The 48,641-nt window shown below is 60.8% G+C and carries 39 protein-coding genes and 1 pseudogene; 21 read left to right on the plus strand and 19 right to left on the minus strand.

Translation table 11 applies throughout. From position 1 onward, the window contains the following. Positions 1-137: 137 nt before the first annotated feature. On the minus strand, positions 138-638 hold the full coding sequence (gene tpx, locus K0H47_RS14735; RefSeq protein WP_003207496.1) for a thiol peroxidase: 501 nt from the start codon (positions 636-638) through the stop codon (positions 138-140). A gap of 305 nt (positions 639-943) precedes the next feature. On the opposite strand from tpx, the gene K0H47_RS14740 reads away from it, so the two are divergent. Next, on the plus strand, positions 944-5,863 hold the full coding sequence (locus K0H47_RS14740) for a hypothetical protein (protein WP_219273058.1): 4,920 nt from the start codon (positions 944-946) through the stop codon (positions 5,861-5,863). A gap of 46 nt (positions 5,864-5,909) precedes the next feature. Here K0H47_RS14740 and metC read toward each other — a convergent pair whose 3' ends face one another. From metC to K0H47_RS14790, 10 genes are all read right to left on the minus strand, one after another. Then, positions 5,910-8,621, minus strand: coding sequence for a cystathionine beta-lyase (gene metC, locus K0H47_RS14745; protein ID WP_219273060.1), 2,712 nt, complete (start codon positions 8,619-8,621; stop codon positions 5,910-5,912). A 24-nt stretch (positions 8,622-8,645) separates the two neighbouring features. After that, positions 8,646-9,293 carry a glutathione binding-like protein gene (locus K0H47_RS14750; protein WP_093197549.1) on the minus strand — a complete coding sequence of 216 codons (648 nt, stop codon included), beginning with the start codon at positions 9,291-9,293 and terminating at the stop codon, positions 8,646-8,648. A gap of 135 nt (positions 9,294-9,428) precedes the next feature. Beyond that, on the minus strand, positions 9,429-10,025 hold the full coding sequence (locus K0H47_RS14755) for a cysteine dioxygenase (protein ID WP_177026738.1): 597 nt from the start codon (positions 10,023-10,025) through the stop codon (positions 9,429-9,431). Positions 10,026-10,041: 16 nt separating this feature from the next. Continuing rightward, positions 10,042-10,866: an amino acid ABC transporter ATP-binding protein gene (locus K0H47_RS14760; protein WP_177026739.1), complete on the minus strand. Its 825-nt coding sequence runs from the start codon at positions 10,864-10,866 to the stop codon at positions 10,042-10,044. Continuing rightward, the gene (locus K0H47_RS14765; RefSeq protein WP_063030764.1) at positions 10,853-11,545 is read right to left on the minus strand and encodes an amino acid ABC transporter permease; all 693 of its coding nucleotides are present in this window, start codon (positions 11,543-11,545) and stop codon (positions 10,853-10,855) included. The genes K0H47_RS14760 and K0H47_RS14765 overlap by 14 nt, the downstream gene beginning before the upstream one ends. Continuing rightward, positions 11,535-12,269, minus strand: a complete 735-nt coding sequence (locus tag K0H47_RS14770; RefSeq protein WP_093197565.1) for an amino acid ABC transporter permease — start codon at positions 12,267-12,269, stop codon at positions 11,535-11,537. The genes K0H47_RS14765 and K0H47_RS14770 overlap by 11 nt, the downstream gene beginning before the upstream one ends. After that, positions 12,266-13,477, minus strand: coding sequence for an aminotransferase class I/II-fold pyridoxal phosphate-dependent enzyme (locus K0H47_RS14775; RefSeq protein ID WP_219273062.1), 1,212 nt, complete (start codon positions 13,475-13,477; stop codon positions 12,266-12,268). The genes K0H47_RS14770 and K0H47_RS14775 overlap by 4 nt, the downstream gene beginning before the upstream one ends. Next, positions 13,474-14,895: an FAD-binding oxidoreductase gene (locus K0H47_RS14780; protein ID WP_093197570.1), complete on the minus strand. Its 1,422-nt coding sequence runs from the start codon at positions 14,893-14,895 to the stop codon at positions 13,474-13,476. The genes K0H47_RS14775 and K0H47_RS14780 overlap by 4 nt, the downstream gene beginning before the upstream one ends. Then, positions 14,888-15,694: a transporter substrate-binding domain-containing protein gene (locus K0H47_RS14785; RefSeq protein WP_219273064.1), complete on the minus strand. Its 807-nt coding sequence runs from the start codon at positions 15,692-15,694 to the stop codon at positions 14,888-14,890. Before K0H47_RS14785 ends, K0H47_RS14780 begins: the two co-directional genes overlap by 8 nt. A 3-nt stretch (positions 15,695-15,697) precedes the next feature. After that, positions 15,698-16,534, minus strand: a complete 837-nt coding sequence (locus K0H47_RS14790; RefSeq protein ID WP_063030773.1) for a transporter substrate-binding domain-containing protein — start codon at positions 16,532-16,534, stop codon at positions 15,698-15,700. Between the two features lie 240 nt (positions 16,535-16,774). Between K0H47_RS14790 and K0H47_RS14795 the strand changes: the two genes are divergently transcribed. Then, a complete protein-coding gene (locus K0H47_RS14795; protein ID WP_003207477.1) occupies positions 16,775-17,635 on the plus strand; it encodes a LysR substrate-binding domain-containing protein in 861 nt (286 codons plus the stop codon). Positions 17,636-17,638: 3 nt separating this feature from the next. Here K0H47_RS14795 and dnaQ read toward each other — a convergent pair whose 3' ends face one another. Continuing rightward, positions 17,639-18,379, minus strand: a complete 741-nt coding sequence (gene dnaQ, locus K0H47_RS14800) for a DNA polymerase III subunit epsilon (protein ID WP_167410183.1) — start codon at positions 18,377-18,379, stop codon at positions 17,639-17,641. A gap of 199 nt (positions 18,380-18,578) precedes the next feature. Here dnaQ and K0H47_RS14805 point away from each other — a divergent pair, with 199 nt between their 5' ends. Both K0H47_RS14805 and K0H47_RS14810 read left to right on the plus strand, forming a co-directional pair. Then, complete coding sequence (locus tag K0H47_RS14805; RefSeq protein ID WP_219273066.1) at positions 18,579-18,893, plus strand: DUF2388 domain-containing protein; 315 nt, start codon at positions 18,579-18,581, stop codon at positions 18,891-18,893. 66 nt (positions 18,894-18,959) lie between these two features. Then, entirely contained in the window at positions 18,960-19,880 is a 921-nt protein-coding gene (locus K0H47_RS14810; protein ID WP_257626674.1) for a glycerophosphodiester phosphodiesterase family protein, read from the plus strand. 3 nt (positions 19,881-19,883) lie between these two features. Here the strand turns inward: K0H47_RS14810 and rnhA are convergent, their stop codons facing one another. After that, on the minus strand, positions 19,884-20,336 hold the full coding sequence (gene rnhA, locus K0H47_RS14815) for a ribonuclease HI (RefSeq protein WP_003207474.1): 453 nt from the start codon (positions 20,334-20,336) through the stop codon (positions 19,884-19,886). A 101-nt stretch (positions 20,337-20,437) separates the two neighbouring features. Then, positions 20,438-21,196 carry a class I SAM-dependent methyltransferase gene (locus tag K0H47_RS14820; RefSeq protein ID WP_017477562.1) on the minus strand — a complete coding sequence of 253 codons (759 nt, stop codon included), beginning with the start codon at positions 21,194-21,196 and terminating at the stop codon, positions 20,438-20,440. Between the two features lie 65 nt (positions 21,197-21,261). Between K0H47_RS14820 and gloB the strand changes: the two genes are divergently transcribed. From gloB to K0H47_RS14855, 7 genes are all read left to right on the plus strand, one after another. Continuing rightward, the gene (gene gloB / locus K0H47_RS14825) at positions 21,262-22,029 is read left to right on the plus strand and encodes a hydroxyacylglutathione hydrolase (RefSeq protein ID WP_219273070.1); all 768 of its coding nucleotides are present in this window, start codon (positions 21,262-21,264) and stop codon (positions 22,027-22,029) included. 98 nt (positions 22,030-22,127) lie between these two features. Next, positions 22,128-23,540, plus strand: a complete 1,413-nt coding sequence (locus K0H47_RS14830) for a lytic transglycosylase domain-containing protein (RefSeq protein ID WP_063030777.1) — start codon at positions 22,128-22,130, stop codon at positions 23,538-23,540. A 168-nt stretch (positions 23,541-23,708) separates the two neighbouring features. Next, on the plus strand, positions 23,709-25,538 hold the full coding sequence (locus tag K0H47_RS14835) for an extracellular solute-binding protein (RefSeq protein WP_177026746.1): 1,830 nt from the start codon (positions 23,709-23,711) through the stop codon (positions 25,536-25,538). Then, a complete protein-coding gene (locus K0H47_RS14840; RefSeq protein ID WP_017477558.1) occupies positions 25,535-27,373 on the plus strand; it encodes an extracellular solute-binding protein in 1,839 nt (612 codons plus the stop codon). Before K0H47_RS14835 ends, K0H47_RS14840 begins: the two co-directional genes overlap by 4 nt. A gap of 1 nt (position 27,374) precedes the next feature. Then, complete coding sequence (locus tag K0H47_RS14845; RefSeq protein ID WP_219273072.1) at positions 27,375-28,448, plus strand: microcin C ABC transporter permease YejB; 1,074 nt, start codon at positions 27,375-27,377, stop codon at positions 28,446-28,448. Position 28,449: 1 nt separating this feature from the next. Next, positions 28,450-29,469 carry an ABC transporter permease gene (locus K0H47_RS14850; protein ID WP_010171680.1) on the plus strand — a complete coding sequence of 340 codons (1,020 nt, stop codon included), beginning with the start codon at positions 28,450-28,452 and terminating at the stop codon, positions 29,467-29,469. A gap of 1 nt (position 29,470) precedes the next feature. Next, on the plus strand, positions 29,471-31,075 hold the full coding sequence (locus K0H47_RS14855; protein WP_017477555.1) for an ABC transporter ATP-binding protein: 1,605 nt from the start codon (positions 29,471-29,473) through the stop codon (positions 31,073-31,075). 136 nt (positions 31,076-31,211) lie between these two features. Here K0H47_RS14855 and K0H47_RS14860 read toward each other — a convergent pair whose 3' ends face one another. After that, positions 31,212-32,057: an oxidoreductase gene (locus tag K0H47_RS14860; protein ID WP_201141660.1), complete on the minus strand. Its 846-nt coding sequence runs from the start codon at positions 32,055-32,057 to the stop codon at positions 31,212-31,214. Between the two features lie 110 nt (positions 32,058-32,167). Here K0H47_RS14860 and K0H47_RS14865 point away from each other — a divergent pair, with 110 nt between their 5' ends. The 6 genes and pseudogenes from K0H47_RS14865 to K0H47_RS14890 all read left to right on the plus strand — a co-directional run bounded on the left by K0H47_RS14865 (position 32,168) and on the right by K0H47_RS14890 (position 41,473). Continuing rightward, on the plus strand, positions 32,168-33,079 hold the full coding sequence (locus K0H47_RS14865) for a LysR family transcriptional regulator (RefSeq protein ID WP_219273074.1): 912 nt from the start codon (positions 32,168-32,170) through the stop codon (positions 33,077-33,079). Between the two features lie 96 nt (positions 33,080-33,175). Beyond that, the gene (locus K0H47_RS14870; RefSeq protein WP_063030786.1) at positions 33,176-33,706 is read left to right on the plus strand and encodes a sigma-70 family RNA polymerase sigma factor; all 531 of its coding nucleotides are present in this window, start codon (positions 33,176-33,178) and stop codon (positions 33,704-33,706) included. Beyond that, positions 33,703-34,662 carry a FecR domain-containing protein gene (locus K0H47_RS14875; RefSeq protein ID WP_219273076.1) on the plus strand — a complete coding sequence of 320 codons (960 nt, stop codon included), beginning with the start codon at positions 33,703-33,705 and terminating at the stop codon, positions 34,660-34,662. Before K0H47_RS14870 ends, K0H47_RS14875 begins: the two co-directional genes overlap by 4 nt. 103 nt (positions 34,663-34,765) lie before the next feature. Then, a pseudogene (locus K0H47_RS14880) lies at positions 34,766-36,985 on the plus strand (TonB-dependent siderophore receptor); the annotation flags it as partial. Between the two features lie 156 nt (positions 36,986-37,141). Beyond that, complete coding sequence (locus K0H47_RS14885) at positions 37,142-40,585, plus strand: hypothetical protein (RefSeq protein ID WP_219273078.1); 3,444 nt, start codon at positions 37,142-37,144, stop codon at positions 40,583-40,585. 63 nt (positions 40,586-40,648) lie between these two features. After that, complete coding sequence (locus tag K0H47_RS14890) at positions 40,649-41,473, plus strand: helix-turn-helix domain-containing protein (protein WP_219273079.1); 825 nt, start codon at positions 40,649-40,651, stop codon at positions 41,471-41,473. Position 41,474: 1 nt separating this feature from the next. On the opposite strand, the gene K0H47_RS14895 is transcribed toward K0H47_RS14890, so the two are convergent. Together K0H47_RS14895 and K0H47_RS14900 are read right to left on the minus strand one after the other, a co-directional pair. Then, entirely contained in the window at positions 41,475-42,062 is a 588-nt protein-coding gene (locus K0H47_RS14895; protein ID WP_177071764.1) for a LysE family translocator, read from the minus strand. A gap of 85 nt (positions 42,063-42,147) precedes the next feature. Next, positions 42,148-42,858 (minus strand): FadR/GntR family transcriptional regulator, encoded by a 711-nt coding sequence (locus K0H47_RS14900; RefSeq protein WP_017477549.1) that lies wholly within the window; start codon positions 42,856-42,858, stop codon positions 42,148-42,150. A 289-nt stretch (positions 42,859-43,147) separates the two neighbouring features. Between K0H47_RS14900 and K0H47_RS14905 the strand changes: the two genes are divergently transcribed. Both K0H47_RS14905 and gudD read left to right on the plus strand, forming a co-directional pair. Continuing rightward, a complete protein-coding gene (locus K0H47_RS14905) occupies positions 43,148-44,497 on the plus strand; it encodes an MFS transporter (RefSeq protein WP_218263745.1) in 1,350 nt (449 codons plus the stop codon). Between the two features lie 10 nt (positions 44,498-44,507). Further along, positions 44,508-45,857 carry a glucarate dehydratase gene (gene gudD, locus K0H47_RS14910; RefSeq protein WP_219273081.1) on the plus strand — a complete coding sequence of 450 codons (1,350 nt, stop codon included), beginning with the start codon at positions 44,508-44,510 and terminating at the stop codon, positions 45,855-45,857. Positions 45,858-45,859: 2 nt separating this feature from the next. Here gudD and K0H47_RS14915 read toward each other — a convergent pair whose 3' ends face one another. After that, positions 45,860-46,747 carry an NAD(P)/FAD-dependent oxidoreductase gene (locus K0H47_RS14915; protein ID WP_177026755.1) on the minus strand — a complete coding sequence of 296 codons (888 nt, stop codon included), beginning with the start codon at positions 46,745-46,747 and terminating at the stop codon, positions 45,860-45,862. Positions 46,748-46,891: 144 nt separating this feature from the next. On the opposite strand from K0H47_RS14915, the gene K0H47_RS14920 reads away from it, so the two are divergent. After that, positions 46,892-47,341: an Rrf2 family transcriptional regulator gene (locus tag K0H47_RS14920; protein ID WP_177026756.1), complete on the plus strand. Its 450-nt coding sequence runs from the start codon at positions 46,892-46,894 to the stop codon at positions 47,339-47,341. A gap of 13 nt (positions 47,342-47,354) precedes the next feature. Here the strand turns inward: K0H47_RS14920 and K0H47_RS14925 are convergent, their stop codons facing one another. Then, on the minus strand, positions 47,355-47,972 hold the full coding sequence (locus K0H47_RS14925; protein ID WP_177071773.1) for a TetR/AcrR family transcriptional regulator: 618 nt from the start codon (positions 47,970-47,972) through the stop codon (positions 47,355-47,357). 146 nt (positions 47,973-48,118) lie between these two features. Here K0H47_RS14925 and K0H47_RS14930 point away from each other — a divergent pair, with 146 nt between their 5' ends. Further along, positions 48,119-48,559: a hotdog fold domain-containing protein gene (locus tag K0H47_RS14930; RefSeq protein ID WP_063030800.1), complete on the plus strand. Its 441-nt coding sequence runs from the start codon at positions 48,119-48,121 to the stop codon at positions 48,557-48,559. The last annotated feature ends 82 nt before the right edge of the window (positions 48,560-48,641 follow it).

Genomic DNA, 48,641 nt, shown 5'->3' on the forward strand with positions numbered 1-48,641 from the left:
ACTTTTAACTTCTGTGCTTAGTCCATTTGCTATCCGGCTAAGCATCTGAAGCACAAATAAAAACGGCCTGGACTAGGCCAGGCCGTAATACTGCATCACGCGTGTTACTGCAAAACGACAGTAATGCGTAGTAACAGTTACTTCAAAACAGCCAGGGCCGCTTCGTAGTTCGGCTCTTGGCCGATTTCGCTGACCAGTTCGCTGTGCAGCACGTTGTCGTTCTCGTCCAGTACCACGACGGCACGTGCGGTCAGGCCTTTGAGCGGGCCATCAGCAATCGCAACACCGTAGTCGACAGCAAAGGCTGCCTCACGGAAGTCCGACAGGTTCTTCACGTTTTCCAGGCCTTCCGCACCGCAGAAACGCGCCTGGGCAAATGGCAGGTCGGTGGAGATGCACAACACTACGGTGTTGTTCACGTCGTTGACCTGGGCGTTGAACTTGCGAACCGAAGTGGCGCAGGTCGGGGTATCAACGCTTGGGAAAATGTTCAGCACTTTGCGCTTGCCGGCGAAAGTCGCCAGGGTCGCGTCAGACAGGTCGCCGGCAGTCAGGGTGAAGTCTGGCGCCTTGGCGCCGACTTTCGGCAAATCGCCTTCGACCTGGACAGGGTTGCCTCGGAGGGTAACTTGAGCCATGAACGGAATCCTTCTAGTGGTGGTAGTGAAACGAATTTCAGGTGCCGAAGTTAAACACAAAGTTCGATGGGCACCTATGGGCGGACGCAAATTGTTATGGAGCGCCCACGCAATAAGCGCAGGCACTCCACAGGCCCTGGTGACATTTCTCAAGCGTCGCACCCGCGCTTCACGCATCGTTTCGCAATAAATTCTGCCAGGCAGTCCTCGGAACCGTAGCGTACTCGTGAACGACACAGCGAATGCCGTTGCAAGGACATCCATCAACGGCCGTAGTCTTCCTAACGCCGCCTGAAGGATGCCTCATGAGAATTGCTGATTTGCGCCCCGCTGCCAACATATCCATACACCACGCACTCTCCGTCCAGCCGCAGTCGGCTGCTCTGAAAAATCACGCATCGAGCGGGCTCGTCTCCCCGGTTCCTCCGCAGAGCGACGTGAATATTGTCAGCCTGGAAGACTCGAAAAACGCCAAAGCGATGGTAAAACAAGGCGATAGCGATATAGCAATCCAGTATGCCTTGGCCCTGGTGGATAAAGAGATAGCAGGAGACACTTCCGGACAGATAAACCAAATCTCGACGAGCCTCTCCAACATCCCGCATGCTTCCTCGTTTGGCACGGCATGGTCGGCCTTCAATCTCGCACTGACAGCAGAACCGTTTGCAACCTTTGCCAAAAACAACAAAATTGATACTTCGATGTTCGACTGGTATCCACCCGCATCGATGCGCTGCTTGGTTGATGGGAAAACAACCTTTGCAGACACCCTTCCTGGTTGGGAAGAAGCCGCCGCCAACCTTATAACCACAGCAAAATGGCTCTCACCAGACGGCGATACATTTCCGTTTTACGGCGAGAACAAAGTGCCTCTGGAGCTGCTCGGTAACTTTTACGGTCACGATCAGGGGCCCCGGGGGCCAAGGAAATTACCCTTGATCGGCGAAATACTGACGACCCGATCATTCCCGGCTCATTCAGATTCAAAAAATCGGCAACACCAAAACGTTATCGAACGCCAACAGCAAGCAACAGAAACCATCGGAGCTGAGCTCAGCGGGAAAATTTTGCCACCTATGCTGCCTGCTCAAACGGTAGCAACACAGGTTATTGAGGCGGATAAAGAAGTGGCGCAAATGAGCGCAACCGCGCTGCTGCTGCGAAGAAACGAAATACGACCTGCCGACGCAAGCCTAACGTCAGGCTACGTAATTACCCCCCCTGAGCGCTCCACTATCGGACAAACGATCAAAGCCTTTAACACAGCACTTCAGGCTGAGGAATTCCTGGATTTTGCGCGAAAAAAAAACGTCGATATTTCAACCGTGAACATTAGCCAGCCAGCGGGCGACCTGATGGTCCTTGACCTGCCAAACCGCGTTTTTCGCACGATCGCCACGGTCAACGATCAATCCGGATGGGCCCAGGTATCGTCCGAGATAAGGGCGCTGGCCAATCAACTGGGCAAGGGCACGAAGGAGCTCATGTCCTATAACCCGGATGGCTCCATCTCCGTCATCAAAGCGCTGAGTTTTTATGGTGAGCATCTCCCCGCCGACACCCTGAAAGACGCTCTCACACGCAGCACTGCGCTCTATCATAAAGGCTTCCCCGCCTTGAACCGGGATACCCCTCCTGCCGACGAGAGAGCGCGCGCGGTACAACAAGCACAGCTCGCCGCTATCCAGCAGCTCGAGAACGCAAGTACCGTTCAACCCGTCACGTCGGTGCTCGATAAAACGCCCGTCAACACCATCGACCCCGCAACCAGTATCGCCAACAGCCTGTTTTCCGCGGCACCCAGCGTGTATTCGGCGGTCGCTTCATGGCTGGGCTTCTACGTCCAACGCACCGCCCATGGTGCAGGGGACCTGGACATCAACCACCTGAGCATTGGCGTACTCAACCCGGAGAATCCCGGAGAGCGCAAAGACATCCCGCTTATGCAGTACGCCATGGACGCGTTGAGCAACAGTAAATCACTGAGCATCCCCGCAGGCGCCAAATTGTTCGACACCCGCCCTGACCTTCTGGCACGTACCGGGACGCCAGGATACGTCCCCGTCCCTATCGATATGAACGCACTGAAGAATGAGTTGCTCCGTTTACCGACGCAACTGGAGACGATTTACAAAACGGCCACCCACGGTTACTGGAGGCAGCCCGCCTTCACTGCGCCTGCGGTCTATAGCGGCAGCCGTCAGTCATTGGTCAGCCGCCTCCTGCAAGACAATCTGCAGCGAGCTGGCCTCAAGCAGCCTGGGCTGGATGCCGAACAACGCAAAACCGTAGACATGGTCGTAAAGCATTCTGAAGGATCGACTCGTGCTGCCCCTCAGGACCCAAGCAGTTCTCCAGCCACTGTCTATCGCCTTACAAACGGGCCCGAGAACGAGGACACGCCCAACCTACTGATTCATCGCGCCCTGGCAGGACCCAATCGCGAGATTCTCTTGCTGGTGGAACCCAGCGGCAAAATTACACCTTATGACTCCTGGGACGCCTTCGACCAAGCCGGCCACGTCAAGTCGGAGCTGACCGGCAATCCGTTCGATACCCAAGCCAGCATTATTATCGACGGTGAATTGGGCGACACGCTGTCCGTCAACCCATCTGCAGCGGATGCGCCGAGCCAGACTCAAGCAGCCGCTCAGCCGCCGGCCTGGGTAAATCAGGCCAACGACTCGCAACGCGTTGCCTTGCACCACCTGATGCTGGAGCTGGCGGGCTTCGTGCAGCGCAACAAAGGGCAGTCGTACGACTACGCAATAGACGACCTGCGCACATTTGCCCAAAAGCAATTCGACGCACAACTGCCCAGCCCCAGGTCGTACAACACCTCGCAGATTGAAATTGAATTGAAGCCGACAGACGGCTCGCTGTTTGCCGGTTGGGGAGGCGGTATCTCGGCGGGCGTCGGTACCGTCGAACGAGTCAGAATGAGCATGACCGACATGCTCCTGCGCAATCTGTCGGGGTTGCCGGACGGGCAGATCGACGTCTATTACAAGTCCGATGGCAAGCCAGGCACTGTGCGAATAACCGCGCTTGAGGGTGAAGGCGTCCTCAAGAAGAAGGTTCAAGACGCTGACATCGGCAAGAAATACCCGGAGTTTCTCAAGCAAGAGTTGCTCGACGACCCCACAAAAAAAGCTCAGCGTCTCTCGTTGTTTGCCCAGCAGGTACCTATCGAGCTGAAGCTCCAGGCCCTGAAACTGGCAACAACAGGCGCATTCGGCTTCGACACCACGGGGTTCCGGTACGTTGAGCAAATACTTGATCCAACGCCGGGCACAAAAACCGTCGACGGCAAGGAGATCGTTATCCGGCCCCTGGCCTTTACGCGCGAGCCGGGTACAACACCTGATGTTGTCAGCAACATGTACCTGATTGAACCCAAGGACAGCACCACCGGACCGCATATTCTGTATCGCCCGTTGAACACCACTGCGCAGTTGCTGCAGTTTCCAACCCGCCAGGCCTTGATGGAGGCCATTCAGAAACCGAACCAGTTGCAAAAAGATATCCTCGCCTGGCTACCGGACGACGCGACCCGGAAGATCTACAACAACAGCGGATTTAAAGAACCTCACATCCGGCGCTTTACCATGGGCGACGACTTTGCGCCGCTGTCGACGCCCGCACCGCCCGTCCTCACCACAGAAGGTCATGCTGCGACCCAGTTGCAGCAGGCGCTGAACTCGGGGCAATTGATTAATCGGTTGTACGAAGATAACGCGAATGGCCTGGCCAGCCTGGCCGATCAGCAATCGGTCTCGAATGCTGAAAATCGCTGGGCATCTGCCAAAAGGGGCGGACTGCTGGTGCTCAACAGCGTGCTGCCTGTTCTGCGCGGCCCCCTCGCCTATATCGGCATAGCGATGCAGGCACTGGGCATTGGCCAAGATATAAATGCCCTGGCCAGCAAAGACGGAAAGAACAAAGAGACGGCACTCGCCGATCTGTTGCTTAACCTGGCGACACTGTTTCTGCACTTTCGTACACCATCGCCTGGCAATGCCTCGGAAACAAACGCCTCCCAGGAGGTGACAAGTGGCAGGCTCCTGCCACCAGAAACGTCATCACCTACGCAACCAACGTATCCAATACAGCTGGGAGGGCCGGTCACCAAGGTCGATGCCATCGAAGGGGAAATTCAAACGTTCGTGGACACCTACGACGGCGCCGAGCGTATCAATATCTTCGGACATGGCGAAGAGCCAAAACCTGGCCAACCCACAAAAATCGTCGGCGAGAATGGTGCACTCTATTCAGCCCAGGAGATCTACGACAAGCTACTGGCCCGTGGGATCGACCTGAAAAAATACCGGAACATTCGCACCCTTTTCTGCTATTCGGCAGACGGTGGTACCCGGTCGTTCGCCAGCGACCTGCACACCATTACGGGCAAACCGGTTAAAGGTTTTGAGGGAACGGTAATTGCCAGCTACTCGGACAATAAATTCCCGGATGAAATATACGAAGACTTTTACGCCAGCTATAAAGCCGCGGATCAAAAAAATCTACCGATAAATGCTATTAAACAGCTTGCCAACAACGATCTGTATGAATACTACGCCACGCAAGATATCTTTCCTGTGGTGATTAAAGAGCACGGCGATCCGATCCGAGTCAATTATGGAACGGCAGCAAAACCTGTCTGGGTTGATATGCCCATCAACTATCGGCCTGTCCGTGTGGGGCCACCGAAGGGAAGCGAACCGGTCCGTCCGAGCGTGGTCCCCCCAAAAGTCGAAGTGCTGATGGGCAACTCCCGTACTATCGAAGACAATAACTCGGTGCTCTCAACCGAAAGCTTGACCGACTGCTCCGCCCTGGTGGTGTTGACTGACTTGAAAGACGGGGTCTATCAAAAACGGACGTTGATGCATTTAACCGGCAGCAGCCTGGAGTTCGGCTTGCCCAATGAAGATACCGCCCAACTGATGGACGACCTGGATCAGTCTCTGGCCAGTGGCGGCAAGGTGATATTTGTCGGCGGTGTGAACTCCTCGTCCCGATTTGGCATGGGGATGGTCGTGGGCCAGGAATACAACGGAAAAAAACCGCTTCTGGATATTCTTCAAAAGCCCGGCGTGGAGACTGTATTCGCAGGTTCCAGCGGTGTTGAGGTTAAACCGAACGGAACCTTCACGCTGGCAAAAGCCGGACCGGGTCTGTTCGACAGCACACTTTCCAAACAGGTGCTTGACTTCGCCGCATAAGCGGCGCTCCCGCAAGAGCTGGCTGTGCCAGCCCTTGCGGTCAACGTCATGTGGCCAGTGTAAACCCGCGCCGCAAATCTTCGATCAACGCCTCCACATCCTCCAGCCCCACATGCAGGCGTATCACCGGGTTCAATCCACGGTCGACGGCGCTCTGGCGATCCTGTGTGTCGGCCAGGGTGACCAGGCTTTCATAACCGCCCCAGGATGCGCCAAGGCCAAACAGCTGCAAACCGTCGATAAAGCGCTCGACGTAACCGGCATCCGCACTGCTGAGTTCAAACGACAGCAAACCATTGCTACCACTGAAATCACGCTTCCACAGCGCATGCCCTGGATGCTCGGGCAAGGCCGGATGAAACACCCGCTTGACCTGCGGTTGCCCCTGCAACCACTGGGCAATCTTCAGCGCCTGGCGCTCGTGCACGTCCAGCCGGGAAGCCAGGGTGCGCGCGCCGCGCAGGATCAGGTAGGCATCGTCGGCACTCACCGCATTGCCAAAGGTATCGCTCATTTTCGCCAGGGCCGGCCATGCCGCTTCGGTGGTGCAGACGCTGCCCATCATCACGTCGCTGTGGCCGCCAAGGTACTTGGTCAACGCCATGATCGAGATGTCGGCACCCAGCGCCAGCGGGCGATACAGGTACGCCGAGCCCCAGGTGTTGTCCACCGCCAGCAAAATGCCCCGCGGCTTGCACAGTGCGGCTAGTGCGGACAGGTCGCACAACTCATACAGCAGCGAACCGGGTACTTCGGCGTAGACCATTTTAGTGTTGGCCTGCAGGTGCGCTTCCAGGCCGCTGCCATCCGGGGTGAAGTAGCTGACTTCGATGCCGAATGGCTGCAGGAACTCCCGGGCCAGTTTGCGCACCGGTGAATAGACGGCATCGGTGATCAACACATGGTCGCCGGGCCGCAGGTAGGCCAGGAACGTCTGCGCCGCTGCGGCGAGCCCCGTGCCATACAACCGGGTGCGGTAGCCGCCTTCCAGTTCGGTGACCAGATCTTCCAGTGCAAACGCAGTGGGATTCCCGCGAGCGCCGTAGCTCAGGACCCGTTCACTGTCGCGCCGGGAGCGGGCGTCACGCATCTGGGCCAGGTTGTCGAACAGCACGGTGCTCAGGCGGGTGATCGGTATATTCACCGCCCGACCACCATTGCCACCTTCGGTACGCGCCGCGTGAATCAAGCGGGTACGCACGCGTGAAGCGGGCAACAACGGCTTGAGACTGGCGATTTCCGCTTCGCTCATCTGTGCCAACAGGCCGATTTCCCAAGCCAGGTATTGGCGGGCGGCGTCCTTGTTGCCGCTGTGGCGGTCATGGGTAAAGAACAAAAAGTCGATGCACTGATTGTCGGTAGGCGTCTGCGCGTCCTCGATCACCGGCAAACCTGCCGCCACCCATGCGGCATAGCCGCCGTCGAGCAAACGCACATCGTCGCCCAACTCCAGCGCAGCAAAAGCAGCCAACGCCGGATCATCCGCCAGCAGTACCAACGGGCGCGCACCGGCGGTCAACTGGGAACGGATCGACCAGCGCGAACCGGCAATCCGGCCCTTGCGATGGGTCATGCTCGGGCGCAGGTCCACCAGGTCCACGGCGTCGTCCTTCAGCGCATCGGCCAGCGCCTGCACCGAGATCAGCGGCAGCGCGTCAAAGGGCACGGCCTCTTTGACCTCCAGCGCCAATCCACTGTGGATGCCATCCTCCAGCACATAGGCCTCATGCCCCAACTGACGCAGCCAACTGGCAACAATCGGTGCACGTACACCATCACTGTCCAACAGCACCACCCGCGCCTGACGCACGCCGATGTACAGGTCGGTGGACTGGACCAACTGCCCGCCCGGCGTATGTTGCGCCCCTGGCAAACTGCCGGCGGCAAATTCTTCGGCGGTGCGCACATCACACAGGAACAGGCTGCGAGTCGGGTCCGCTGCCCATTGGCGAACCTGCTCCGCCTTGACACTGACCACCCCTGCCCGCTCCGCCAGTTGCCGGGCAGACTCGCGCTGTTGGCCCAGATCCGTCGAGACCTGATCGGCATAACGCCGGGCACTGCCATGCTCCAGTTTGAAATCCGCCAGGTACCAACCCTGGGTACCGTTTTCCAACGCATAAACCGGATTCTTCACACCGAGGTTGATCAACGTCTGCGCGCCGATAATGCTGCGGGTACGACCGGCGCAGTTGACCACGATCGGCGTGGTCTCATCCGGCACCAGGTCATGCACGCGGTAGCCCAGTTCACCGTTGGGGCAGCAGATGGAGCCTGGAATGGTCATCTTGCGGTATTCATCGAACGGTCGGCCGTCCAGCACCACCAGCGGCTCGCCCTTGGCTTGCCACTCCGCCAGTTGCTGCGCGGTGACGTGGGGCGTGTGGCTGGCTTCTTCCACCAACTCGCCAAAGGCTTTTGACGGCACATGCACCCCGGCAAACAGTTGCAGGCCAACTGCCTGCCAACCGTCCGCGCCGCCTTCCAGCACATGCACCTGGCCGTAGCCCAGCGTCTGCAAGCGCAGCGCCGTGCGCGCAGCCACGTCGCCGCCGTCCTGGTCGTAAATCACCAGGCGCACCTGAGGGTTGGGCGCCAGGCGCTGCACCTCCAGTTCCAGGCGGCTATAGGGCAGGTTTACCCCGTGGAACAGGTGCGCCTCGCCGTATTGGCCGTGCTCGCGTACGTCGAACAGGGCGATTTCCTGGCCGTCGAACAGCCATTGTTGCAATTGCCCGGGTGTGATGGTCTGGCTCATGGAAGTCCCGCAAAAAAAGGTGAGTTACTGCAAGGCCAACGAACGCTCGCCGGCGGCGACTTCACGTCCCTTGGCATAGGCCCGCTGGACCGCCGGGCGCGCCTTGATCCGCAGACGCCAGGCCTGGATGTTCGGGTAGTCCGTCAAGTCCTGGCCCTGGCGCAGGGGCTGGATCCACGGGAAGATCGCCATGTCGGCCACCGAGTACTCCCCCGCCACATACGGCACCTCGGCCAAGCGCTTCTCCAGCACCCGATACAGGCGCGTGGCTTCGGCGTTCAGCAGGTCGAGGGCGAAGGGAATCGGCTCCGGCGCCTTCTCCTTGAACAGCTGCAACTGGCTCAGGTACGGGGTGATATGTCCCACCTGCCAGAACAGCCACTCCTGGACTTTCTGGCGCTCGGCGGTGCCGCCGGGCGGCAGGAACCGCCCCGCTTTGTCCGCCAGATAATTCAGGATCGCCCCGGACTCGAACAGGCTCAGGGGTGCTTCAAGGCTGTGGTCGACAATCGCCGGAATCCGTCCATTTGCACTGATGCGCTGGAAGCTTTCCTGCTTCTGCGCGCCTTCGCGGATGTTGACCGGAATCAGGCGGTACTCCGCCTCCAGCTCTTCCAGCAGGATGCCGACTTTCAGGCCATTGCCCGTAGGCCAGTAATACAGATCAATCATAAAAAACCCTGGATGAACGCGAATCTAATTGTGGGAGCGGGCTTGCTCGCGAATGCGGTGGGTCAGAAACGCATTCATTGGCTGACACACCCCATTCGCGAGCGAGCCCGCTCCCACATTTGATGTGTGTAGTGCTCAGGAATAGGCCCGGATTGAAGGCGCCATCTGCGAGGCGTTGTAGTTGAGAATCCGGCCGTCGGCCTCAACGCCATAACGGCCATTGAGGGACTCCAGCGGCAAGCCGTACAGGTGAAAGTGCAAGGTCGCCTGCTCACCTTCAACACGAATCCCATGCAGGTCTTCACCGAGGAACGAGATAGAGGTGCCCGGCTGCACGACGACTTCTTTCTCAAGGGTCAGGGTGGTGAAGCCTTCCTCACGCCCTTCATCGTTGCGGCCATACACGTAATTGATTTCCTGGCCTTCAACGGCACTGATGATCGCCCAGGTTTCGTGGTTGTGCGCAATGGTGCTTTTGCCCGGCAGCAGCGAGTTCAGGTACAGGGTCGGCGTGTCGCCGTCGTCATTCAGGCGATAGCGGAACGCGGTGCTGCCCTGCCCCGGTACTGGTGCGGGGAATTCGTTGAAGTTGAACAGGTCCCGGCGCTCGGCCAGGGTTTCCAGCAGCCCTACAATTTCCACCAGGGCCGCGCGGTCTACGCCACGCTGGTTGATGACGCGGATCTGCTGCAGGAAGTCTTCGATAACGGCGGCACGGTTTGCGGTACTCATGACGAGGTTCCTCTTATTAGACAGACAGGGTGTAGCGGCTCAGGTTGGTCAACAGGTACGGATCGTTGGCGGTCGGTGGCCGGCGGCCGGGATCGCCCAAGGCATGGCGCAGGAATTCCTGGGTGCGTTCACTGGTGGGGCGCTGGAAGATCTGCTCGGCGCTGCCGTGCTCGACGATCACGCCGTTTTCGGTGAAGTAGACGATGTCGCTGATCTCTTCGGCGAAGCGCATTTCATGGGTCACCAGCACGCAGGTCATGCCCTCTTCGGTCAGCTCGCGAATCACCGTCAGCACTTCTCCGACGGTTTCCGGGTCCAGGGCCGAGGTCACTTCATCGAACAGGATCAGTTCCGGGCGCATGGCCAATGCCCGGGCAATCGCCACTCGCTGCTGCTGGCCGCCGGACAACTGGCCGGGATAGGCATCGGCCTTGTGTTCCATGCGCACTTTGGCCAACAGCGCCCGGGCGTCCTTCTCTGCCTCGGCGCGGTTACGGCCAAGCACCTTGCGCGGGGCGATCACCAGGTTTTCCAGCACGGACAGATGCGGGAACAGGTTGTATTGCTGGAACACAAACCCGACGCGCTTGCGCAACTCGATGCGCTGGGCTTCCTGGGTCAGCGTGTCGACCCGGGTTTCGCCCACGCGGATGGTGCCGCGCTGGGGCTGCAACAGCCCGGTGATGCAACGCAGGATGGTCGACTTGCCCGAGCCCGACGGGCCGATGATCGACACCGCCTGACCGCGATGCACGTCGAGGTCGATGCCCTTGAGCACCCGGTTGTCACCGAACGACAGCTGCAAGTCCCGCAGGCTGACCAGGGGTTCAATAGAAGGCATAACGGCGCTCCAGGCGTTGGGTCAAACGGGAAATCGGGTAGCAGTAGGCGAAGAACAGCACCAGCAGGCTCAGGTAGATCACCACGGTGAAGCCGGTCATGTTCACGGTGTTGCTGGCGATCTGTGCGGTGTCGATCACATCGTGCACGCCCACCAGCGAAGCCAGGGCGGTGCCCATGGTGACCACCGCGTAGAGGTTCATCCACGGCGGCAACATGCGCTTGAAGCACTGGGGCAGGATGATCGAGCGGAAGATCTGGCCACGGGTAAATGCCAGTGAGCGTGCCGCTTCCCACTGGGTGCTGGGGATCGAGCCGATGGCGCCGCGAAAAATTTCCGCCACGTTGGCGCTGGCCGGCAAGGCCAGGCCGATGGTCACCTTGACCCAGTCCGGGAACGATACGTAAGAGCTGCCGATATGGATCTCGAATGGGAACACGTAGGTGGTGAAATAGATCAGCACCAGCCACGGCGCGTTGCGGAAAATCTGCACCCAGATCCGCGCCGGCAACCGCAGCAGGCGCAACGGCGACAGGGCCAACGCGCCCACCATCAGCCCCAGCAGCGAACCGAGACCAATCGCCACCAGGCTGATCAGGATGTTCTGGCCGAAACCAGTCACCAGCGCCGGCGACCATTGCAGCAACGCCGACAGCACCGGGAATGAATCAATGGCCATAACCGGGCATCCTCAGGCGCGCTTCCAGCCAGCGCCCCACACAATTGACGGTAAAACTCAGCAAGCCGAAAAAGCTCAGGATCAGAATCATCAGTTCCAGCACGTTGTCGCTCTGGGTCCAGATCATGATCGAGGCGTAGGTGATATCGCCCACGGCGATGGCCGAGGCCACGGCGGTCATTTTCACCAGGTCGATCAGGTTGTTGATCAGCGACGGCAAGGCGAAGCGCAGGGCCAACGGCAACTGCACATTCCACAGCAACTGCCGGCTGCTGAAGGCCAGGGAACTGGCAGCTTCCAGGGTCACGGAAGGTACCGCCTCGATACCGGCGCGCAGGGCCTCAGCGTGGAACGCGCCCTTGTGCAGCGAGATCACGATCACCACCCAGGCAAACGGCGTCAGCGGGTTGGCCGCGCCGACGGCCTGGGTCAGCAGCATGTTCAACACCAGGAACGCGCAGTACAGCTGAACCAGCGTAGGCGTGTTGCGGGTGACTTCGATAAACACCCGCGCCGGCTTGGCCAGCCACGGGTTGCCTGAAGTCAGCAGTGTCGCCAGGCTGATCCCCGCCAGCAGGCTGCCGACGATGGTGAACAGGCACAACAGCACGGTGGTCAGCGCGCCCTGCTCCAGGGTGCCACGCTGATAGGCATCCAGCAGGAAGCTGTAGTTGAGGCCGATACCGGCGGCCCAGTGCACAAAAATCTCCAGCCAATGACTCATTCGACGCCCCGCAATTTGCCGCAGGCGACAGCAATACGGCGACCGGCCTCGGCCACGCTGTCGGTCGCGGTGGCGATGGACAGCCGAAACCACGGCGACAGGCCATAGGCACTCCCCGCTACACCGGCGACGCCCTCCTCCAACAGGTACGCGACGACATCACCATCATCGTTCAGCCGCTGACCGTCCGGGCGATAGCGGCCAAGCAAACCGGCGCAACGCACAAACACGAAAAAGCCGCCCTGGGGTTCGAGCACTTCCAGGCCGTCGACGGTGCCGAGGGCCATCATCAGCAGGTCCCGGCGCAGTTGATAGGCCGCTACCTGCTCGGCGAGGAAACCCAGCCCGCCGGTGAATGCGGCCAACGCGGCGGCTTGCCCGACAGAAGATGCGCCGGAGGTGGATTGCGACTGAACAACCGCCATTGCATTGGTCAAGGTCTGTGGCCCCGCGCCGAAACCGATGCGCCAGCCGGTCATGGCGTAGGTCTTGGACACGCCGCCTACCAGCAGGCAACGGTCCTGCAAATCCGGTGCGACGTTCAGCAGGCTCTGGGCCGGGCGGCCGTCGAAACGAATGTGTTCGTAGAGTTCATCCAGCAGCACCAGCACCTGGGGATGGCGACGCAGCACCTCAGCCAGCGCTTGCAGTTCAACCTCGCTGTACACGGCGCCGCTCGGGTTGCCCGGGCCGTTAAGGATCAGCCAGCGGGTGCGCTGATTGATGTGCTGCTCCAGTTGAGCCGGCAGCAGCTTGCAGCCCTGCTCCAGCCCGCACTCGATAAACACCGGTTCGCCACCGTTGAACCGCACGCTGTCAGGGAAAGACGGCCAGTACGGCGTCGGCACCAGCACTTGATCGCCGTCGTCGAGGGTGGCGGCGAAGGCGTTGAAGATGATCTGTTTCGCGCCGTTGGCGATCACGATGTTGGGCAGTGAATAGTCCAGGTGGTTTTCTTCGGCCAGCTTGCGCTGCACCGCGATGCGCAAGGCTTTCACACCGGGTGTCGGCGTGTATTTGGTGGCGCCCGCAGCGATGGCGGCGTAGGCGGCTTGTTTGATGTGCTCCGGGGTGTCGAAGTCTGGCTCACCGGTGGTCAGGTCCAGAATGTCGCGGCCCGCATCACGCAGTTCCGTGGCGCGGGATTTGGCCGCGGCGTTGGCCGACAGCGACACCCGCTGCACCCGCTTGGACAGGCGAACCGTCATGGCTGCACCTCCAGGACTTTGCCGGGGTTGAGCAGGTTTTTCGGGTCGAGGGCGCGTTTGATGCGGCGCATCAGGTCCAGTTCCACCGGGCTTTTGTAACGACCCAGCATGCCAACCTTGCGTTGGCCAATCCCGTGTTCGGCGCTGATGGAGCCGCCGTGGGCATGGGCGCTGTCGTGTACCAGCAAGCTCAATGCCGCGTAGTTGCGCATGTGCTCGTCCACCGTGGAACCCAGCGGATGGGCGACGTTGTAATGCAGGTTGCCGTCCCCCAGGTGCCCGAACGTGAAGTTGCGAACGCCGGGGAAATGCACCTGCAACAGCGCGTCGGTATGGGTAACGAAAGCGACGATTTGCGAGATCGGCACCGAGATATCGTGCTTCATATTGCGCCCGGCACGCTTCTGCGCTTCGCTCATGTTTTCCCGCAGCAGCCACAGCGCTTCGCTCTGCGCCAGGCTCTCGGCGATCAGTGCGTCGGCCAGCAGTGACTGTTCGAAGGCTTCACCGAGGACCGCTTCGAAGGCTTCGCGGGCGTGGGTTTCGCCGTGGTTGTCCGACAGCTCCAGCAAGGCAAACCAGGGTTGGCTGGCCTTGATGAACGGTTGCGGGCCTTCGGGAAACTGCTCGCGCAACAACGCCAGGCAATCGGCGCTGAGCAATTCGAATGCAGTGAGGTTTGCACCAAAACCGGCGCGTGCATGAGACAGGAACGCTACCGCCTGGGCCAGTTCATCAAAGGCCAGCAGCGCGGTGGCCTGGGCCTTGGGCAGCGGGAACAGCTTCAGGGTGGCGGCAGTGATAATGCCCAGGGTGCCTTCGCTGCCGATGTATAAATCCCGCAGGTCGTAGCCGGTGTTGTCCTTGCGCAGACCGCGCAGGCCATTCCAGATTTCGCCTTCGGCGGTGACTACTTCCAGGCCCAGGGTCAGCTCGCGAGTGTTGCCATAACGCAGCACCGCCGTGCCGCCGGCATTAGTGCCGAGGTTGCCGCCAATGGTGCAGCTGCCTTCGGCGCCGAGGCTAAGCGGAAACAGGCGACCGGCTTCACGGGCCACGTCCTGGATGTTTTGCAGGATGCAGCCGGCTTCGACGGTCAGGGTGTCGTTGTCGGTATCGATCACGCGCACCCGGTTCATGCGATCGAGCAACAGCAATACCGCGCGGCCGCTGGCGTCCGGCGTCGCGCCCGCCATCAGGCCGGTGTTGCCGCCCTGGACCACGATGGGCGCTTCCAGGGCCACACACGCACGTACCACGGCGGCGACTTCCTCGGTGTTGGCCGGGTGTACCACGGCGATCACCTGGCCGGTGTAGCGGCCCTGTTTGTCGGTGAGGTACTGGGGGGCATCTTCACTGCGCTGCACATGGGCGGCGCCGAGCAATTGCTGCAAGGTGGCGAATAGCGCTTCACTCATGGCTGTACTGCTCGTGCAAATCCCGCAGGGCTTGGGACGGGGCCATGCCGGTGCGTTCGCCGAGGGCGATCAACCAGCCGCTGCGATGCCAGTCACGCACGATAGCGTCGAGCCTGGCCTGGGTGTCGTGCTCGCCCTTGCGGATCCAGATCACGGATTTGGACGGGATCAAATCCCCCGGCAACGGGATTTCGTAGCCGGACCATTCAGCGTCGTCCAGCAGCGCGTGCATGGTCGGGCTGACGTGCACCGCCGCCACGCAGCCATTGCCGCGCAACGACAGCAGGGATTCGGACTGGCTGCGGAACGCCTTGATCTGCGCGCCATAGGTTTCCTGCAACGGCTTGATGAAGTTGCTGCCCTGGGACACGCACACCGGCTTGTCCTTGAGGTCGGCCCACTGGGTGATGCCGGCGCCTTTGCGGATCAACGCTGCGCCGCCGACTTCTTCATAGGGCGTGGGCACGTAGTCGAGAATTTCGGCGCGCTCGTCGGTGTACTGCATGTTGGCGATCAGCACGTCGACCTTGCCTTGTTGCAGGAACTGCACGCGGTTGGGCGCCAGTACCGAGACGGTCTTGGTCTCTACGCCCAGCGCCTGGCCTAGGCCCTTGGCCAGCTCGACGTTGTAGCCCAGGTGTTCGCCGGTCCTGGGGTCGAGGGTGCCAAACGGCGGACCGCTGAGAATCACGCCGACACTGATGGCATGGCGTTGCTGGATCTTGTCGAGGGTCGCATCGGCGTGGGCCAGGCTTGCGCACAGTGCCAGGCCCAAGGCAGTCAGGGTTCTCAATGTCATGTGTCAGGCGCCCTTGAACTGTTTCTGCAACTCCACCAGCGCCGGGGACGCCGGGGTGATGTGGTTGCGGGTCTGGGCGTCGATCAGCCAGCCGCTGCGATGCAGTTCCTTGATGATCGGGTCGAGTTTGGCCTGGGTGTCGTTCTCGCCGCGGCGAGTCCAGATCACCGACGGTGCCGGGTTCAGCTCGGGGCTGATGGCGCGGTAGTCCTTCCATTCGGCGCTGTCGTTGATCAGCGGGTTGATCAGGGTGGAGTCATGCACCGCCGCGACGCAGTTGTTGCCGCGCAGGGCCAGCAGGGATTCGGAGGAGCTCTTGAAGCCTTTGATCTGTGCGCCCAGCTCGGTCAGCGGCTTGACGTAGCTGCTACCCTGGGAGGTGCACACTGGCTGGCCCTTGAGGTCTTCCCAATGGGTGATTTTGCTGTCCTTGAGTACCGCTGCGGTGCCGCCGATCCTGTAGAACGGCGTTGGTACGAAGCCGAGGATTTCGCCGCGCTCGGCGGTCCATTCCATGTTGGCAATCAGCAGGTCGACCTTGCCCTGTTGCAGGAACTGCACGCGGTTGGCGGGCAATACCGGCACCAGTTGCACTTCGGCACCCAATTGACGACCCAGCTCGTTGGCCAGGTCGACGTTCAAGCCCTTGGGCTTTTGGGTGGTGGGATCGATGCCGCCAAACGGCCCGCCGGACAGCAGCACGCCGACCACCAGCACATGGCGCTGTTGGATCTTGTCCAGGGTCGCGTCGGCCTGAACCACCGCGCTGCCGCCCAGGGCGATCAATGCGCCCAGGACCACAGGCAACCTTCGTTTTACCGCCGCGCGCACAAAACCCATGGAACTCCCCTCATTAGCGATCGGCGTACCCCGACCTGATGTGGGGGCATGCTAGGGAGAGTGCCGGGGCAACGGAAATTCAAATATCTAATATCGTTATAACTTCCCGTATATGGACGACCTCACTTTTGGCCATATACTCGTAATCATTGGACTCTGTAAAAATTCGACGCGACAACACATAAATATATGTAATGTTTATCTTCACGCCCCTGATATAAAAAATGCCCTGGAATGGCCATGTCGACCCTCGATCTCGAACTGCTCCGCACCTTTATCGCCGTGGTCGACCACCACAGCTTCGCTGAAGCCGGCACCCATCTCGCCCGCACGCAATCTTCCGTCACCCAGCATATGCAGCGCCTCGAACAGCAAGTAGGCGTCAGCCTGTTTGAAAAACGTGGTCGGCAAAAGCAGCTGACAGAACCTGGGATGCAGTTGTTGCGGCATGCGCGGCAGATGCTGTCGTTGAATGACGATGCACTCAACTCCCTGCGGGAAAGCAGCCTCAGCGGTGTACTGCGCATCGGCTCGCCCCACGACATCGCCGACACCATCCTGCCGCCGATCCTCAGCCACATCGCCCGCTCGGCACCGCGCCTGCGCCTGGAAATCGACGTGGGCCGCAGCCCGTTCCTGATGGACGACTTGCACCGGGGCAAGGTCGACATGGTGATCTCCACCCGCGCCGATGCCAACCTGGAAGGCTTTGCGCTGCGCACCTCGCCGGTGTGGTGGATTTGTTCGGCGCAATACATTCACTCGCCGAGCGAACCGCTGCCGTTGATTCTGGTGGATGAGCCGAGCATCTATCGGCGCTATGCCCTGGAGGCGCTGGAGCGGGCGAACATTCCGTGGAGGCAGGCGTACCTGGCATCGAACCTGATCGGGATCAAGGCGGCCACCCGCGCAGGGCTCGGCGTGACCCCACGGAGCATGGAAATGCTCGGGCCGGACATGCGGGTATTGGGAGAGAACGACGGGCTGCCGAGGATGCCGGAGGTGACATATTACCTGTGGATCCGCCCGAACACGGCGAACCCGATTGCACGCAAGGCTTATGACCTGATCAGGGCCAGCCAGGGGCTGGCGCTGGGATGACGGTTATTGCTGGGTCAATTGGGTCCACAACGCGGGTGCGCCGGCGGACTTGGCGATCGCCTCAAGACGCGCCGCGTGTTCGGCCATGTCTTGCTCGCTGGCGCGAATAATCGTGGTGGGCTGACGATCCGCTGGCAGGCGGCGGATTTCCGAAGGACGGTTGCCCGAGCCTTCTGCCGAACCATTGCCGTCCGAAGCGTTACCGGCCAGGGACAGGCTGGTCTGGCCGCCGGTCATGGTCAGGTAGACGTCGGCGAGAATCTCGGAGTCGAGCAAGGCGCCGTGGAGTTCACGGCCGGAGTTGTCGACCCCATAGCGCTTGCACAAGGCATCGAGGCTGTTGCGCTGGCCCGGGTGACGCTCACGGGCCATCATCAAGGTGTCGAGGATCGAGCAGTGCCGGGTGATATCAGCCCGGTCGGTCGCGCCCATCAACGCGAATTCGTTGTTGATGAAGCCAACGTCGAACGCCGCGTTATGGATGATCAGCTGCGCGCCGTTGATGAACTCGAAGAACTCATCGGCCACTTCGGCAAACCGTGGCTTGCCCACCAGGAATTCGTTAGTGATGCCGTGGACGCCGATGGCGCCTTCATCACTTTCCCGATCCGGTTGCAGGTAGACGTGGAAGTGCCGGCCGGTGAGGCGACGGCCCATCAGTTCGACGCAGCCGATTTCAATGATCCGGTGGCCGTCGGTCACCGGCATGCCGGTGGTTTCGGTATCGAGTACAACAGATCGGATGGCCATCAGGGTTCAGCTCTCAACGGTTTGGTACATTTCAAGGGGCGGGATATTAGCACGACATGTCCTGAACGACCCAGGGCTGGCCAAATGAAGCCCATGTGCGACAGTTTTTAACAAGAATTAGCAAACCTTATAAAGTCTGCACTAGGTGCCGTTGATAGCCTGCGCACCCTCGACTTGCTGCAGACGCTAACCCATGACCTTGCGTAAATCGTTGCTACCCTTCGTTTTGCTGACCGGCGCCCTGAGCACCAACACCCAGGCCACCAGCTTCGTGATGACCACCGACGCCTTGGTCAGCCTGAGCATGAGCGCTACCAAAGGCACCAGTTCGTCCTTCAAGGATGACAAAGTGGTACTGGCCGCCAAGACCGACGCTGCCGCCTTTGTCGCCAGCGACGGAGTGATCAGGGGTGTTCAGCTGGAATCGGCGCTGGAACATATTCGCCTGGCGCTCAAGGACGAACACTACTCGGACGAGCAGTTGGCCAGGGCAATCCTCGTCATGTAAGGTCACAGCCGCCCCGACCTTCAGCGAGAGTAACAACAGGTGACCCCCAACCGCCGCGCCATCGCCTTGATCATTACCGTATTAATGATCGCGGGCTGCACATCTGCCCCCACTGGCACGCCCGATAAATCGCTTCCGCTGATCGTTGCACACCGTTCGGGCACCGCGGATTATCCGGAAAACACCTTGCCGGCCATCGACAACGCCTTGAAAAATGGCGTCGACATGATCTGGCTGACGGTTCAACTGAGCAGTGACGGCGTCCCCGTTCTCTATCGCCCTGCCGACCTGAGCGCGAATACGCAAGGCAGTGGGTCCGTCGCCAGACAAAGCCTGGAACAATTGCAGCAGTTGAATGCGGGGTGGAACTTCAAACTCACCGACACCCGCGGGCAGGTGGCCTATCCCTACCGCACGCACGCCGCTCCGGTGCCTTCATTGCAGCAAGCACTGGACAGGATTCCCGCTTCAATCCCCGTCATTCTCGATATGAAAGCCTTGCCTGCTGAAGCGCAGGCCAACGCCGTTGCCAGTGTGCTGAAACACAATCATGCGTGGGACCGGGTGCTGATCTACTCCACCGATGCCAGTTACCAAACCGCTTTCGCGCGCTTCCCTCAAGCTCGGCTATTTGAATCCCGGGACGACACACGAAACCGCCTGGCAGCCGTCGCCCTGGCACAGAGCTGCCGTCCGGTACCACACGCTGGCAGTTGGGTGGCGTTTGAGTATCAGCGAAAAGTCGAACTGGTGGAGACGTTCACCTTGGGCGAAGCACGCTCACCCGTGAATGCCAAGCTATGGACGCCACCGGCGATCAACTGCTTCCAGTCCAAGGGCAAGGTCAACATTCTGGCGATTGGAATCAACAGCGACGATGATTACCGGGCAGCAGCGTGCCTGAAGATCGACGCCGTGCTGGTGGATTCACCGCGGGCAATGCGGGATGTGAAGCAGCGGCTCGAATGGCCGCTGCATTGCAACTGATGGTCAGCTTTGCTTGTAGCCGCGCACTTCATCCACGCCGCGATTGGCCAGTTGGTCGGCCCGCTCGTTGCCGGGATGGCCTATGTGCCCGCGCACCCATTTCCAGGTGATGTTGTGGCGGTTGCATTGTTCATCGAGCAATTGCCACAGGTCGGCATTTTTTACCGGCTCCTTGGCGGCGGTTTTCCAGCCGCGCTTCTTCCAATTGACCATCCACTCGTTGATGCCCTTCATCACGTATTGGGAGTCGGTCACCAGCAACACGTCGCAACGACGCTTGAGCTCTTCCAGGCCGCGGATCGCCCCCATCAGCTCCATGCGATTGTTGGTGGTGTTGGCTTCGCCACCCCACAGCTCCTTCTCCACGCCCTTGCACACCAGCAAGGCGCCCCATCCGCCGGGGCCGGGATTGCCCTTGCAGGCGCCATCGGTGAAGAGTTCTACGGTATCGGTCATTTCACTGTCCATTAAAGCGGGATCCATCAAAGCGGGTTGCCGATAATCGACCGACAAGGGCCCGAGGTCGAGAGACTCGACCTGAAATCAAAAAAGGTTTTTTACTGTTCGCTCTGCTTGCGATTGACCTTGGCCATGGGCATCGGCACGAGCTTGCCCATTGGTTCGCGGCGTACCTGACGCACCGGGCGCAGGCCAACGACGATCTTGCGCGCCACCAACAAGTAGAAACCACCGCCAGACAATTGCCAGGCACCGGCCCTGCGTTCCCAGCCGGCCAGCCGGCCTTGCCACTTGGCAGACGCAAGCGGCGGACGATAGCACCCGAAGCGGCGTTTCTCCAGCGCAAAGCCCAGCAGGTTCAACCAATCGCCGACGCGCGACGGCGAGATGCAGCGCGCCTGGCGCAACCCGTCGTGGGCGAACACATGGCGCAAACCCCAACTGCTCCAGGGGTTGATGCCGATGATCAGCAAATGGCCACCTGGGCGCACACTGCTGGCGGCTTCGCGCAGCAAACCATGGGGCGACAGGCAGAAATCCAGGCCATGCTGCAACACCACCACGTCGGCCGCATGCTCGCTCAACGGCCAGGCCTGTTCCTCGCACACAATCTCGACACCCGGCAACGGCGCCCCCAGGCGCACATTGCGTTGTACCTGGGGCGCCGCCGGCGGGGTTTGTGCCGACGGGCCGTAATGCACCAGGTAGCCACCAAAGAACCGACCCAGCTCGTCTTCGAGCATGCGTCGTTCTTCATCCAGTAAAAATTGCCCGACAGGCCCGGACAGCCATTCACGGGCGGCACTGATCAGTGCCAGCCACTCGGGATCGGCCTGGGCGAACGCTTTATCAGTCATTGCATTCTCCAACGCGCCAAGAAGCTCTAAGATGCACCAATGTGTTCAGCTTGGCGAATCAAAGAATGATACAGATCAGTGCCCTGCCCGCCTTCACCGATAACTACATCTGGTTGTTACAGGATCAGCCGAACAAGCGCTGCGCGGTGGTCGATCCCGGTGATGCCGCGCCCGTGCTGGCCTGGCTCCAGCAGCATCAGGACTGGACCCTCAGCGATATCCTGGTGACTCACCATCACCACGATCATGTCGGCGGCGTCGCGCAACTGAAAAGTGTTTCAGGCGCCACGGTCTACGGCCCGGCGAACGAAAATATCCCGGCGCGGGACGTCGCACTCCAGGACAACGACCGCATCAACGTGCTGGGCTGGGACTTCGAGGTGTTTGCCGTGCCCGGGCACACCCTCGGCCATATCGCCTTTTATCACGAGGGCGTGCTGTTCTGTGGTGACACCCTCTTCGCCGCCGGTTGTGGCCGGCTGTTCGAAGGCACCCCGCAGCAAATGCACACCTCCCTGGAACGCCTGGCGGCACTGCCGGCCAACACGCTGGTGTACTGCACCCATGAATACACACAAAGTAACCTGAAGTTCGCCCAGGCCGTGGAACCGCAAAACGCGGATATCGCCGAACGGGTGGAGAACGTGCGGCAACTGCGGGCGAACGGCGAAATCACATTGCCTTCAACCCTGGCCCTGGAAAAACTCACTAACCCCTTTCTGCGGACCTCTGAAACATCCGTTAAAGAAAAAGCGGACGAACGGAATGGCCGGGATAACCAGGCCGGGAGTGAGGTATTTGCTAGCTTGAGGTCGTGGAAAGATACGTTCTAAGTGGAAGGATTCTGATACGTAATTTCTGAATGGTTGACCGGAACCAAAGCGCTTTCTAGAATCGCCCGACATTTTTGCCCGGAACTTACTTCCAGCCAATGTCGTCATCTATTCGTAAAACCAACCATTCAGACGCATTGACCCGCCTGGCTCAAGCCGTGGCGGTGGCTGTGTCCGCTACTCTGGCGGGCTGCCAATCGACCAATTTTGCCGCACAATCCACCGTGCAACCCAAGCCAAACCTTACCGCCAAGATCAAGCAAAAACCCATTTGGCTATCAGAGAAGCCAAGCCCGGAAGTGCCCCAGGATGTCTGGGAACGCATGCGCCGGGGCTTTCAATTGCAGGACGGGTTAGGCGTCAACCCGCGCATTGAACAGCAACGATTGTGGTTTGCCAGCAACCCATCCTTCCTTGAGAACGCCGGCGAACGCGGCAGCCTCTACATTCATTACATCGTCGAACGCCTTGAAGAGCGCAACATGCCCCTGGAGCTGGCGCTGCTGCCAGTGATTGAAAGTGCCTACAACCCAATGGCCTATTCCCGCAGCGATGCGGTGGGCCTGTGGCAGTTCGTTCCCGCCACCGGGCGCTACTTCAACCTGCGCCAGACCCGCGCCTACGACGGCCGCCGCGACATCACCGCCTCCACCACCGCCGCCCTGGACTACCTGACACGTCTGCATGACATGTTCAACGGTGACTGGCTGCTGGCGCTTGCGGCCTATAATGCGGGCGAAGGCACGGTCAGCCGGGCCATCGAACGTAACGAGAAGCTCGGCTTGCCGACGGACTACTGGAACCTGCCACTGCCCCAGGAAACCAAGGACTACGTGCCCAAGTTCCTGGCGCTGTCCCAGGTGGTGCTGGCCCCCGAGGCGTACGGTGTCAACCTGAACCCGATTGCCAACACGCCCTACTTTGAAGTGGTAGAAATCAAAACCAGCATGGACCTGTCACGGGTCGCCGCGCTGGCCGAGATCGACGAAGACGAACTGTTCCAGCTCAACCCGGCCTTGAAGCAGCGCACCACCCTGGACGGCCCGCAGCATTTGCTGGTGCCGACTTCCAAGGCGCAGTTGCTTGCCAGCAGCCTTTCGGCGATGAAGCCCGAAGAATTGCTGAGCATGCGTCCGAAAAAGCCGGTGTTCGACGACGTTGAGCACAAGGCCATTGCCGGTCGCACCCGCAACTACAAGGTGCGCAGCGGCGACAACCTGACGTTGATTGCCAAGGCCAACAAAGTCGATGTGCATGACCTGCAGCGCTGGAACAAGCTCAATGGCCAGGCGCTCAAGGTTGGCCAGACCCTGGTGATGCAGGACACCCGCAAGCTGGTGGCCAAGGCAGACAGCAAGAAGCCGGTGCAATACAAGGTCAAGAAAGGCGACTCGCTGTACATCGTTGCCAAGCGCTTCAACGTCGAGATGCAACATCTCAAGCGCTGGAACCCGCGCACTGGCCAGGCGTTGAAGCCGGGCCAGATGTTGGTGGTTTCCGGACCGCGCTAAGCAGCAAACACAAGGGGGAACTGGCAACAGTTCCCCCTTTGTTCTTCACCCCGCCAACCCACACCCAAGCCTGTAGTCTCCCTCCTGCGGCGCCAGCCTTTTTCCAATCGGAACAAGCTGTTACTGTACGGCTCATAAAGCCCAAGCCGCCTGGATCGGATCTCTGACTTGAAGCGTCCCCTCCTTCTACTAATAAGTCTGGCCTTGAGCTTTTCCGCGAACGCGACCATCACCGAGAGCCACGGTTATGCGCAGTTCGGCACGCTCAAGTACCCGGCCAAATTCACCCACTTCGACTGGGTAAACCCCGCAGCGCCCAAGGGCGGCACTTTGCGGGTCATGGCCTTTGGCACGTTCGACACCCTCAACCCTTACACCTTCAAGGGTTCCAGCCCGGTCTCTACCGCCAACTTCCTGCAATACGGGGTCAACGAGCTGAATGAGCCGTTGATGGTCGGTACGGGCCAGTACGCCCCTTCCGGCGATGAACCGACTTCCAGCTACGGCCTGATTGCCCAATCGGTGGAGTACAGCGAGGACCGCAGCTGGGTGGTGTTCAACCTGCGCCCCGAAGCGCGCTTCCACGATGGCAAGCCGATCACGGCCTACGACGTGGCGTTTTCCTATCGCACGCTGCTGACCGAAGGCCACCCGCAATACCGCACCAACCTGCAGGAAGTGGCCCGGGTCGACATTCTTAACCGGCACCGCATTCGCTTCGTGTTCAAGCGCGCCGGCAACCCGTTACTGATCCTGCGTCTGGGCGAGCTGCCAGTATTGCCCCAGCACTACTGGAAAAACCGTGACTTCAAGGCCACCACCTTCGAGCCCCCACTGGGCAGCGGACCTTACCGCATCACAAAGGTCTCGCCGGGACGGCAACTGGTGTTCGAACGGGTCAAGGATTACTGGGGCAAGGACCTGCCGGTCAACCGTGGTTTCTATAACTACGACAAGGTCGAGGTGGAGTTCTACCGCGACAGCGACGTGGCCTTCGAAGCCTTCAAGGCCGGCGAGTTCGATATCTATATCGAGCACCAGGCGAAGAACTGGGCCAACGGCTACAACTTCCCGGCGGTCAACCGGGGTGATGTGATCAAGGCGCAGATCGCCCACCAGATCCCGACCCAGAGCCAGGGCCTGTTCATGAACAGCCGGCGCCCGGCCTTCAGCCAGGCCAAGGTGCGTGAAGCCCTGGGCTTGATGTTCGATTTCGAGTGGACCAACCGCACCCTGTTCAGCGGCGCCTATAAACGCACCCTCAGCTATTACCCCAACAGCGAATTCTCTGCCACCGGCGTGCCCACCGGCCATGAGTGGCTGATGCTCTCACCCTATCGCGACCAACTGCCCGCCAACCTGTTTACCCAGGCCTTCAGCCTGCCCCAGACCGACGGGCGCGGCATCCCCCGGGACACCATGCGCCGCGCTCTCGCCTTGCTTGCCGAAGCGGGCTGGAAGCTGTCAGGGCAACGGTTGCTTAACAGTGACGGGCAGCCCCTGCGCCTGGAAATCCTGCTGGTGAATCCGAACCTGGAGCGCATCCTGCAACCCTATGTCGAAAACCTGACAAGCATCGGCGTCGATGCCCGCTTGCGCACGGTAGACCGCGCACAGTACAAACAACGCCTCGATCAGTTCGACTTCGACATGATTCTGATGACCCTCAACCAGACCCTCAGCCCCGGCCTTGAGCAGTGGCAGTACTTCCACTCCAGCCAGGTGGGGATCAAGGGCAGCAAGAATTACGCAGGCATCGCCAACCCGGTGGTCGACCATCTGCTGGACCAACTGCTGGCGGCGCAAACCCGTGAAGAACAATTGGCAGCCGGCCGGGCACTGGACCGCGTCCTGCTGTGGCAGCACTACAGTATTCCCAACTGGTACCTCAACTATCATCGCCTGGCGTACCGCAACCGGTTCGCCTTCGTCACCACGCCGCCCTACAGCCTGGGCCTGAGCGCATGGTGGCTGAAAGCTTCGGAGAAAGCCCAATGATGCCTTTGCGTACTGCGATCCTTGGCAGCCTGTTGTTGTGCGGCGCGGCCAATGCGGCCCCACAACATGCCCTGACCCTCTATAACGAACCACCCAAGTACCCCGCCGACTTCAAGCATGTCGACTATGTAAATCCCGACGCACCCAAGGGCGGTACCTTTCGCGAATCCAGCATGGGCGGCTTCGACAGCCTCAACCCGTTCATCAGCAAGGGCGTGCCGGCAGACAATATCGGGCTGATCTACGACACCCTTGCCCAGCAAAGCCTGGACGAACCCATCACCGAATACGGCCTGGTGGCCGGCAAGATCGAAAAGGCCCCGGACAACAGCTGGGTACGCTTCTACATTCGCCCCGAAGCGCGCTTTCACGACGGCCACCCGATCCGTGCCGAAGACGTGGTGTTCAGCTTCCAGACGCTGATGAAGGACGGCTCGCCGATCTACAAGACCTACTACGCCGACGTCGACGAAGTGGTCGCCGAGGACCCGCTGCGGGTGCTGTTCAAGTTCAAGCGCACCAACAACCGCGAACTGCCGCTGATCCTTGGGCAACTGACCGTGTTGCCCAAGCATTACTGGGAGGGCCGCGACTTCTCCAAGGGCAACCTGGAGATTCCGTTGGGCAGCGGCCCGTACAAGGTGGCGGAGGTCAAGGCCGGGCGTTCGGTCCGCTACGAGCGGGTCAAGGACTACTGGGCCAAGGACCTGCCGATCAACAAGGGTTTCTACAACTTCGATTACCGCGTCACCGATTACTATCGCGACAACACCGTGGCCCTCGAAGCCCTCAAGGCCGGGCAGTTCGATTACTGGCTGGAAATCAGCGCGAAAAACTGGGCCAACGCCTACAACACCCCCGCCGTTGCCCAGGGCCGCCTGATCAAGGAAGAAATTCCCAACGGCAACCCCACCGGGATGCAGGGCTTCGTGTTCAACACCCGCAAGCCGATGTTCCAGGACGTGCGGGTGCGCAAGGCCATTAGCCTGCTGCTGGACTTTGAATGGAGCAACAAGCAACTGTTCAACGGTGCCTACACCCGCAGCCGCAGCTATTTCGAAAACTCCGAGATGGCCGCCACCGGCCTGCCCGGCCCGGATGAGCTGGCGATTCTGGAACCGCTGCGGGACAAGATCCCGCCCCAGGTATTCACCGAAGCCTTCGAGCCCTCGAAGACCGACGCCAGCGGCATGATCCGCACCCAGCAGCGCGAGGCCTATCAGTTGCTGCAAGAGGCCGGCTGGAAGATCGTCGACGACAAGATGGTCGACAGCACAGGCAAACCGGTGACCATCGAGTTCCTGCTGGCCCAGACCGAGTTCGAACGCATCCTGTTGCCGTTCAAGCGCAACCTGGCAGACCTGGGGATCGACCTGGTGATCCGCCGGGTCGACATCTCGCAGTACATCAACCGCATCCGCTCCCGGGATTTCGACATGGTGGTGGGCAGCTTCCCGCAGTCCTCCTCGCCCGGTAACGAGCAGCGTGAGTACTGGAAATCATCCAGCGCCGACAAGCCCGGCAGCCGCAACTACATCGGCCTGAAAGACCCGGCCATCGACCAACTGGTGGAAGAGCTCATCGACTCCGACTCGCGCAAGAGCCTGGTGGCCCACGCCAAGGCCCTGGACCGTGTGCTGCAGTTCGGCTACTACGTGATTCCCAACTGGCACATCAAGACTTTCCGCGTGGCGTATTGGGACCACCTCGGCCATCCGAAGGTCTCACCACGCTATGACGTCGGCACCGCCACCTGGTGGAGCAAACCCGACGCGAAACCTGCGATAACCGTGGACACCAACCAGACTGCCGATCCGGCGAGCGGGGGCGACTGAGATGCTGGCCTATATTGTTCGTCGACTGCTGCTGATCATCCCGACGCTGTTCGGCATTTTGCTGATCAACTTTGTGATCATCCAGGCTGCGCCCGGTGGCCCGGTGGAACAGATGATCGCCAAGCTCGAAGGCTTTGAAGGTGCCACCAGCCGGATTGCCGGTGGCGGTGCCGAAGTCTCGGTGGCCGGCTCCAGCTATCGCGGCGCCCAGGGCCTGGACCCGGCGCTGGTGAAGGAAATCGAGAAAATGTACGGCTTCGACAAGTCGGCGCCGGAACGCTTGTGGATCATGATCAAGAACTACGCCAAGCTGGATTTTGGCGACAGCTTTTTCCGTGACGCCAAGGTCATCGACCTGATCAAGGAAAAGATGCCGGTGTCCATCTCCCTCGGGTTATGGAGCACCCTGATCATGTACCTGGTGTCGATCCCGCTGGGGATCGCCAAGGCTACGCGGCACGGCAGCCACTTCGACGTGTGGACCAGTTCGGCGATCATCGTCGGCTACGCGATCCCAGCGTTCCTGTTTGCGATCCTGCTGATCGTGGTGTTCGCCGGCGGCAGTTACTTCGATTGGTTTCCGTTACGCGGGCTCACCTCCAACAACTTTGACGAATTGAGCTGGGGCGGCAAGATCCTCGATTACTTCTGGCACCTCGCGCTGCCCGTGACCGCCCTGGTGATCGGCAACTTCGCCACCATGACCCTGCTCACCAAAAACAGCTTCCTCGACGAGATCAACAAGCAATACGTGGTCACCGCCAAGGCCAAGGGCCTGACCAATCACCGCGTGCTCTACGGCCACGTGTTTCGCAACGCGATGCTGCTGGTGATCGCCGGCTTCCCGTCGGCCTTTATCGGCATCTTCTTTACCGGCTCGTTGCTGGTGGAAGTGATCTTCTCCCTCGACGGCCTGGGCCTGATGAGCTTCGAAGCGGCGATCAACCGCGACTATCCGGTGGTGTTTGGCACGCTGTTTATCTTCACCCTGCTGGGGCTGGTGGTGAAACTGATCGGTGACCTCACCTACACCCTGGTCGATCCGCGTATCGACTTCGCCAGCCGGGAGCATTGAGATGAATCTATCCCCCCTCAATCGTCGCCGGTTCGAGCGTTTCAAGGCCAACAAGCGTGGCTGGTGGTCGCTATGGCTGTTCCTGATCCTGTTCGGCCTGAGCCTGGGTGCCGAGCTGATCGCCAACGACAAGCCGCTGGCGGTGCATTACGACGGCGACTGGTATTTCCCGGCGCTCAAGCGCTACCCCGAGACCACCTTCGGCGGCGAATTCCCGCTGGAAGCCAACTACAAGAGCCCGTATATCCAGGAGCTGCTCAAAGCCAAGGATGCCTGGACGTTGTGGGCGCCGATCCCGTTCAGCTACCAGAGCATCAACTACGACCTGAAAGTCCCGGCGCCCGCGCCGCCGTCACGGGACAACCTGCTGGGCACCGATGACCAGGGCCGCGATGTACTGGCACGGGTGATCTACGGGTTCAGGATTTCCGTGCTGTTTGCCCTGACGTTGACCGTACTCAGTTCGATCATCGGCGTGATCGCCGGGGCCTTGCAGGGTTTCTACGGTGGCTGGGTCGACCTGGCCGGCCAGCGCTTCCTGGAGATCTGGTCCGGCTTGCCGGTGCTGTACCTGCTGATCATCCTTGCCAGTTTTGTGCAGCCCAATTTCTGGTGGCTGCTGGGGATCATGCTGCTGTTTTCCTGGATGAGCCTGGTGGACGTGGTGCGCGCCGAATTCCTGCGCGGGCGTAATCTGGAATACGTGCGGGCGGCGCGGGCGCTGGGGATGCAGAACGGCGCGATCATGTTCCGCCATATCCTGCCCAACGCCATGGTCTCCACCATGACCTTCATGCCGTTCATCCTGACCGGCGCCATCGGCACCCTCACCGCCCTGGACTTCCTGGGCTTTGGCCTGCCGGCCGGCTCGCCGTCCCTGGGTGAGCTGGTGGCCCAGGGCAAATCCAACCTGCAGGCGCCGTGGCTGGGCATGAGTGCGTTTGCCGTGCTGGCGATCATGTTGAGTTTGCTGGTGTTTATCGGCGAGTCCGCTCGCGATGCCTTCGACCCGAGGAAATGAGATGAATCAGGACAATCTGATCGAAGTCCGCGACCTCTCCGTCGAGTTCGTCGTAGGCAACACCCACCAGCGTGTGGTGAACAACGTCAGCTTCGATATCAAGCGCGGCGAAACCCTGGCGCTGGTGGGCGAAAGCGGCTCGGGCAAGTCGGTCACGGCGCACTCGATCCTGCGCCTGCTGCCCTACCCGCTGGCACGACACCCGTCGGGGACGATCCAGTACGCCAACCACGATTTGCTGACCCTGAAAGAAAAGACCATCCGGCATATCCGCGGCAACCGGATTGCGATGATCTTCCAGGAGCCGATGACCTCGCTGAACCCGCTGCACTCCATCGAGAAGCAGATCAACGAAGTGCTCGGCCTGCATAAGGGCTTGACCGGCAAGGTCGCCACCAAACGCACCCTGGAGCTGCTGGAACTCGTAGGCATCCCCGAGCCCCACAAGCGTCTCAAGGCCCTGCCCCACGAGCTGTCCGGCGGCCAGCGCCAGCGGGTGATGATCGCCATGGCCCTGGCCAATGAGCCGGAGCTGCTGATTGCCGACGAACCGACCACGGCGCTCGACGTCACCGTACAGTTGAAGATCCTGGAGCTGCTCAAAGAGTTGCAGGCGCGCCTGGGCATGGCCTTGCTCTTGATCAGTCATGACCTGAACCTGGTCAGGCGCATTGCCCACCGGGTATGTGTGATGCAAAAAGGCTGCATCGTCGAACAGGCCGAATGCGAAACCCTGTTCCAGTCGCCGCAGCATCCGTACACCCAGGAGCTGCTGGCAGCCGAGCCCAGCGGCGGCCCTGCCACCAATGAAATTGGCCCTCCGCTGCTCGAAGTCGACGACCTGAAGGTCTGGTTCCCGATCAAAAAAGGCTTCCTGCGCAATACCGTCGATTACGTCAAGGCAGTGGACGGCATCAACTTCAGCCTGCCCCAGGGCCAGACCCTTGGCATCGTCGGTGAAAGTGGTTCGGGCAAGTCCACTTTAGGCCTGGCGATTTTGCGGCTGATTGCGAGCAAGGGTGGCATTCGCTTCGAAGGTCATCAGATGGACAAACTCAGCCAGCAGCAGGTGCGCCCGCTGCGCCGGGAAATGCAGGTGGTGTTCCAGGACCCGTTTGGCAGCCTGAGCCCGCGCATGTGCGTGAGCGAAATCGTCGGCGAAGGCCTGCGCATCCACAAGATGGGGACTGCCGCCGAGCAGGAAGCGGCGATTATCGCCGCGCTCAAGGAAGTAGGCCTGGACCCGGAAACCCGCAATCGCTACCCCCACGAGTTTTCCGGCGGCCAACGCCAGCGCATCGCTATTGCCCGCGCGTTGGTGCTCAAGCCACGTCTGATTTTGCTGGATGAACCGACCTCGGCCCTCGACCGGACCGTGCAACGCCAGGTGGTGGAACTGCTGCGCAACCTGCAGGCCAAGTACAACCTGACCTACCTGTTCATCAGCCACGACCTCGCCGTGGTCAAGGCCTTGAGTCACCAGTTGATGGTGGTCAAGCACGGGCAGGCGGTGGAGCAAGGGGATGCACCTGCGATCTTCGCCAACCCCCAGCATGCCTACACCCGGCAACTGCTCGAGGCAGCGTTCCTGGTGCCCGGCCCCTAGCAGTAGAACCACCGTAGCAGCTGTCGAGCCCCAGCGAGGCTGCGTCAGGCGCGCCTCGGTGCAATGTCAGGCTCGATAACAGCGGTGCGACTAACGCAGCCTCGCTGGGGCTCGACAGCTGCTACGCCATTGGGTGTCAGAAATCGGTAGAGGCCGACAACTCACGCCAGGCGGCGGTCTCTTCCTTGACGTAGGCCAGCTTGGCCTCGATCGCCTGCAACGTGTCGGTGCCCAAGGCCAGGCGCATCGGTGGATGCGGCGCTTCCACCAATTTGATCATGGCCACAGCCAGCAGCTCCGGATTACCCGGTTGCTGCTGGTTGTAGACCTTGGCCAGCTTGCGCACCTCGCCGGAGGTGGCGGCATAATCGTCGATGATCAAGGGCGACTCCACCAAGGAGTTGCCGTCCAGGAAATCGGTACGGAAATAACCCGGCTCCACCACCGTCACCTTGACGCCCAAGGGGGCGAGTTCTGCGTGCAGCGCCTCGCTCAAACCTTCAACGGCAAACTTGGTCGAGCAATACGTGCCGAATCCCGCCCCCGAACGGAAGCCGCCTACCGACGAAATATTGATCACATGCCCACTGCGCGCCTGGCGCATGAACGGCAATACACCCCGTGTGACATTGAGCAGGCCGAAGACATTGGTTTCGTACAAGCGGCGAACCTCATCGGCAGACGCCTCCTCCACCGCACCCAGTAAGCCAAAACCGGCATTGTTGACCAACACATCGATGCGCCCGAAGTGCTCGACGGCGGCGCGGGCAACGTCGGCGGCCTGGGTTTCGTCGGTCACATCCAACTGCACGGCCAGCAGGCCAGGTTGGGCGCCGAAACGCTCGATGACTGTCTGGGCATTACGGGCCGTTGCCACCACTGCATCGCCGTGGGCCAGTGCCGCTGCGACGATTTTCGCGCCGATGCCTCGGGAAGCCCCGGTTACCAACCAAACACGCTTGAAGGAATGTGCCGTTGTCATGATCCGTACCTGATGGAGTGAAAGTGAAGTAAAGGTACGCCGTGGCATTAGCCGGAAAAATCGTCTCGTGCTACAAGCACTATGAAACTCTCTTTCATAATGGTCCGTGAATGAACCTTGATCCCTTCAATGGCTTGACCGAGTTCCTCGCAGTGGCTGAGCTTAAAAACTTCACTCAAGCCGCCGCGCGCCTGGGGGTTACGCCGACGGCGGTCAGCCATGCGGTAAAAACTCTGGAGAAGCGCACGGGTGTAGTGCTGTTCCAACGCACCACGCGCCGGGTGGCGCTGACTGAGGCTGGAATGACGCTTTACAGCCGCCTGCGCCCCGCCGCCGGAGAAATCGACGACGCGCTGGCGGCCCTCAGTGGCTACCGCGACCGCCCCATGGGCACCTTGCGCCTGACGGTGCCGAGGTTGTCGGGCAAGCTGCTGATCGAGCCGTTGATTCCACGCTTTCGTGAGGCGTTTCCGGATGTGGTGCTCGATATTTCCCTGGACGATGCCGCCGTGGATCTGGTGACCCAGGGCTTCGACGCCGGTATTCGCCTGGGGGAATCCATCGACAAGGATATGGTCGCCGTACGCCTGACACCGGACTTGAAGTGGTCAGTGGTGGGCTCTCCCGACTACTTCGCCAAGGCCGGCAAGCCGACAACGCCGGAAGAGCTCACCGCCCATGAAACTATCGGCTATCGCTTCCTGACGTCGGGCATGGCCCACCGCTGGGAATTCGAGCGGGCGGGCCGGGAATTCACGGTCGGCGTTCAAGGCGGGCTGATCGTCAATGACCGCAACCTGATGATCGCCGCCGCGCGCGCCGGCCAGGGCCTGGCGTACGTGAGTGATTTCGAGGTCATGGAGGACCTGGCTTCAGGCGCACTGGAACCCGTGCTGCAATCTTTCGTACCGCCAAGCAGCGGGCTGTACCTGTATTTCCCCGCCCGAACCCAGAGCCAACCGAAACTGCGGGCCTTTATCGACCTGGCCACCGCGTGGATTGCCAAGAAGCGTGGGCTCTGACAACGCCGCAAAAGCAAACCAATATCATTTGCGCAGCGCCCGGCCCTTTGGTTTAATCGCGACCAATTCTTATTTACGCCAAGGCTTCTACGCCACATGGATACTGTGTCGACCTCGCCCACCTCATTCAGCGACCTCTACGGCAATCACCATTCCTGGCTGCTGGGGCTGCTGCGCAGGCGCCTGAGCAATCGCTGGGATGCGGCGGACCTGGCCCACGACACGTTTATCCGGGTGCTCAAGCGTCCGCCTGCCGACACCGATGAGACGCGGGAGCGCTCCTACTTGGCCACCATCGCCCGGGGGCTGTGCATCGATCACTGGCGCCGGCGCCAACTGGAACAGGCGTGGCTGCAAAGCCTCGCGGATCGGCCGCAAGCCCTGCAACCTTCGCCGGAGCAACGGGCGATCATCGTCGAAACCCTCTACGAAGTGGACGCCATGCTCGCCCGACTGCCCCACAAGGTGCGCGAAGCGTTTTTACTGGCACAGTTGCACGGCATGCCCTACAAGCAGATCGGTGAGCAACTCGGGGTGGGCGAACGGATGGTGAAAAAATACCTGGCCCAGGCGCTGCTGCATTGCGCGGTGCTCGAAGCGGAACTGGACGGGATGCTCGTGGAGTGACCAGCCCCGGAAAACTCAGCCATGTCAGCCTGGAACAGGCGGCCCAGTGGTATGTACGCCTGCAGGATCAGCCCGAGGCTGCCCAGCACTGGCAGGCATGGCTGCGACAAAGTCCGGAACACCAGGCCGCCTGGGGTTATGTAGAGCGGGTCAGCCAACGCTTTGCCCCGTTGGCCGAGCAATCCCACAGCGCCAGCCGTGCGTTGCGCAGCTCTCGGCGCCAGACGCTCAAGACCCTGCTGGTGTTGTGTGCCGGCTCAACGCTGGCCTGGGGCACCTGGCGCAACACCGCCCTGCCCCGGCTGGTGGGCGGCTGGAATGCCGACTACGCCACCGCTGGAGGTGAAACCCGCGAAGCGCTGCTGGACGATGGCAGTCGCCTGTGGCTGAACGCCTCGAGCGCCCTGGATATACGTTTTGACCGGGTCCAGCGCTTGCTGCACCTGCGTTTCGGCGAAGTGCTGATTGAGACCGCCAAGGACCCGACCCGCCCGTTCCTGGTGGAGACTCAACAAGGTCGCCTGCGGGCACTCGGCACCCGCTTCAGCGTGGTGCAGGACGGCGACAGCACCTTGCTCAATGTGTTTGAAGGCCGGGTTGAAGTGCGCACTGCCACGAGCCATCAGGTACAGATCATCGAGGCCGGGAAACAAGTGGCCTTCACCCGCGACGGGCTCAACCTTAATTCACCCGCATCCGCCACCCGTGAGGCCTGGAGCCGTGGCGTGTTGCTGGCCGACAACCTGCCGCTTGGCGAACTGATCGCCGAACTCAACCGTTTTCGCTCCGGCCACCTGGGTTGTGATCCAGCCGTGGCGCAACTGCCGGTGATGGGCTCGTTCCCCCTCAAAGACAGCGACCACGCACTGCGCCTGCTACAGGCCGCGCTGCCGATTCAGGTCGACACACTCATGCCGTGGTGGGTCACGGTCAGGCCCAAACACCCAAGCGCATAAAAACTTTCAGCCGTCAGTTCCCTTTTCCAAAACTCGTTCGGTTAACCCAGCAGATGCTTTCAATTCGCCGATCGATTTGATCCAAAGGGAATGTTCATGTCGCTACACCCCGGCCAGCGGTTTGCAACGGCTGTTGCAAGGCAGCGGCCTGCAGGCCGTGCCCCAGGGCAACAACGGCTACGTGCTGGAGTTGATTCCGGTCAACACCGGCGCCCTGGAACTGGGCGCCACCACCATCACCGGCGAAGGCCTGGGCGCCACCACCGAAGACACTCACTCCTACACCACCGGCGCCATGGCTTCGGCCACCGGCCTGGCGCTGTCGATGCGCGAGACACCGCAATCGGTGACGGTCATCACCCGCCAGCAAATGGATGACCAGGGTTCCACCAGCATCGCCGACACCCTGCGTCGTGCGCCCGGCGTGAGCGTGCAGAACTACGACAGCGAGCGCTGGGAGTTTTCCAGCCGCGGCCTGCCGATCACCAACTTCCAGTACGACGGGGTCAACTCCACCTACGACGGCGTGTATGACTACGGCACCACCAGCACCGACATGGCGGTGTATGACCGCCTGGAAATCATCAAGGGTTCGGCCGGCCTGATGTCCGGTTCGGGCGACCCCTCGGCCACGGTCAACCTGATTCGCAAAAAGCCCACCCGGGATTTCAAGGCCTCGGTCACCCAGACGTTCGGCTCGTGGGACAACTACCGCACCGAAGGCGATATTTCCGGGCCGCTGACCGACTCCGGCAATGTGCGCGGGCGTTTCGTCGGTGTGTATCAGGACCGCCAGTCGTACCTGGACCACTACCAGAACACCAAGGACATCGCCTACGGCATCCTCGAGGCCGACTTGACGCCCGACACCCTGCTGACCTTCGGCATCGACCAGCAGGACACCCGCTCCCGCGGCGCCAGCTGGACCGGTTTCCCGATGTACTTCAGCAACGGTTCGCGCACCGATTTCTCGCGCTCGTTTAACCCGGCTGCCGACTGGAGCCGCCGCGACTTCCAGAACCAGACCCTGTTTGCCTCGGTGGAACAAAAGCTGGCGAACGACTGGTCGCTGAAAGTCAGCCTCGACCGCAAGCGCAGCCAGCACGACACCCTGCTCGCCTCCGCCAGCGGCGGCAACCCGGACCCGGTCACGGGCGACGGGATGTACATGTTCATGGGCAAGTACAAGGGTGACCAGGTGCAAAACACCCTGGACATCAACCTCAATGGCCCCTTCAGCCTGTTCGGGCGCGAGCATGAATTGATCATGGGCTTCATGGCCACCCGCTCCAAACAGGACGTGCCGGTGTACGGCTCGATCTACCCACCCGTGGGTGGCAGCATTTACGACTGGCGCGGCGAATACCCGAAGCCTGACATTCCCCGCAGCGGCCAGAACGACATCGTGCAACGCCAGACCGGCGCGTACCTGGCCACGCGCTTGAAACCCACCGATGACTTGTCGGTGATCCTGGGTACCCGCGTCAGCAACTTCAGCGGCACCGACAACACCGACTTCTACGACCCGACCAAGGCCGACAACCGTCTCACCTACCGCCAGACGGGCGTCGTCACGCCCTATGCCGGCATCGTCTACGACCTGAATGACATCTGGTCGGTGTACACCAGCTACACCAAGATCTACAAGCCGCAGAACAGCAAGGACGCCGACCGCAAGTTGCTCGATCCGATTGAAGGTGACACCTACGAAGCCGGGCTCAAGGCAGCGTTTTTCGACGGCCGCCTGAACGCCAGTTTTGCCGCATTCCGCATCGAACAGGACAACGTCGCACAGTACGTTTCCGGGTTTGAGACCGACTCGGTGTATCGCCCGATTGCCGGCGCCACCACCAAGGGCTTTGAAGTCGAACTGGCCGGTGAAGTGCTGGACGGCTGGAACGTCTCGGCGGGCTACACCTACCAGCACAGCCGTGACGCCAACGGCGATTACGTCTATGGCTCCGTGCTGCAAACCACCACGCCGCAGCAAGTGGTGCGGCTGTTCAACACCTATCGGCTGCCCGGCGCTCTGGAAAACCTGACCGTGGGTGGCGGCGTGAATTGGCAGAGCGAGTTCTTCGGCAATGTGTTCCAGCCCGATCCCAATGACTCGGTGAATTTCGGCCACAACTCACGCATCACTCAGGACAGCTACTTCCTGGTGGACGTGATGGCGCGCTACCGCTTCAACGAGCACCTGAGCACCACGTTGAACGTGAAGAACCTGTTCGACAAAAAGTACTACACCGGCCTGGGCAACTTCGGCACCGGTTTCTACGGCGAGCCGCGCAGCCTGCAATTGGCGACCCGCTGGGATTTTTGAGCCCAAACGCCAGACTGCCGTAGCGCCTGCACCGGCAGTCGACTCGGGCTACATCCCATCAGGAAGGTACGTCTTTTGTTCTTGCCCGGCCCATCCGACGATGCAGGCTCCGGTCGCCCATAGCACGTGGGCGACCTTGCACAGAGCCTGAACGCCATGGATGACTTACCCTTTCTGTCCCACCTGTTGAAGAACATCTCGCCCTCCGCCCTGGAACTGATCAAGCGCCAGGCATTGCGCCTCAAGGATGACCAAGCGCTGATTGCCGAGCTGATCGCCGGGTTGATCAGCCTGGTTGCCCAGGGCACCGCACCGGCCACCGAACCCATTCTGGTCAGCGTGCCCGAAAACACCATGCTCGGTCAGTGGGCGCGCCTCTTCTGCGATGCCATCGGCCGCCCAGCCTTTCGTGAGTGGGCCTCACGCCATGACCTGGAACTGGCAAGCCTGGTGTTTCGGGGCGGCGATTTGCAGGCCTATATCCTGGAAGGCACGGTCAAAACACCGTACACCTTCACCCTGGACAAAGACTCGGACTGGTGGCGTGTCGCGAATCCGATCCTGGAGGTGGTGCAGATTATCGACACGGTCAACGCCGGCTTGCCGTTCATGGAAAACCCCGTCGAGCCTCATTCGCGAAAATTGCCGCTGAACCTGGTATTGCCGTTCTACGGCTACCCGGTACCGACCAATCATTTGCAGGCCCAGGTGATTCTCGAAGAGATCCACACCCTTGACACGCTGCCCGGTGTCGATGAAAGCGGTCGCCTCAAATCAACCCTGCGCAAGCGCCTGACCGAGGAGCAGCGGGATTACCAGCAACTGGCCGACGCGCTGCAGACGCTCCTGGGGCAAAGCACAAACGGCAGCCCGCCTTTCGATTGGCTCCAGCTCTACCTGCAACGATGCAGCCTGGACTCGGACTCGATGCTGTCGAGCACGTTAAAGTACGCGGCACAGCTGCTTGACGCCGTGACGCAAGGGGAAGAATTCGCGAGCCTCAACCTGTCGAGTGAAGGCGCAGTAACCACCTACCGCTACTCCGTCGACCAAAAAGCAGTGATTGCCGTGATCGACGACCGAGAGGTCAACAGCTCGCCCCTGGATCGCTCCAATAACTCGCCGCTGAACCAGCAATGGGACGAACTCGAACGCCTGGCCAATCTCGCCCATACCGACGTATTGCCGGACGCCAGCCTCACCCTGGCCGCGCTGATGACGGTATATCGGCTGCCCCGGCCCGCCAGCGCAGAGGAAGCCCTGGCTCTGATCGAACAGCTACGCGCCACCACGGCTGCCACGTTTCCTTATGTCAGCTCGGCGGCGCACTCATTGATGGCCGTCAGCAAACACACGCGGCATATCGCGGTGCTCAACGACCGCTACACCATGCGGGCAGCACTCAAGTCGATCACCCTCGATACACAGCTCAACAGCACCCTGGACATGACCTTCAACCTGGCCCTGGGCTCACCCTTTTTCGGGTTGATCGACAAAGGCGCGCAATTGCTCGCCGGCCTGCGCCAGGAAGCGGCCTTTCAACGCGTGAGCGCCAGCCGCCAGTTCGACCTTGCCCGGGTATACGTACTGAACGCGGACGGCGACCTCAGTGGCTACGCGCTGGACGATACCCCCAAGGTACTCACCCGTACCGACACGCCGCTCTCAAGCCTGACCTCGATGGCCGAGCCCTTACTGGAGCTGGCCCGCCAATCCGGCGGGCGCATCAGCAGCGATGGCCAGGTCAGCTTGCGACAGTTACTTAACCTGTACCAGATGGCGCTCCCCACCACCCGTGAAGAGGCGCACATCACCGCACGCCTGCTGGGCATCGCGATACTCAAGCCGCCCCGTCACGGCAACTACTGGCGGGCGTTGCAGGTGATGCCACTGCTCGCAGCGCAACGCAAACAGGTGCTGCAGACCGTCGCCGCCTTCCTGCCCAACCCGGACGTAAAACTGTTCGACTACCTGAGCGAAGTGGTCGTAGGCGAAAAAAACCGCGACCAAGTGCGCGCCGAGGCTGATCTGCTGCTGCACCAACTATTGGCGTCGCCCCGGGCCCAGGCACTGGCCGCGCGGCTGTCCGAAACCGTGGGCTGGTACGGAGAACATGCCAGCGCTGCGAACACCCGTGCCAGCCGCAACGCACTGTTGTTTGCCGCACTGATTCTCAGCCTGGACGCGAACGCCGGTACGCGGCGGGCCACTGTCGCTGGTTACGACCTGACTGATTCCCACAACTGGGGCCTGACCTTCGATGAAGTACTTGGCGTCGTAGAAGCCATGGTCCAGTTCAAGGTCTTGCGCACCAACGCCGTGCCCATGGCCACGCACCTGCTGCTGGCGGGCACCGCTCCGGAATTCCTGGTACGGGACATTCCTGATGAGGTGTCGTACATGAGTTCCCATACCTGGGTGCATTTCAAGCAATACGTAGACCTGATCGAAGCTGAAACACCAGGCGCGTCAAGGGCCATGCGCTTCACTGACTTCATGGCGATGATCTACTTCATCATTCCTTCCCGCAGGGTCCGCCGGGGCAGCCTGCCGATTACCGATTGGGCCGTGGCCAACGGGGTGCTGGTCAAAAGCATCGAGCCTCGCGATACCGCCGAAAAGAATCGCGCCATTGCCGCGTTGAACGAGCAGATCAACCTGCTGCAGGTCAGTTCCGAGTTGCTGAAGAACGGGCATATCAGCCTGTATGAGATGGCCTTGCAGGATCTTCAGCGGGTGTTTGCCGGCAACCCCTACCTGGAGCGATGGGTCATACAATGGCAGGCCAGGCCAGGTACGCACCCGCCGCCGGGCATCGCCGCCAACACCGCCGTTTCGCTGGTTCAGTTGCACATGGCAGGCCAGCTGACCAAGGGCACTACGCAATGGCGCTCGACCGTCAAGGACGTGGATTTCGCCAGCATGGCGCCACGGTTCGATGAGTTGGGGTCGATCCATTCCGCCTTTGCCACCGAGTTCGAGAAACGCTACACGGCGGTGCGCGCAGCGCTGATACAGTCGATCATGTATTGGATGTCACAACTGACCCTGCTGAGTCGTGAAGCTATGGAATATGGAAAGCTGGAATTCCATCGCCTGCAAACGCCGCGCACCAGCGCGAGCGGGCAACCACCGGGCATCGGGCGATTCGGGGTGCTGGTGCTGTGTCAGTACGCCCGCGACAAACGCTTCTACGAGTTTTTCCCAAAGCAACTGAAGGTTGCCCCACTACCGGGCCTGACCCTGCAAACGTTCGAGCAGGCCCTGCGCACCGGCAATACCCAAGGCAGCCCGCTGCCGATCGATTGGTCAGCGTACGCGCGCGGCACCCTTCCCAACGGGCAGCAACAAGCGACGGTCATCGCCCAACGTTTTGCCGAGCTGCCTGCCGTCTATGGGCCGGGCCCTGCGGTGCCCAACACCTTCACCTCGCCACGCAGCCTGGCCATTGCCACTATCGTGATTGACCAACATTTGCTGGCAGGCGCCGATGAGGCGCGAGCGGCGGCGAGGCAACCCCTTTCCCTGGCAGACGCCATCAACGGCGTAGATCCGCGGGTCGGTTTCCTGCGCAGAATGGAACCCGAAACCATGAAATGAAACGTTGCAGGCCAGTTTCTGTGTAATTATTCACTGCATTGTTTACCGGTGAGACTTGTAGTGATGCGATCGCCCCTCGAACCGACTGCCCCTTCCTTCTGGCGCGACGAACGCCTGCCGTTCATTGAGGCGCGGACCATCGCCGACGGGCGAAAGGTCTGCTACACCCGCCACGCCCACGAGCACTTTTCCATCGGTGCGATCACGTCCGGGCAGAGCCTGTACATCCATGGGGCATCGACCCTCAAGATCAGCACCGGCACCGTGGTCTTGATGAACCCCGGGGATGTCCACGCCTGCAACCCCATTGATGATCTGCCCTGGTCCTATCACATGCTGTATATCGATACGGCCTGGCTGACCGACCTGCAGCACCAGCTGGGTTTCAGCAAGGACCAGGACTTTCGACCGTTCACCGCCACGCACACCACGGATATCGCGTTGTACATCGGGCTGAACGAGCTGTATGAGGTGCTGGTGGACAACCACGCCGAACACCTGCACAAGCAGAGTGCGGTGGTGAGTTTTTTCACCGACGTGCAGCAGCGTCTCAATCCTTCGACAACCCCGGTGCGTGAGGTCAATCACAAACTGGAGCGCGCCGCCGACTATATTCGCGAGCATTGCACCGAGGCCCTGAAGCTCGAAGACATTTGCCAGGCGGCCGAGCTGTCGCCGTCCTACCTGATCCGTGCGTTCAAACAGTATTACGGCATGACGCCCCATGCATTCCTGGTCAACCGGCGCATCCAGTTTGCCCGCACCCAGTTACGCAGCGGCCAGTTGATCGCCGACGTCGCACTGGCAGCCGGCTTTTCTGACCAGGCGCATTTCCAGCGCACGTTCAAACAGCACCTGGCGGCGACGCCCGGGCAATATCGCGGCTGACTCAGGCCAGCAGCAGATACCCCACGCTGGCCACCAGCAACGCGGCCATGGAGCGATTGAACAGGCGCATGCCCTGGGGGTTGCTCAAGTAACGGCGCAGGAACGTCCCGGCGTACGCCCAGCACGCCACCGACAGGTAGCAAATCACCAGGTAGATCGCCGCAAACAGCCAGACTTGCCGGGCATCACCATCGGCGACAAACAGCCCCATGCCTGCCACACACGCCAGCCAGGCCTTGGGGTTGAGCCACTGCATGATCGCGCCGTAGAGCATCGAGGGCGCCGTGGCCGTGCCTTCAGCGTCCAGTCGCCCATCGTCCACCGCCAGCTTCCAGGCCATGTACAACAGGAACGCCACCCCGCCCCATTGAATCAGTTGGGTCAGCAGCGGCCAGCGCACCAATACTTCATGCAGCCCCAGGCCAATCAGCACCAGCAGCAAGGTGAACCCCAGCGCGGCCCCGGCCACGTGCTTCTGGCTGGCGGCAAACCCAAAGCGCGCCCCTGAACTGATGGCCACGACATTCACCGGTCCCGGCGTGATGGAGGTGGCCAGGGCGAAGGCGGCCATGGAAATGATCAAGCTCATTGCAGTTCCTTGTTGTTGTGCAGGTATGAGCTGAACCTTAAGGGGAAGACGGATCGCGGTATTGAAGAAAATGACCCAGGCGAGACTACTCCCCCGTCATCCGCTCCAGGCTGTTGCTCAAGTGCAACAGCATGGCGGCTCTGGCCGCGTCCGGGTCCTGCCGGCGAATGGCTTTCAGGATCGCCTCGTGCTCAAGGTTCGCCAGCCGACCCAGTTCCATCAGATCCGCGTCACCGCGCTCTTCGGCATTGATTCGGGTGCGTGGGATTACCGAATTGCCCAGGTGATAAATCACGTCGGTGAAATAGGTATTGCCGGTGGCCTGGGCGATCAAGCGATGGAAGCGCACATCGGGTTCAACGGCGCTGTCGTTGTTGGCCAGTGAGTCCTGGTAGTCATCCAGTGCCTGGCGCATCTGCTGCAATTGTTCGTCGGTGCGGCGCAGGGCCGCCAGTGCGGCCGCTTGGGTCTCCAGGCCCATGCGCAGCTCAAGAATGCCGCGCACGCTGGCAGCGGTGTCATGGGTCAGGTGCAGGCCCTGGCGTTCGTCGCGCGCCAGCACAAAGGTGCCGACACCGTGGCGGGTTTCTACAAGCCCTGCGGCCTGCAATTTGGAGAGCGCTTCGCGCACCACCGTGCGACTGACGCCGTACTCACCCACGATGGCCGATTCGGACGGCAGTTTTTCACCCGGCGCCATTTGCCCCAGGAGAATCTGCTGGGTCAACGCGGTGACGATGTCGTGGGCAAGTCCCGGGGAGCGCTTGCGATGAGGTGCCGAGCTGGGGTTTTGCATCAGGAATTCCGTTCAGGGGCGCCTGGCAATACTAGCATTCTTAGATGAGCCAACTTGTATGACAACAAACAAATACCTGTAAGGAGCGAGCTTGCTCGCGAAAAACCCCGCCACACTGCAAATATTCAATATTTCCGCGCAATCATTGAGCCTTTTCGCGAGAAAACTCGCGCCTACAAAGGGTTGCCATCTCTGAAATAGCAGTTGTATGATGTCTATCAAGTTGTCAGACATCTCTGGTAACCCAAGCACTTCCCCGCACAACAATAATCAGTGGGAGTTTGACCTCGTGACCCCTTCCAGCCCTGCGACAGCTGCGCCTGCCACCGACCCGGTCCTGGCCCGCGCGATCAAGAAAGTGAAGAGCCACGTGCTCCCGCTCTTCGTGATCATGTTCATCGTCAACTACATCGACCGCGTCAACATCGGCTTTGTGCGTACCCATATGGAGCACGACCTGGGCATTGGTGCGGCCGCCTACGGCTTCGGCGCCGGGTTGTTTTTCATCGGCTACGCGCTGTTCGAAGTGCCGTCCAACATGCTCCTGCAAAAAGTCGGCGCACGCATCTGGCTGACCCGCATCATGTTCACCTGGGGCATCACCGCTACGTTGATGGCCTTCATCCAGAACGAAACCCACTTCTACATCCTGCGCTTCCTGCTGGGCGTGGCCGAAGCCGGCTTTTTCCCTGGGGTGATTTACTATTTCACCCGCTGGTTGCCCGGTGTCGAACGCGGCAAGGCGATTGCGATTTTCCTCAGCGGCTCGGCCCTCGCCTCGCTGATCTCCGGCCCCTTGTCCGGCGTGCTGTTGCAAATCACCGGCCTTGGCCTGCACGGCTGGCAGTGGATGTACATCATCGAAGGCATGGCGTCGGTACTGCTGTGCTTTTTCGTGTGGTTCTGGCTGGACTCCAAGCCCCACGACGCCAAGTGGCTCAGCCTTGAAGAAAAGGATGCGCTGGTGGGCGAGATCGACCGCGAGCAACGTGAGCGTGATGCCGCCACTACGGTCAAGCCGACCTTGGGCAAGCTGCTCAAGGACCGCCAGATCATGCTGTTCTGCGCCTTGTACTTCTGCATCCAGCTCACCATCTACGCCGCCACTTTCTGGCTGCCGAGCATCATCAAAAAGATGGGCGACCTCAGCGACATTCAGGTGGGGTTCTACAACTCGATCCCGTGGTTGATTTCCATCATCGCGATGTACGCCTTCGCTGCCTTGGCGGGCAAGTTCAAGTTCCAGCAAGCCTGGGTCGCGGCGGCACTGCTGATCGCTGCCGTCGGGATGTTCCTGTCCACCACCGGCGGGCCGATCTTTGCCTTTATCGCGATCTGCTTTGCGGCGATCGGCTTCAAGTCTGCGTCCTCGCTGTTCTGGCCGATTCCCCAGGGTTACCTGGATGCGCGGATCGCGGCGGCAGTGATTGCACTGATCAACTCCATCGGCAACCTCGGCGGGTTTGTCGCACCCACCACCTTTGGATTTCTGGAGCAGACCACCGGCTCGATCCAGGGCGGCTTGTATGGCCTGGCGGGCACTTCGATCCTTGCGGCCATCCTGGTGTTTTTCGCCAGGACACTGCCTGCGCCGACCGCCAGCAGCGTGCTGCAACCCGCCCCCGTCTTGAGCAAATAAGGACTACACGATGAACACAGAACACCAGCACCACGCCAACGGCGCCCCAGTCGTTACCGGCCTGCAAGTCATCCCGGTGGCCGGCCACGACAGCATGCTGCTCAACCTCAGCGGCGCCCACGGGCCGTTTTTCACGCGCAATATCGTGATCCTTACCGACAGCGCCGGCCGTACCGGTGTGGGTGAAGTACCGGGTGGCGAACGCATTCGCGAAACCCTGGAAGACGCCCGCAGCCTGGTGATCGGCAAGCCCATCGGCCAGTATCAGAGCATCCTCAATGCCATGCGCCAGACCTTCGCCGCGCGGGATTCGGCGGGCCGGGGTTTGCAGACGTTTGACCTGCGCATCACCATCCATGCCGTCACGGCGATGGAAGCTGCACTGCTGGACTTGCTCGGCCAATTCCTTGAAGTCCCGGTGGCAGCCCTTCTCGGCGAAGGCCAGCAACGCGACGCGGTGAAGATGCTCGGCTACCTGTTCTACATCGGTGATCGCCAGCAAACCGACCTGGCCTATCGCAGTGAAGACCATGCCGAAGACTGGTTCCGCCTGCGTCACGAACAGGCCATGACCCCCGAAGCCATCGTGCGTCTGGCAGAGGCGGCCAAGGCGCAATACGGTTTCAATGACTTCAAGCTCAAGGGCGGCGTACTGCGCGGCGCCGAAGAAATCGAAGCGGTCACGGCGCTGGCCGAGCGCTTCCCCGATGCGCGCATCACCCTGGACCCCAATGGCGCCTGGTCACTGAAAGAAGCCATCGCCCTGTGTCGCGACCAGCATCACGTACTGGCCTACGCCGAAGACCCTTGCGGTGCGGAAAACGGTTACTCCGGGCGTGAAGTCATGGCCGAATTCCGCCGTGCCACCGGGCTGCCGACCGCCACCAATATGATCGCCACCGACTGGCGCGAAATGGGTCACGCGATCCAGTTGCAGTCCGTGGACATCCCACTGGCCGATCCACACTTCTGGACCATGCAAGGCTCGGTGCGCGTGGCGCAGATGTGCCACGAGTGGGGCCTGACCTGGGGCTCGCATTCCAACAATCACTTCGATATTTCCCTGGCGATGTTCACCCAGGTGGCTGCCGCGGCACCGGGGGAAATCACCGCCATCGACACGCACTGGATCTGGCAGGACGGCCAGCGGTTGACCAAGGCTCCATTGAAGATCGTCGACGGGCATATCAAGGTGCAGGCCAAACCGGGCCTGGGCGTGGACATCGACATGGACGCCGTGGCCCACGCCCACGAACTGTACAAAGGCATGGGCCTGGGGGCACGTAATGACAGCGTGGCGATGCAATTCATGATTCCGGGCTGGACGTTCGATAACAAACGGCCGTGCCTGGTGCGCTGACCTCAGCTGAAGATCATCGAAAAGTGCGCGCCCACCCCGGCGCGCACGCCCTCACCTACTGCCAGCGCTACCGAGCCGCCGGCCAGGTTGGCATCACCACAGGTAAACACGCCGGGCACCGTGGTCTGGCGCGTTTCGTTGGTCAGTAGATAAGGTCCGGTCGGCCCTTCGACAAACTCACACCCCAACTGCTCGGCCAACGGGCTGGCCATACGCGTACGGGACAGGGTGAAGATACCGTCCAGGGCGATCACTCGACCGTCTGCCAATTCCATATCCGCCCGCTCACCGACAATCCGCCGCACCGCCTGACTTTCGATATGGACGCCACGCCGCTCCAGTTGCGCCTGCTGTTCGGCATCCGGCACAAATACGCCGTTGGTAAACAGCGTGGTGGTGCCCCAATCCGGCAGCAGCATGGCGTGATGCATCGCTAGCGGCGAAGTCGCCAGCACGCCGATGCGGCCTTGATCCAACTCGTAGCCGTGGCAATACGGGCAATGAAACACATGCTTGCCCCAGCGCTCCTTCAGCCCTTCCACCTCGGGCAACTCATCCACCACGCCGGTGGCAAGAATCAGGCGCTTAGCGTTGAACCCACCGTTGCAGCGGGTTTGCACCACGAAACCATCCTGGCGTTGGGTAGCGTCAACGGCGGTGTCCTGCACCCAGGTCACCGTCGGATACTCCATCAACTGCCCTCGCCCTTCGGCGGCGATCAACTCCGGCGGCTGGCCATCCTGGCTGAGGAAACCATGGGAGGTGGCCGCAAACCGATTGCGCCGCTGCCCGGCATCAATCACCAGCACCTTGCGCCGGGCCCGCGCCAATTGCAGGCCGGCGGACATTCCGGCGTAGCTGCCGCCCACGATAATCACGTCGTAAACCATGAAGATGACCTCTCTGGTGGCCCTTGCATCGGTTGCCGGGCATTCACGACACACCATAAGTTACGTAAAAATACCTCGTCAAGCATCTCGCAACTCTAATCGTTACGAACGATACTTTCGGGCAGGAAATCCAGAGGCTTGCAGATGAGAAACGACACCCGGCTTTCGCGCATGCTCCATGTGCTGATCCACATGGGCCGCCACGAGGAACGCGCCACCTCGGAGACCATCGCGCAGATGCTTGGTACCAACGCGGTGGTGGTGCGCCGCACCCTCGGCCTGCTCAAGGAGAAGGGTTATGTGCGTTCGGAAAAAGGCCATCAGGGCGGCTGGAGCCTGGGCAAACCCTTGAGTGAAATCACGTTGCTGGACATCCACAACGCCCTCGGCACGTCGTCGATCTTTGCCGTCGGCTTGTCCACCGATCACCCGCAATGCCTGGTGGAACAGGCCGTCAATGCGGCGCTGAACCAGGCCTTTGATGACGCCCAGGCGTTGCTCCTGCAGCGTTTGGGCGAGGTGACGCTAGCCCAGTTGGCGGATGATTTTGACGAGCGCTACCAAGTAGCGATGACACCAGCGCCGTGCGCGTGATGCCTTCGGCGCCCTAGGCGCCGCCCACCGAACGCCACGCGGCCTCGGCCAGGGTCTCGCGATAGAGCCGCGGGCTGCTGATCGCCCGCCCGGCCAGCCAGGCGCGGCAGTAGGTATCGGCCTGGCCGATGATCAGTGCCGCCAGCAGCTCGGCCGGTACCTGATTAAGCTGATCAGCACGCCCAGGTAGCCCCATCCAATCCTTCAGCACTGCATTGCGCGCCTGGTTGCGGCTTTCCAGCTCGGCGGCGAATGGCCCCTTGGTCACGGCGAAATGCGCGTGGTACTGAAAACGCGCCCATTGCGGTTCGCTGTCCACCCAATCGACATAGCTGTGAACCAGCGCGTACACACCCTCCTTCGCCGTTTCGGCCGATTCAAGATAGCGCCCACGCAATTCGGCTTGGTCTTCCAGCGCAGTAAAAAACAGCGCGGCGACCAGGCCTTCCTTGTTGCCGAAGTGGTGATAGATCGCGCCGACGCTGGTGTCGCAACGTGCGCGGATCATCTCGATGGTGGTGGCTTCAAGGCCCTGTTCGTTGAACAGGTCGAGGGCGGCCTTGAAGATGTCGCGCTTCAATTCGGCCCTTCGGCCAGGGAAGCAACGCTGGAGCAGATCCGGGGTTTGCATGCTGAACATGAGCTCAATCGTTTGAAGAAAGGATAAGCCCGGGCAGCTTGACAGATTTCCCAAGGGCAGAATACTGTTCCGTTACAGAACATAATTCTGTATCGAAATAATATTCCGTAAATCTCACACCTCAGCGAGGCAGCACCATGAGTCAGGCTTTGAGCATGTTCAACAGTGTCGGTCCCGAAGCGTTCAGCAAACTGGCGTGCCAGATGGCGCCCTACTTCAGCACGATCAATCCGTTGATGACCCAGTTGCGGCCGGGGTTTGCCTCGGTGGAAGTGCCGTTCAGCAAGGCTATTACCAACCACCTGGGCACGGTGCACGCCATTGCCATGTGCAACGCTGCGGAGTTGGCGGCGGGCACCATGACGGACGTTTCTGTGCCGGCGGGTGCGCGGTGGATTCCCAAGGGGATGACGGTGGAGTATCTGGCCAAGGCCAAGAGCAGCGTGACGGCGACGGCCAATGGTGAGGGGATTGATTGGCAAACGGCGGGTGACAAGGTGGTGCCGGTGGAGATGCTGGATGCGGAGGGGAAATTGGTGTTTACCGCGCGGATTACCATGAATGTGAAATTGGGGTGAGTGTGTTGGGGATTGGGGGTATATCCGTTATTTAGGTAACGGCCGCCTATGGTTCCGCTCTTACAGCGGCTCACTTTTGAAG

Source organism: Pseudomonas sp. Xaverov 83, from assembly GCF_019352905.1.
Taxonomy (GTDB): domain Bacteria; phylum Pseudomonadota; class Gammaproteobacteria; order Pseudomonadales; family Pseudomonadaceae; genus Aquipseudomonas; species Aquipseudomonas yamanorum.

Excerpts from the sequence above, each read along its gene's own strand:
- tpx (WP_003207496.1), bottom strand. The coding sequence starts at position 638 with ATGGCTCAAGTTACCCTCCGAGGCAACCCTGTCCAGGTCGAAGGCGAT.
- K0H47_RS14740 (WP_219273058.1), top strand. The coding sequence starts at position 944 with ATGAGAATTGCTGATTTGCGCCCCGCTGCCAACATATCCATACACCAC.
- metC (WP_219273060.1), bottom strand. The coding sequence starts at position 8,621 with ATGAGCCAGACCATCACACCCGGGCAATTGCAACAATGGCTGTTCGAC.
- K0H47_RS14750 (WP_093197549.1), bottom strand. The coding sequence starts at position 9,293 with ATGATTGATCTGTATTACTGGCCTACGGGCAATGGCCTGAAAGTCGGC.
- K0H47_RS14755 (WP_177026738.1), bottom strand. The coding sequence starts at position 10,025 with ATGAGTACCGCAAACCGTGCCGCCGTTATCGAAGACTTCCTGCAGCAG.
- K0H47_RS14760 (WP_177026739.1), bottom strand. The coding sequence starts at position 10,866 with ATGCCTTCTATTGAACCCCTGGTCAGCCTGCGGGACTTGCAGCTGTCG.
- K0H47_RS14765 (WP_063030764.1), bottom strand. The coding sequence starts at position 11,545 with ATGGCCATTGATTCATTCCCGGTGCTGTCGGCGTTGCTGCAATGGTCG.
- K0H47_RS14770 (WP_093197565.1), bottom strand. The coding sequence starts at position 12,269 with ATGAGTCATTGGCTGGAGATTTTTGTGCACTGGGCCGCCGGTATCGGC.
- K0H47_RS14775 (WP_219273062.1), bottom strand. The coding sequence starts at position 13,477 with ATGACGGTTCGCCTGTCCAAGCGGGTGCAGCGGGTGTCGCTGTCGGCC.
- K0H47_RS14780 (WP_093197570.1), bottom strand. The coding sequence starts at position 14,895 with ATGAGTGAAGCGCTATTCGCCACCTTGCAGCAATTGCTCGGCGCCGCC.
- K0H47_RS14785 (WP_219273064.1), bottom strand. The coding sequence starts at position 15,694 with ATGACATTGAGAACCCTGACTGCCTTGGGCCTGGCACTGTGCGCAAGC.
- K0H47_RS14790 (WP_063030773.1), bottom strand. The coding sequence starts at position 16,534 with ATGGGTTTTGTGCGCGCGGCGGTAAAACGAAGGTTGCCTGTGGTCCTG.
- K0H47_RS14795 (WP_003207477.1), top strand. The coding sequence starts at position 16,775 with ATGTCGACCCTCGATCTCGAACTGCTCCGCACCTTTATCGCCGTGGTC.
- K0H47_RS14805 (WP_219273066.1), top strand. The coding sequence starts at position 18,579 with ATGACCTTGCGTAAATCGTTGCTACCCTTCGTTTTGCTGACCGGCGCC.
- rnhA (WP_003207474.1), bottom strand. The coding sequence starts at position 20,336 with ATGACCGATACCGTAGAACTCTTCACCGATGGCGCCTGCAAGGGCAAT.
- K0H47_RS14820 (WP_017477562.1), bottom strand. The coding sequence starts at position 21,196 with ATGACTGATAAAGCGTTCGCCCAGGCCGATCCCGAGTGGCTGGCACTG.
- gloB (WP_219273070.1), top strand. The coding sequence starts at position 21,262 with ATGATACAGATCAGTGCCCTGCCCGCCTTCACCGATAACTACATCTGG.
- K0H47_RS14830 (WP_063030777.1), top strand. The coding sequence starts at position 22,128 with ATGTCGTCATCTATTCGTAAAACCAACCATTCAGACGCATTGACCCGC.
- K0H47_RS14840 (WP_017477558.1), top strand. The coding sequence starts at position 25,535 with ATGATGCCTTTGCGTACTGCGATCCTTGGCAGCCTGTTGTTGTGCGGC.
- K0H47_RS14845 (WP_219273072.1), top strand. The coding sequence starts at position 27,375 with ATGCTGGCCTATATTGTTCGTCGACTGCTGCTGATCATCCCGACGCTG.
- K0H47_RS14850 (WP_010171680.1), top strand. The coding sequence starts at position 28,450 with ATGAATCTATCCCCCCTCAATCGTCGCCGGTTCGAGCGTTTCAAGGCC.
- K0H47_RS14855 (WP_017477555.1), top strand. The coding sequence starts at position 29,471 with ATGAATCAGGACAATCTGATCGAAGTCCGCGACCTCTCCGTCGAGTTC.
- K0H47_RS14860 (WP_201141660.1), bottom strand. The coding sequence starts at position 32,057 with ATGACAACGGCACATTCCTTCAAGCGTGTTTGGTTGGTAACCGGGGCT.
- K0H47_RS14865 (WP_219273074.1), top strand. The coding sequence starts at position 32,168 with ATGAACCTTGATCCCTTCAATGGCTTGACCGAGTTCCTCGCAGTGGCT.
- K0H47_RS14870 (WP_063030786.1), top strand. The coding sequence starts at position 33,176 with ATGGATACTGTGTCGACCTCGCCCACCTCATTCAGCGACCTCTACGGC.
- K0H47_RS14885 (WP_219273078.1), top strand. The coding sequence starts at position 37,142 with ATGGATGACTTACCCTTTCTGTCCCACCTGTTGAAGAACATCTCGCCC.
- K0H47_RS14890 (WP_219273079.1), top strand. The coding sequence starts at position 40,649 with ATGCGATCGCCCCTCGAACCGACTGCCCCTTCCTTCTGGCGCGACGAA.
- K0H47_RS14895 (WP_177071764.1), bottom strand. The coding sequence starts at position 42,062 with ATGAGCTTGATCATTTCCATGGCCGCCTTCGCCCTGGCCACCTCCATC.
- K0H47_RS14900 (WP_017477549.1), bottom strand. The coding sequence starts at position 42,858 with ATGCAAAACCCCAGCTCGGCACCTCATCGCAAGCGCTCCCCGGGACTT.
- gudD (WP_219273081.1), top strand. The coding sequence starts at position 44,508 with ATGAACACAGAACACCAGCACCACGCCAACGGCGCCCCAGTCGTTACC.
- K0H47_RS14915 (WP_177026755.1), bottom strand. The coding sequence starts at position 46,747 with ATGGTTTACGACGTGATTATCGTGGGCGGCAGCTACGCCGGAATGTCC.
- K0H47_RS14920 (WP_177026756.1), top strand. The coding sequence starts at position 46,892 with ATGAGAAACGACACCCGGCTTTCGCGCATGCTCCATGTGCTGATCCAC.
- K0H47_RS14925 (WP_177071773.1), bottom strand. The coding sequence starts at position 47,972 with ATGCAAACCCCGGATCTGCTCCAGCGTTGCTTCCCTGGCCGAAGGGCC.
- K0H47_RS14930 (WP_063030800.1), top strand. The coding sequence starts at position 48,119 with ATGAGTCAGGCTTTGAGCATGTTCAACAGTGTCGGTCCCGAAGCGTTC.